The organism is Gluconacetobacter johannae, from assembly GCF_014174305.1.
Lineage (GTDB): Bacteria > Pseudomonadota > Alphaproteobacteria > Acetobacterales > Acetobacteraceae > Gluconacetobacter > Gluconacetobacter johannae.
Genome location: NZ_JABEQH010000008.1, coordinates 113838 through 168775 on the forward strand (window position 1 = coordinate 113838; position 54938 = coordinate 168775).

Annotated in this window: 60 protein-coding genes and 1 tRNA gene (2 of these 61 cut by a window edge); 22 read left to right on the forward strand and 39 right to left on the reverse strand. The window is 67.4% G+C overall.

Going from position 1 to position 54938, the window contains the following annotated elements:
- Window positions 1-884: the 5' portion of a TolC family outer membrane protein gene (locus tag HLH21_RS07450; protein WP_182942874.1), read on the reverse strand. It extends 550 nt beyond the left edge of the window; only the first 884 of its 1434 coding nucleotides appear in the window; the start codon lies at window positions 882-884; its stop codon lies off the left edge, out of view.
- Between the two features lie 111 nt (window positions 885-995).
- Window positions 996-1676, reverse strand: a complete 681-nt coding sequence (locus HLH21_RS07455; RefSeq protein ID WP_182942876.1) for a protein-L-isoaspartate O-methyltransferase family protein — start codon at window positions 1674-1676, stop codon at window positions 996-998.
- Between the two features lie 177 nt (window positions 1677-1853).
- Between HLH21_RS07455 and HLH21_RS07460 the strand changes: the two genes are divergently transcribed.
- Window positions 1854-1927, forward strand: a tRNA-Cys gene (locus tag HLH21_RS07460).
- A gap of 115 nt (window positions 1928-2042) precedes the next feature.
- Here HLH21_RS07460 and glk read toward each other — a convergent pair.
- From glk to nrdR, 5 genes are all read right to left on the reverse strand, one after another.
- Window positions 2043-3011, reverse strand: a complete 969-nt coding sequence (gene glk, locus HLH21_RS07465; protein WP_182942878.1) for a glucokinase — start codon at window positions 3009-3011, stop codon at window positions 2043-2045.
- 151 nt (window positions 3012-3162) lie between these two features.
- Complete coding sequence (locus tag HLH21_RS07470; RefSeq protein WP_182942879.1) at window positions 3163-3978, reverse strand: SDR family NAD(P)-dependent oxidoreductase; 816 nt, start codon at window positions 3976-3978, stop codon at window positions 3163-3165.
- Between the two features lie 67 nt (window positions 3979-4045).
- Window positions 4046-5026 carry a thiamine-phosphate kinase gene (gene thiL / locus HLH21_RS07475; RefSeq protein WP_182942881.1) on the reverse strand — a complete coding sequence of 327 codons (981 nt, stop codon included), beginning with the start codon at window positions 5024-5026 and terminating at the stop codon, window positions 4046-4048.
- 16 nt (window positions 5027-5042) lie between these two features.
- Window positions 5043-5567 (reverse strand): transcription antitermination factor NusB, encoded by a 525-nt coding sequence (nusB, locus tag HLH21_RS07480; protein ID WP_182942883.1) that lies wholly within the window; start codon window positions 5565-5567, stop codon window positions 5043-5045.
- Between the two features lie 41 nt (window positions 5568-5608).
- Complete coding sequence (gene nrdR, locus HLH21_RS07485) at window positions 5609-6148, reverse strand: transcriptional regulator NrdR (RefSeq protein WP_182942885.1); 540 nt, start codon at window positions 6146-6148, stop codon at window positions 5609-5611.
- A 161-nt stretch (window positions 6149-6309) separates the two neighbouring features.
- Between nrdR and HLH21_RS07490 the strand changes: the two genes are divergently transcribed.
- Window positions 6310-6855, forward strand: a complete 546-nt coding sequence (locus HLH21_RS07490) for a copper chaperone PCu(A)C (protein ID WP_182942887.1) — start codon at window positions 6310-6312, stop codon at window positions 6853-6855.
- An 18-nt stretch (window positions 6856-6873) separates the two neighbouring features.
- Here HLH21_RS07490 and recQ read toward each other — a convergent pair whose 3' ends face one another.
- The 8 genes from recQ to HLH21_RS07530 form a co-directional block, all read right to left on the reverse strand.
- Entirely contained in the window at window positions 6874-8712 is a 1839-nt protein-coding gene (gene recQ / locus HLH21_RS07495; RefSeq protein WP_182942889.1) for a DNA helicase RecQ, read from the reverse strand.
- A gap of 42 nt (window positions 8713-8754) precedes the next feature.
- A complete protein-coding gene (locus tag HLH21_RS07500; RefSeq protein WP_182942891.1) occupies window positions 8755-9129 on the reverse strand; it encodes an OmpA family protein in 375 nt (124 codons plus the stop codon).
- A 159-nt stretch (window positions 9130-9288) separates the two neighbouring features.
- A complete protein-coding gene (cydC, locus tag HLH21_RS07505; RefSeq protein WP_182942893.1) occupies window positions 9289-10956 on the reverse strand; it encodes a thiol reductant ABC exporter subunit CydC in 1668 nt (555 codons plus the stop codon).
- A complete protein-coding gene (gene cydD, locus HLH21_RS07510) occupies window positions 10946-12682 on the reverse strand; it encodes a thiol reductant ABC exporter subunit CydD (RefSeq protein WP_182942895.1) in 1737 nt (578 codons plus the stop codon). Before cydD ends, cydC begins: the two co-directional genes overlap by 11 nt.
- 88 nt (window positions 12683-12770) lie before the next feature.
- Window positions 12771-14591, reverse strand: coding sequence for a sensor histidine kinase (locus HLH21_RS07515; protein ID WP_182942897.1), 1821 nt, complete (start codon window positions 14589-14591; stop codon window positions 12771-12773).
- Window positions 14592-14777 (reverse strand): hypothetical protein, encoded by a 186-nt coding sequence (locus HLH21_RS07520; protein WP_182942899.1) that lies wholly within the window; start codon window positions 14775-14777, stop codon window positions 14592-14594.
- A 165-nt stretch (window positions 14778-14942) separates the two neighbouring features.
- Window positions 14943-15527, reverse strand: a complete 585-nt coding sequence (locus HLH21_RS07525) for a sigma-70 family RNA polymerase sigma factor (protein ID WP_182942901.1) — start codon at window positions 15525-15527, stop codon at window positions 14943-14945.
- A gap of 90 nt (window positions 15528-15617) precedes the next feature.
- On the reverse strand, window positions 15618-16106 hold the full coding sequence (locus tag HLH21_RS07530; RefSeq protein ID WP_182942903.1) for a sigma-70 family RNA polymerase sigma factor: 489 nt from the start codon (window positions 16104-16106) through the stop codon (window positions 15618-15620).
- A 144-nt stretch (window positions 16107-16250) separates the two neighbouring features.
- Here HLH21_RS07530 and HLH21_RS07535 point away from each other — a divergent pair, with 144 nt between their 5' ends.
- From HLH21_RS07535 to HLH21_RS07545, 3 genes are all read left to right on the forward strand, one after another.
- On the forward strand, window positions 16251-17000 hold the full coding sequence (locus tag HLH21_RS07535) for a response regulator (protein WP_182942905.1): 750 nt from the start codon (window positions 16251-16253) through the stop codon (window positions 16998-17000).
- Window positions 17001-17088: 88 nt separating this feature from the next.
- Window positions 17089-18891: an ABC-F family ATP-binding cassette domain-containing protein gene (locus tag HLH21_RS07540; protein ID WP_182942907.1), complete on the forward strand. Its 1803-nt coding sequence runs from the start codon at window positions 17089-17091 to the stop codon at window positions 18889-18891.
- 52 nt (window positions 18892-18943) lie between these two features.
- A complete protein-coding gene (locus tag HLH21_RS07545; protein ID WP_182942909.1) occupies window positions 18944-19291 on the forward strand; it encodes a 4a-hydroxytetrahydrobiopterin dehydratase in 348 nt (115 codons plus the stop codon).
- 101 nt (window positions 19292-19392) lie between these two features.
- Here the strand turns inward: HLH21_RS07545 and HLH21_RS07550 are convergent, their stop codons facing one another.
- Window positions 19393-20427, reverse strand: a complete 1035-nt coding sequence (locus HLH21_RS07550) for a Gfo/Idh/MocA family protein (RefSeq protein WP_246379375.1) — start codon at window positions 20425-20427, stop codon at window positions 19393-19395.
- A 186-nt stretch (window positions 20428-20613) separates the two neighbouring features.
- On the opposite strand from HLH21_RS07550, the gene HLH21_RS07555 reads away from it, so the two are divergent.
- From HLH21_RS07555 to secF, 3 genes are all read left to right on the forward strand, one after another.
- The gene (locus HLH21_RS07555; protein WP_182942911.1) at window positions 20614-21771 is read left to right on the forward strand and encodes a PA0069 family radical SAM protein; all 1158 of its coding nucleotides are present in this window, start codon (window positions 20614-20616) and stop codon (window positions 21769-21771) included.
- A gap of 213 nt (window positions 21772-21984) precedes the next feature.
- Window positions 21985-23541: a protein translocase subunit SecD gene (gene secD, locus HLH21_RS07560; RefSeq protein WP_182942913.1), complete on the forward strand. Its 1557-nt coding sequence runs from the start codon at window positions 21985-21987 to the stop codon at window positions 23539-23541.
- Between the two features lie 11 nt (window positions 23542-23552).
- Window positions 23553-24497 carry a protein translocase subunit SecF gene (gene secF / locus HLH21_RS07565; protein ID WP_182942915.1) on the forward strand — a complete coding sequence of 315 codons (945 nt, stop codon included), beginning with the start codon at window positions 23553-23555 and terminating at the stop codon, window positions 24495-24497.
- Here the strand turns inward: secF and HLH21_RS07570 are convergent.
- Both HLH21_RS07570 and mscL read right to left on the reverse strand, forming a co-directional pair.
- Window positions 24427-24885, reverse strand: a complete 459-nt coding sequence (locus HLH21_RS07570) for a hypothetical protein (protein ID WP_182942916.1) — start codon at window positions 24883-24885, stop codon at window positions 24427-24429. The genes secF and HLH21_RS07570 overlap by 71 nt on opposite strands.
- A 90-nt stretch (window positions 24886-24975) precedes the next feature.
- Window positions 24976-25449 (reverse strand): large conductance mechanosensitive channel protein MscL, encoded by a 474-nt coding sequence (gene mscL / locus HLH21_RS07575; protein WP_182942918.1) that lies wholly within the window; start codon window positions 25447-25449, stop codon window positions 24976-24978.
- Between the two features lie 219 nt (window positions 25450-25668).
- Here mscL and rpmE point away from each other — a divergent pair, with 219 nt between their 5' ends.
- From rpmE to HLH21_RS07590, 3 genes are all read left to right on the forward strand, one after another.
- Window positions 25669-25899: a 50S ribosomal protein L31 gene (gene rpmE, locus HLH21_RS07580; protein WP_182942920.1), complete on the forward strand. Its 231-nt coding sequence runs from the start codon at window positions 25669-25671 to the stop codon at window positions 25897-25899.
- Window positions 25900-26101: 202 nt separating this feature from the next.
- Window positions 26102-26623 carry an Hsp20 family protein gene (locus HLH21_RS07585; RefSeq protein ID WP_182942922.1) on the forward strand — a complete coding sequence of 174 codons (522 nt, stop codon included), beginning with the start codon at window positions 26102-26104 and terminating at the stop codon, window positions 26621-26623.
- A gap of 236 nt (window positions 26624-26859) precedes the next feature.
- Window positions 26860-27438, forward strand: coding sequence for a DUF1013 domain-containing protein (locus HLH21_RS07590; protein WP_182942924.1), 579 nt, complete (start codon window positions 26860-26862; stop codon window positions 27436-27438).
- Between the two features lie 52 nt (window positions 27439-27490).
- On the opposite strand, the gene HLH21_RS07595 is transcribed toward HLH21_RS07590, so the two are convergent.
- The gene (locus tag HLH21_RS07595) at window positions 27491-27661 is read right to left on the reverse strand and encodes a YdcH family protein (RefSeq protein ID WP_182942926.1); all 171 of its coding nucleotides are present in this window, start codon (window positions 27659-27661) and stop codon (window positions 27491-27493) included.
- Between the two features lie 161 nt (window positions 27662-27822).
- Here HLH21_RS07595 and HLH21_RS07600 point away from each other — a divergent pair, with 161 nt between their 5' ends.
- From HLH21_RS07600 to HLH21_RS07620, 5 genes are read left to right on the forward strand one after another with little or no spacing between them, the layout of a single operon-like run.
- Complete coding sequence (locus HLH21_RS07600) at window positions 27823-28023, forward strand: YdcH family protein (protein WP_182942928.1); 201 nt, start codon at window positions 27823-27825, stop codon at window positions 28021-28023.
- Window positions 28024-28054: 31 nt separating this feature from the next.
- A complete protein-coding gene (gene purE / locus HLH21_RS07605) occupies window positions 28055-28591 on the forward strand; it encodes a 5-(carboxyamino)imidazole ribonucleotide mutase (protein WP_373319582.1) in 537 nt (178 codons plus the stop codon).
- Window positions 28588-29733, forward strand: a complete 1146-nt coding sequence (locus tag HLH21_RS07610; RefSeq protein WP_182942929.1) for a 5-(carboxyamino)imidazole ribonucleotide synthase — start codon at window positions 28588-28590, stop codon at window positions 29731-29733. Before purE ends, HLH21_RS07610 begins: the two co-directional genes overlap by 4 nt.
- A gap of 50 nt (window positions 29734-29783) precedes the next feature.
- On the forward strand, window positions 29784-30641 hold the full coding sequence (purU, locus tag HLH21_RS07615) for a formyltetrahydrofolate deformylase (protein ID WP_246379392.1): 858 nt from the start codon (window positions 29784-29786) through the stop codon (window positions 30639-30641).
- Window positions 30642-30687: 46 nt separating this feature from the next.
- The gene (locus HLH21_RS07620; RefSeq protein ID WP_182942933.1) at window positions 30688-31578 is read left to right on the forward strand and encodes a glycosyltransferase; all 891 of its coding nucleotides are present in this window, start codon (window positions 30688-30690) and stop codon (window positions 31576-31578) included.
- Window positions 31579-31600: 22 nt separating this feature from the next.
- Here the strand turns inward: HLH21_RS07620 and HLH21_RS07625 are convergent, their stop codons facing one another.
- Together HLH21_RS07625 and HLH21_RS07630 are read right to left on the reverse strand one after the other, a co-directional pair.
- Window positions 31601-33697 (reverse strand): putative bifunctional diguanylate cyclase/phosphodiesterase, encoded by a 2097-nt coding sequence (locus HLH21_RS07625; RefSeq protein WP_246379378.1) that lies wholly within the window; start codon window positions 33695-33697, stop codon window positions 31601-31603.
- Window positions 33698-33931: 234 nt separating this feature from the next.
- Complete coding sequence (locus tag HLH21_RS07630) at window positions 33932-34879, reverse strand: helix-turn-helix domain-containing protein (RefSeq protein WP_246379381.1); 948 nt, start codon at window positions 34877-34879, stop codon at window positions 33932-33934.
- A 216-nt stretch (window positions 34880-35095) separates the two neighbouring features.
- Between HLH21_RS07630 and HLH21_RS07635 the strand changes: the two genes are divergently transcribed.
- From HLH21_RS07635 to HLH21_RS07650, 4 genes are all read left to right on the forward strand, one after another.
- A complete protein-coding gene (locus HLH21_RS07635; RefSeq protein WP_182942937.1) occupies window positions 35096-36061 on the forward strand; it encodes a thiamine pyrophosphate-dependent dehydrogenase E1 component subunit alpha in 966 nt (321 codons plus the stop codon).
- Window positions 36062-36095: 34 nt separating this feature from the next.
- Window positions 36096-37124 (forward strand): alpha-ketoacid dehydrogenase subunit beta, encoded by a 1029-nt coding sequence (locus HLH21_RS07640; RefSeq protein ID WP_182942939.1) that lies wholly within the window; start codon window positions 36096-36098, stop codon window positions 37122-37124.
- A gap of 3 nt (window positions 37125-37127) precedes the next feature.
- On the forward strand, window positions 37128-38249 hold the full coding sequence (locus HLH21_RS07645; RefSeq protein ID WP_182942941.1) for an acetoin dehydrogenase dihydrolipoyllysine-residue acetyltransferase subunit: 1122 nt from the start codon (window positions 37128-37130) through the stop codon (window positions 38247-38249).
- A 130-nt stretch (window positions 38250-38379) separates the two neighbouring features.
- A complete protein-coding gene (locus HLH21_RS07650; protein WP_182942943.1) occupies window positions 38380-39162 on the forward strand; it encodes a VOC family protein in 783 nt (260 codons plus the stop codon).
- A 12-nt stretch (window positions 39163-39174) separates the two neighbouring features.
- On the opposite strand, the gene HLH21_RS07655 is transcribed toward HLH21_RS07650, so the two are convergent.
- From HLH21_RS07655 to HLH21_RS07735, 17 genes are all read right to left on the reverse strand, one after another.
- Window positions 39175-39489, reverse strand: coding sequence for a hypothetical protein (locus HLH21_RS07655; protein WP_182942945.1), 315 nt, complete (start codon window positions 39487-39489; stop codon window positions 39175-39177).
- Window positions 39490-39499: 10 nt separating this feature from the next.
- A complete protein-coding gene (locus HLH21_RS07660) occupies window positions 39500-40639 on the reverse strand; it encodes a hypothetical protein (protein ID WP_182942947.1) in 1140 nt (379 codons plus the stop codon).
- Window positions 40636-41049: a TadE/TadG family type IV pilus assembly protein gene (locus HLH21_RS07665; RefSeq protein WP_182942950.1), complete on the reverse strand. Its 414-nt coding sequence runs from the start codon at window positions 41047-41049 to the stop codon at window positions 40636-40638. Before HLH21_RS07665 ends, HLH21_RS07660 begins: the two co-directional genes overlap by 4 nt.
- The gene (locus HLH21_RS07670) at window positions 41046-41540 is read right to left on the reverse strand and encodes a TadE/TadG family type IV pilus assembly protein (RefSeq protein ID WP_182942952.1); all 495 of its coding nucleotides are present in this window, start codon (window positions 41538-41540) and stop codon (window positions 41046-41048) included. Before HLH21_RS07670 ends, HLH21_RS07665 begins: the two co-directional genes overlap by 4 nt.
- Window positions 41537-42766: a pilus assembly protein TadG-related protein gene (locus HLH21_RS07675; protein ID WP_182942954.1), complete on the reverse strand. Its 1230-nt coding sequence runs from the start codon at window positions 42764-42766 to the stop codon at window positions 41537-41539. The genes HLH21_RS07670 and HLH21_RS07675 overlap by 4 nt, the downstream gene beginning before the upstream one ends.
- Window positions 42767-42771: 5 nt before the next feature.
- A complete protein-coding gene (locus tag HLH21_RS07680) occupies window positions 42772-43521 on the reverse strand; it encodes a tetratricopeptide repeat protein (protein WP_182942956.1) in 750 nt (249 codons plus the stop codon).
- A gap of 39 nt (window positions 43522-43560) precedes the next feature.
- Window positions 43561-44508 carry a type II secretion system F family protein gene (locus HLH21_RS07685; RefSeq protein WP_182942957.1) on the reverse strand — a complete coding sequence of 316 codons (948 nt, stop codon included), beginning with the start codon at window positions 44506-44508 and terminating at the stop codon, window positions 43561-43563.
- Window positions 44505-45473: a type II secretion system F family protein gene (locus HLH21_RS07690; RefSeq protein WP_182942959.1), complete on the reverse strand. Its 969-nt coding sequence runs from the start codon at window positions 45471-45473 to the stop codon at window positions 44505-44507. The genes HLH21_RS07685 and HLH21_RS07690 overlap by 4 nt, the downstream gene beginning before the upstream one ends.
- Before the next feature lie 52 nt (window positions 45474-45525).
- On the reverse strand, window positions 45526-46956 hold the full coding sequence (locus HLH21_RS07695; protein WP_182942962.1) for a CpaF family protein: 1431 nt from the start codon (window positions 46954-46956) through the stop codon (window positions 45526-45528).
- Complete coding sequence (locus tag HLH21_RS07700; protein ID WP_182942964.1) at window positions 46953-48137, reverse strand: AAA family ATPase; 1185 nt, start codon at window positions 48135-48137, stop codon at window positions 46953-46955. Before HLH21_RS07700 ends, HLH21_RS07695 begins: the two co-directional genes overlap by 4 nt.
- A 48-nt stretch (window positions 48138-48185) precedes the next feature.
- On the reverse strand, window positions 48186-48485 hold the full coding sequence (locus tag HLH21_RS07705) for a hypothetical protein (RefSeq protein ID WP_182942966.1): 300 nt from the start codon (window positions 48483-48485) through the stop codon (window positions 48186-48188).
- Window positions 48486-48517: 32 nt separating this feature from the next.
- Window positions 48518-49912 (reverse strand): type II and III secretion system protein family protein, encoded by a 1395-nt coding sequence (locus HLH21_RS07710; RefSeq protein ID WP_182942968.1) that lies wholly within the window; start codon window positions 49910-49912, stop codon window positions 48518-48520.
- A complete protein-coding gene (cpaB, locus tag HLH21_RS07715; protein ID WP_182942970.1) occupies window positions 49912-50736 on the reverse strand; it encodes a Flp pilus assembly protein CpaB in 825 nt (274 codons plus the stop codon). Before cpaB ends, HLH21_RS07710 begins: the two co-directional genes overlap by 1 nt.
- A gap of 11 nt (window positions 50737-50747) precedes the next feature.
- The gene (locus tag HLH21_RS07720) at window positions 50748-51257 is read right to left on the reverse strand and encodes an A24 family peptidase (RefSeq protein WP_182942972.1); all 510 of its coding nucleotides are present in this window, start codon (window positions 51255-51257) and stop codon (window positions 50748-50750) included.
- A gap of 38 nt (window positions 51258-51295) precedes the next feature.
- Entirely contained in the window at window positions 51296-51472 is a 177-nt protein-coding gene (locus tag HLH21_RS07725; protein WP_246379384.1) for a Flp family type IVb pilin, read from the reverse strand.
- 90 nt (window positions 51473-51562) lie between these two features.
- Window positions 51563-51742 (reverse strand): Flp family type IVb pilin, encoded by a 180-nt coding sequence (locus HLH21_RS07730; RefSeq protein WP_182942976.1) that lies wholly within the window; start codon window positions 51740-51742, stop codon window positions 51563-51565.
- A gap of 107 nt (window positions 51743-51849) precedes the next feature.
- Window positions 51850-51987, reverse strand: coding sequence for a hypothetical protein (locus HLH21_RS07735; RefSeq protein WP_182942978.1), 138 nt, complete (start codon window positions 51985-51987; stop codon window positions 51850-51852).
- A 54-nt stretch (window positions 51988-52041) separates the two neighbouring features.
- On the opposite strand from HLH21_RS07735, the gene HLH21_RS07740 reads away from it, so the two are divergent.
- Together HLH21_RS07740 and HLH21_RS07745 are read left to right on the forward strand one after the other, a co-directional pair.
- A complete protein-coding gene (locus HLH21_RS07740; protein ID WP_182942980.1) occupies window positions 52042-53274 on the forward strand; it encodes a glycosyltransferase family 87 protein in 1233 nt (410 codons plus the stop codon).
- Between the two features lie 107 nt (window positions 53275-53381).
- Window positions 53382-54392, forward strand: a complete 1011-nt coding sequence (locus HLH21_RS07745) for an NAD(P)-dependent oxidoreductase (RefSeq protein ID WP_246379386.1) — start codon at window positions 53382-53384, stop codon at window positions 54390-54392.
- 22 nt (window positions 54393-54414) lie between these two features.
- Here HLH21_RS07745 and HLH21_RS07750 read toward each other — a convergent pair whose 3' ends face one another.
- On the reverse strand, window positions 54415-54938 hold the end of the coding sequence (locus HLH21_RS07750; RefSeq protein WP_182942982.1) for a DUF4422 domain-containing protein. 1339 nt of this gene lie beyond the right edge of the window; the window shows 524 of its 1863 coding nt (coding positions 1340-1863); its start codon lies off the right edge, out of view; it ends in the stop codon at window positions 54415-54417.

Sequence of the window (54938 nt, forward strand, 5' to 3'; positions counted from 1 at the left end):
TCGGCCGTCACCTGCGGCAGGATGGCGGCCAGGGCGACGGACACCGCATCCTTCTGCGAGGCCTCGGTAAACAGGGCATTGACCACGTTGGGGTTGTTCTGGACCGCCTGGGCAATCGCCTCGTTCTGCGATTTCACCGGCAGGACCAGGGGTTGCGGCGGCACCAGGTTGGGCGGTGGCGCCATGCCCACCACCTGCATGTAGGTCGCCTGCGCGGTCTGCAACGTGCCCTCGGCTTCCTGCCGGGCGGCGCGGGCGCTGGCCAGCGCGGCCTCGGCCTGGGCCACGTCGGTGCGCGTGATCTCGCCGACGCGAAAGCGCTCGCTGGTGGCGCGAAGCTGTGCCTGAAGCACCTTCTCGTTGTTGATGTTCAGTTGCAGAAGCTGTTCGTCCTCGATCACGCCGACATAGGCGTCGACCACGTCGGTGAAGACCTGCTGCTCGGTCGCGATCAGGTTCGCCCGCTCGGCCATCACCTGATTGACCGCCTTGTGGGTGCTGGCCGTGGTGCGGCCGCCCGAATAGAGCGGCTGGGAAATCGTGACCCCGCCCGTGTAGCCGGGCACGTCGAACCGGCGATCGTATCCGGCATAGCCCTGCTGCCGCGCCACCGAATTCGTGCCGCTGAAATAGGTCAGGTTCATGTTGCCGGTGACGGTCGGCCGCCAGCCGGCCAGCGCGCTCGGCACCTGCTCGTCAGTCGCGCGCAGCGTCGCGCGTTCCCGCTGCAAGGTCGGGTTGGTCAGGTAGGCGGCGGCCAGCGCTTCCTGCAACGTATGGGGCACGAAGGTCGGCGACCCGCTGCCGTCATAGCGCTGGGCCAGGGCCGTGCCGCCGCACAGCAGGGCGGCCAGTCCGGCCCCGATCCCGCAGGTTCGCTTCATCCGTCCCCTCCCCGTGTCCCGCTCGCCATCACCCATCACGCTACCCAAGGTTGTAGACGACATTCGATACCCGGGGAAAGGATCTGCATGACCGTCGCGCGCTGCGGCCGATCAGAAGGCGAAGACGGGGGCCGGCACCAGTTCCGGCAGCAACGGCAGTGCGACGTCGAAGACCGGACGGATGCCCACGCCCTGCGCCGTGCGTTCGGCGACGCTGGCCGAGGCGACGCCGCCCTCGGGCCAGACCACGCAGACGATGCGGCCCTTGTCCGCCAGTTGCGCCGGCAGGGCCTGGGGGATGGCGCGCACCGCGCCGTCGATCACGATCAGGTCGAACGGCGCGCCGGCCGCATCGCCCGACGCCAGGTCGCCGTCGCGCCAGACCACCTGCGGCGCCTCGGTGGCGCAGAAGGCCTTGCCGATGGTGCTGAGGGCCGAATCCGATTCGAGGGCCACCACATGAAGGCCGAGCCGCGCCAGCAGGGCCGGCACGTACCCCGTCCCCGCCCCGACGACCAGCGCGCGCTGGCCCGGTTGCGGGGCCGCGATCTGCACCATCCGGCCGACGATCCGCGGTTCCGTCAGGACGCGCCCGCCCCCGATCTCCAGGCTCTGGTCGGCATAGGCGAAGGGACGCAGCGGGGCCGGCAGGCAGCGTTCGCGCGGCAGGTCGCGCATGGCCGAGATGATCCGGGGATCGTTGATCTGGACCGGGCGGATCTGGGCATCCACCATCCTCTGCCGCGCGGCGTCGTAATCGAGGGCGAATTCTTCAAGCGCGGACTGGTTCATGACACTCCCTTCACTGCTGTCCCGACGGCGCCGGCATGCGCGCGCGACGTCCCTGGCCGAAGGTTCCCCGGCGCAGACAGTTTTATGGCCGCGCGACCCGTCTGCCTAGCAGGCCGTACGCACACAACGGCTTGACCGCGCGGGAGAGAGAGTGGATATAGCCAACGCACCCGGTCAGGTCCGGTGGCAGAATGGTGATGCAGCGGACTGCAAATCCGCGAATGTGGGTTCGATTCCCGCCCGGACCTCCAAGCGATCTTCCCAGATCATCGCATAGGGTGACGAAAGCCCGGTCTTCCGGGCTTTTCCCACATTTTTTACCCCCCGGCTGGCCGCGCGCCCTTTCATGGGGGCACGCGGCGCGCGTCAGGCGAAGCGCTCGGCGAATGCTGCCGCCGCCCCGAACAATCCGGGCTGCGGATGGGTGATGAGTTTCACCGGCATGTCCGCCATCATCGATTCGAAACGTCCCTTGGCCACGAATCGCTCGGCGAATCCGGAATTGGGCAGATGATCCGCCAGCCGCAGGCCCAGCCCGCCGGCGATGACGACGCTGTTGCCGCCCTGGGCCAGGGCCAAATCGCCCGCGACGGCCCCCAGGGCCAGGCAGAATCGTTCCAGCGCCGCGGACGCCATGTGGTCGCGGCCGTCCAGCGCGCGGGTCCACAATTCCTTGTCGTCGCGCGTGTGCACCGACTGGTCCTCGATCTCGGCAATCGCCTCATACAGATTGACCAGCCCCGGTCCGGACACGATGCGTTCGGCGGACACCCGGCGATAGCGCCGCCGCAGGCGCTGCAGGATCTGGTCCTCCACCTGGTCGAGGGGCGAGAGATCGACATGCCCGCCCTCGGTCTCGCACACCAGATAGCGCCCGTCCCGCCGCACGACATAGGCCGAGCCAAGGCCCGTGCCCGGCCCCACGATCGTGGTCACGCCCGATTCGGGCAACGGGCGATCGGGGCCGCAGAGATGACGCAGGTGCGATGCATCCACCTGGGCCACGGCATGGCCGACCGCGCCGAAATCGTTGACCAGCACATGCTCGTCCACGCCCAGCTTCGCGCCCAGTTGCGCGGGCTGGATGATCCACGGATTGTTGGTCATCTTCAGGATGTCACCCTGCACCGGGCAGGCGACGGCGATTCCTGCCGCGCGCGGCAGGCTCTGGCCGATCTGGCGGGCGAAGGCCTCCCAGGCCAGTTGCAGGCTGGCGTGCTCGGCACATCTCAGGGTCGTGGCCTCGCCCAGGCTGACCACGCGCCCGCAATCCACCGTGGCGATGGCGAAGCGCGCGTGGGTCCCGCCGATATCGACCGCTACGATCTCTTTCATGTCTTCAACAGGCTCCGTGGCATCGTTCTATCGGACGCGCGGCCCTTCGCCGCTGCCGCCCGGTGCACATTATTGTTATTCGTCTCGTGTCCGATTCCCGCCCCGCGCCGTCAAGTCCGGAATCGCATCAGCCGGGCGGAATGCGTGGGCGTCAGGATGCCGGGCGCGGCGCCTGATCGGCCTTCAGCCGTCGCAAAATACCGTCGCGGATCGGGCGCGGCATGACGATATCGAGAAAACGCAGCACCGAAAACAGGCGCGGAAAGACCAGATGGGCCCGGTTTTCCTCGATCGCGCGCGCGATCAGCCGGGCCGACGCCGGCGCGGTCTGCAGGAAGGGCTTGGCGCTGCTGACCCGGCGGCTCATGGGCGTATCGACAAAGCCCGGCGACACCAGCGTCACCCCGACCCCGTACTCCGACAGACCGTTCCGCAGGGCCTCGGCAAAGCGCATCAGCCCGGCCTTGGACCCCGAATAGGCCGGGGCGAACGGCAGGGCATGAAACGCGGCGACCGAGCCCAGCATCGCGATATGCCCCACCCCGCGCGCAACCATGCGCTCGGCCCCCGCCGTGGCCAGGGCCGAGGGCGTCGCGTAATTGACCAGGCCGAGTTCCAGCACGGTCTCGGCGTCCTCGGTCCGCGCCGCGTTCTGGCGCATGTCCCCCAGCCCGGCCGCCAGGACCAGCAGATCGACCGGATGACGGTCGTCGTCGGCCCTGAAGGCCGCGATCGCCCCCCCGCCATCGCGCAGGTCCAGCACCCGCGTCCGCACGCCTGCGCCAAGGGCGCGGCAGTCGCGGGCGACCTGCTCCAGACGGTGGGCGTCCCGACCCCACAGGACCAGCATCCGGCCCGACCGCGCGTAGAAGCGGGCCAGTTCGGCGCCGATCCCGCTGGACGCCCCGGTGACAAGCACCGTCGTGGGATCGAATCGTGTTTCGCCGTTCCGGCGCGCTCTGGCCATCGGGACCCTTTCTCTCGATGCTTCCCGTTACGTCAGGATGTCGGCTTTTTCGGGGCATGGAAGGCCATCAGAAATGGCTCCATCCGGCCCGGTCCAGGACCAGCGGCCGGCCCGACGCGTCATGGACCGCGACACCCTGCGTGCCGGCCTCGAACCGCCCGATCCGGGTGACCGCAACACCGCGCGCTGCTGCGGCGCGCAGCAGCGCGGCCTCGTGCGACGGGGGCACCGCCAGCAGCAATTCATAATCGTCGCCGCCCCCCAGGCAGACCGGCAGCCACGCCGCCCCGGCGTGGCGGGCCGCAGGGGACAGCGGCACCAGCGATGCGTCGATCCGCGCCCCGACCCCGCTTTCCCGCGCCAGATGGCCCAGATCCTGCACCAGCCCGTCGGAGATATCCATGGCCGCCGAGGCGATGCCGCCCAGCCCAAGGCCCATCCGGGGTTCGGGCAGGCGATAGCGGCGGGCCAGCACGCCCGCCGGATCGTCCAGTTCGCCCCGCAGCGCCCGCAGCCCCAGCGCCCCGTCGCCGATGGTGCCGGTCACCCAGACCCCATCGCCGTCGCGCGCGCCGTTGCGCCGCAACGCACGGCCCCGCGCCACATGGCCCAGGATGGTCAGGGACAGGACCAGCGGCCCGGACGTGCCGGTCGTATCCCCGCCCAGCAGGGTCACGCCGTAGCGGGCCTGGTCGTCATGCAGGCCGGCGGCGAAGCCTGCGAACCAGTCATCGTCCCGTCCGGGCGGCCGCGAGACCGACAGCAGATAGCCCAGCGGGGTCGCATCCATCGCCGCGAGGTCGGACAGGTTGCAGCGCAGCAGCTTGCGCCCCACCGTATCCGCCGGATCGTCCGGCAGGAAATGGACCCCTTCCACCATGGTGTCGACGGCGACCACCAGATCCCGCCCGGCCGGCGGCCGCACAAGCGCCGCGTCATCGGCAAGGCCCAGCGCGCCTTCGCCGGCCAGCGCCTGGAAATGCCGCCGGATGAACCCGAATTCGGGTGGCAGCCGGGCGTCCGGGGGCCCGGCAGGGTCGGAAGGCATCGGCCGCCTCCCTGGATCAGGCCTCGTCGGCCTCGGGGACCGGCGCGGCCGGCGCCTCGCGCAGGCGGCGGGCCATGGCGTCCAGCACGCCATTGACCATCTTCGGCTCGTCGCCCGAGAAGAACCCGTGCGCGATGTCGAGATATTCGTTGAGGACCACCCGCGTCGGCACGCCCTCGACCGCCGCCAGTTCCGCGCCCGCGGCGCGCAGCAGGGCACGCAGCACCGGGTCCAGCCGCGCGACCGGCCATGTGGGCGGCAGCAGATCGACAATCAGGGCATCGACCTGTTCCCGCCGCGCCACCGCCGCGCGGGTGACCTGCTCGAACAACTGCACGTCGGCCTCGGGCACCTGCCCGTCCTCATATTCCCCCGTACCGGACGCGGCGCTCAGGCGATGCCGCACGAACTGCGCGATCACGGTCTCGGGGGTGTCGCCCCCCTGTTCGATCTGGAACAGCGCCTGCACGACCGCGACGCGCGATGCGGTGCGGGACCGGGGCTTCTGCCGGGTCGTGTCTTCGTCCTGTGCGCCGTTCATACGCGTGTCTCCTGCATGCCGCGATTCCGCCAATGGCGGCTTCATCGCCTCTTTACGTCGCCAGGTCCATAGGCGCCGGCCACAGCGGGGCGGAGGTCCGTGTCGCCGGCGGCCGGGCCGCCCTGGGCCATGGTGCCGGGAATCGACTCCAGAATGGCAGCGAAATCCTTGGTTTCACGAAAATCCCAATGCACGCTGGCAAAGCGGATATAGGCCACCACATCGACCTCGCGCAGCGTGTCCATGACCAGCTTGCCGATATCGCGGGAGGGAATGTCGGTCTCGCCCGAGGCCTCCAACTGGCGGACCAGCCCGTTGACGATCCGTTCGATCCGCTCGTCGTCCACCGGGCGCTTACGCAGCGCCACGCGGACGGACCGTGCCAGCTTGTCACGCTCGAACGGCACGCGGCGACCATCGACCTTCACGACGAACAGGTCGCGAAGCTGCACCCGCTCGATCGTCGTGAAACGCTGGCTGCACGACGCGCAGATCCGCCGCCTGCGAATGGCGGCGCCGTCCTCATGCGGGCGGCTGTCCTTGACCTGGGTATCCTCGTGTCCACAAAAAGGGCATCGCATGCGTGCGGCAATCCTGACCGGCGTTCGTCCTGCCCCGAGATGCGCATGAAATCGGCCGGACGCAAGCCCGGCCCCGCGATGCGCCAGAGCGAACCACATGTTTTGCCCGGCGGCGGCTTGCTGATACCCTGGGCGAAAACAGACCGGCAAGGAGACCCATCATGACGCGATACAGCCGGTTTCCCCGACTGTTCGGCAAGGTGCCCGTCCTGGTACCCGTCCTGGTCCTGCCCTTGACCCTGCTGGCCGGACCGTGCGCGATCCCGCCCGCCCGGGCGGCCGATGCATCGACGTCGCTTCCCGGACAGGCCAATGCCGCCGGGGACATCGAGATCCGCGATGCATGGATACAGATCATCCGTCCCGAACGACAGATCGCCGGCGGCTATTTCACGATCGAGAACCGGGGCGTCGACGTCCATCTGCTGACCGGCGTGACCGCCACCGCCTGCCGGGACCTGTTCGCCCATCATACCGAACAGGAAAGCACCAGCGAAACCGCCACGCTGTTCACCCACATGGCCCTGCCCGCGCAGACCACGCTGGTGTTTCCGCCGGGCGGGTATCATCTGGTCTGCCGGGGCTATGACGCAACGGTCCAGCCGGGGCGGAGCATCCCGGTGGTCTTTCACTTCCTGGGAGGCACGACCCGGACCGTCGCCTTTGACGTCCGCCCCGCGCAGGACACCGCCGACACCGCCCCCTGAGCGCGCGCCGGGCGGGCTCTATCCGCCCGCGCCGGCCAGCACCTGCAGGACTGCGGCGCCGTAGCGGTCCAGCTTCGACGCGCCGACCCCCTTGATTCGCCCCAGCGCGTCCAGCGTCGCCGGACGTTCCATTGCGATGTCATGCAGCACGATGTCGTGGAAGATCACATAAGGCGGGATTTCCTGTTCCCGCGCCTCGCCCAGACGCCAGGCGCGCAGGGCGGCGAACGGGCCCTCGGCCTCGGGCGGCAGCGACACGGCCACCCGCGTCCCGCTGGGCGCTCGGGCGGTGCGCCCCCTTCCGGCCTTCAGCTCGTCGGTTGCGTCCTCGCGCAGCATCAGCTTCTGCTCGCCGCGCAGGATGGGGCGCGCGACCTCCTGATTCAGGGCCAGCGCATTGTAATCGCCGGTGACGCGGATGGCGCCCCGGGCGATCAACTGCCGGATCACCCCGCGCCAGAACAGTTCGGGCCGGTCCTTGCCGACGCCGAAGACGCCCAGCCGGTCATGGCCGTGGCGGGTGGCCATCTCGCTGTCCTTGCCGCGCAGGACCGAGGCGACATGCACCGCCCCGAATTTCTGGCCGATCCGATAGATCGCGGACAGGACCTTCTGGGCCTCGACCGTACCGTCGAACGAGGCGACGGGGTTGCGGCAATTGTCGCAATGCCCGCATGGCCCGGCCAGCGTCTCGCCGAAACAGGACAGCAGCGCCTGGGTGCGGCAGCCGGTCGTTTCGGTCAGCGTAACCATGGCCTCCAGCCGCGCGCTCATGATCCGCTGCTGGGCCTCGGGCGCGCTGGATTGTTCCAGCCAGTGCCGCGCGCGCGCGATATCGTCGCCGCCATACAGCAGCACGGTCTCGGACTTCTCGCCATCACGGCCGGCGCGGCCGATCTGCTGATAATAGCCTTCGGGCGAGGACGGCATGTCCAGATGCACGACCGCACGCACGTCCGGCCGATCGATCCCCATGCCGAAGGCGATGGTCGCCACGATCACCACCGGCTCGCCGGAGCGGAACCGGGCCAGCGCCGCGCGTTTCTCGATCGGCGGCAGGCCCGCATGGAACGGCAGGGCCGGCCAGTCACGTTCACGCAGCGCGCGGGCGACGCGCTCGGTCTTGTTGCGGCTGCCGCAATAGACGATCGCGGCCTCGCCCGGATGCCGCCCCAGCACATCCAGCAACTGCCGCGTTTCCGACGTCTTGGGCCGGACGGCGATATCCAGGTTGGGGCGATGGAAGCTGGCGCGCAGGACGGTCGCGTCCGGCATGGCCAGGGCGTCCAGGATATCCGCCTGGGTCCGGGGGTCGGCCGTCGCCGTCAGGGCGATGCGCGGCACGCCGGGGAAATGCTCCGGCAGGCTGGCCAGGGCACGATATTCCGGACGGAATTCGTGCCCCCAGGCGGAAATGCAATGGGCCTCGTCGATCGCGATGACCGACAGCGGCAGCCGGGACAGGCGGTCGAGCATGCCGGGCGACAACAGGCGCTCGGGCGAGACGTAGAGCACGTCCAGTCGCCCGGCCATCAGGTCGGACCGCACCCGGGCGGCATCCTCCGGCTCCAGTTCCGAATGCAGGGCGCCGGCATTGACGCCGACCTGGCGCAGCGCCGCCACCTGGTCGTCCATCAGCGCGATCAGCGGCGACACCACCAGCCCGGTTCCGGGACGGCTGAGCGCCGGAACCTGATAGCAGATGCTCTTGCCCCCGCCGGTGGGCATCAGCACCAGGCAGTCGCGCCCGGCCATGACTTCGCCCACCGCCTGTTCCTGCAATCCGCGAAAATCGGGAAAGCCGAAAACGCGGGACAGGACAGCCCGTGGGGACGTGTCGAGACCGTTATCCGTCATGATGGAGGCCGCTGCCATGGCCGGAAATCGCCCGCCCGCCGCTCAGCCCGCGGTGATCTCGATTTCGACCCGGCGAGAGCCGACGGCGCCATCCTCGTTCGAGGGCGCGCGCGGCTTCTGGCGGATACGGCCGCCGGCAACCCCGTCCGCCGCCAACTGGGCCGACACACGCTTGGCCCGGTCGATCGCCAGCAGCGCATCGGCGGACAGGTCGCCATGGGCGGCGGCGTAGCCTTCGACGTTGATGACCGAATTCGGATAGTGCGCCGCCTGCTCGGCCGCATGGGCCACGACCAGCCGCGCGGGGTCGTCAAGCGCCGTCGAATCCCGGGTGAAGAAGACGATATATTTCCGGGACGGCCCGGTCGCGCAGCCTGCCAGCAGACAAAGACCCAGGACCAGTGACAGGCGACGCATCGGCAGACCCCTTTTTACATTCGGCTGATGGATGAATCGGCCGCCGATACCGCGGATATGCCGGCGACTTGAGTATTCAGCAACAAGGTTGATATCGCCTTGGTGCCTGCTGGTCCGCCCCCCGTCAACCTTTGACCGCCCGTCCGCCGGGCGACGCGCCTATGCCGCGACGGCGTTCGCCCGCCCGTCCGACAGGCGCCAGATCCGGTCCAGTCTTTCCACCCCGACCAGCCGATGCGCGATCAGGATGACCGTGCGGCCCGTGGTGACGGTGTTGAGCGTCAGCAGGAAGTCCCGCTCGGTCTCGGCGTCGAGTCCCGTCGCCGGCTCGTCCAGGATCAGGATCGGCGCATCCGACAGCAGCGTCCGGGCCAGGGCGATCCGTCGGCCCTGCCCGCCGGAAACCGTGGCGCCCCCTTCCCCCAGCCAGCTGTCCAGCCCGTCGGGCATGGAGCGGACCAGGTCGCCGATCTGCGCGCGATCCAGCGCCGTCCACAGCTCGGCCTCGGTCGCGTCGGGCCGGCCCAGCAGCAGATTGGCGCGAATCGTGTCGGCAAACAGATGCGTCGCCTGCGACAGCCAGGCCACGCGGCAGCGCACCGACCCGCTGTCGAGATCCGCCAGATCCTGTCCGCCCAGCGTGATCCTGCCCGAAGTCGGCGCCGCGACCTTCAGCAGCAGCGCGGCCAGCGTCGATTTCCCGATTCCCGACGGCCCCAGCACTGCCACGCGCGATCCGGCCGGAATATCGAGGGTCAGCCCGTCGAACACCGGCGCACGGTCGGCGCGCCAGCGGAACCCGACCTGCTCGAAGCGCAGATGGGTGTCGGCCGGCGCCGGCCGCGTGCCCACCGGCGCCGCCGGCCCGTCCTGCCCGCCGACCGAGATGACGCGGGCCGCCGCCCGGCTGACGCCCCCGGCCAGGGCGCCGGCCCGCGTCAGCCCGCCGATGCCCTCGAACCCGGCCACGACCAGGAACAGCAGGCCGACGGCCCGCACCGCCGGGATCGGCCCGAACCCCACGCCCAGCGCCGCCGCCAGCACCGCCAGCACCGCCGCCTGCCCGCACAGGTAGGACGCCCCGCCCACCACCGCCAGCAGGCGCGCCTGCCGCGCCTGGGCATCGAACAGGCTGGCATCGCGTTCGCGGACATGGGACAGGATCCGCCCCTCGGCCCCGAAGGCGCGGATTTCGCGCAGGCCGCTGACCAGATCCAGCACCCCGATCCGCAGCGCGGCCAGGCGGTGCGTCAGCGCCCCCGCCTGCCGACGGCCCAGCAGGGCCGCGCCCAGCGGCAGGACGAACGCGCCCGTCACGAACAATCCCCCCACGACCACCGCCAGCACGGGATCGACAGGCAGCACGGCCAGGACCAGGAACGGCAGGATCAGGCACGCCCCGGCCAGGGGCACCAGAATCCGCAGATACAGCGCGTCCAGCGCCTCGACATCCGACACCAGGCGCGACAGCAGGTCGCCGGCGCGGCGAAACCCCAGCCCGGCCGCCGCCCCGCCCGCCAGATGACGGAAAAACCACACCCGCACATCCGCCAGGGCGCGGAACATCGCGTCGTGCGTCACCAGGCGTTCGACATAGCGCAGGACCACGCGCCCGATGCCCGACACCCGCAGCAGCAGCACGCCGACGACAAGCGCGCCGGACGCCGTGCCGGCCAGGCGCATGCCCGCGCCCCGCATCAGCACCAGCCCTGCCAGCACGGCCAGCAGCGACAACACCCCGCCCACGATCAGCAGGGGCGCACGCGCCCGCCACAGGGACAGGATCCGCAGGACGGGGGCCAGCCCGCCTTCGGCTTTATCCGACATGTTCGTGCTCCCCAAGCGCGGGTGCTGGATGGCGAAGGCCGAGATCGAGGCGCTGACCCGTAAATTCATGCACCGATGCCGAATGGCTGGCCAGGATCACCGTCCGCCCCCGCGCCAGCCCGCGCAGGCTGGCGAGGATATCGGCCTCGGTCGCGGGATCGAGATGCGCCGTCGGCTCGTCCAGCAGCAGCAGCGGCGCGTTCTTCAGATAGGCCCGCGCGATGGCGACCCGCTGCGCCTGCCCGCCCGAGAGGCCGAATCCGCCCTCGCCGATCCGCGTCTCCAGCCCCTCGGGCAGGCCCGCGAGGAATGTATCGACTGCCGCGGCCCGCAGGGCATCCTCCACCTCCTCGGCGCTGGCGTCCGGCCGGGCGAACAGGATATTCTCGCGCAACGTACCGGCGAACAGCACCGGCTTCTGCCCGATCCACGAGACCAGCCCCGACAGGGTGGACGGCGCCAGCGCCGCAAGGTCCGCCCCCCCGATGGTGACGCGCCCCCCGCCGGGCATGACAAAGCCCAGCAGCATTTCGATGATCGTCGATTTCCCCGATCCCGAAGGGCCGACCAGGATCAGGGTCTGGCCCGCCGGCACGGCGAAGCTGAGATCATCCAGAACCGCCCCCCGCGCCGCATCCCAGGCGAAAGTGACATGCTCGAAGGCGACGGACACGCCGTGGGCGCCGGCCTGCACCGTCGCACCGCCCGCCGCCCGCACGTCGCCGTCGGGCAGGACCGCCATCGCCGATGCGGCCCCTGCCGCATGCGCCCGATCCTGATAGGCCAGGGCAAGCCCGCGAAGGGGCACGAAGAATTCCGGCACCAGCAGCAGGACGAACAGCCCGCGCATCGTCGCGTCCGCAATCACGGCGGGGGGCATGTCGCCGTGATGCAGTCCCAGCACCACCCCGCCATTACGCAGGGCGATCAGCACCAGGGCCATGACCATCGCGCAGTCGATGGACGCCGACGACAGGAACGCAACCCGCAGGATCTTCATCGTGCGGCGGCGCAGTTCGTCGGCGGCATCGGCCAGGCGATGGGCCTCGTCCTCGGTCCGGCCGGCCAGGACGATGGTGGCAATGCCGCGCACCCGGTCCAGAAACCGGGCCTGCAGTCGCGTCATCGCCAGGAACTGGTTGCGTGAGGCGACGGCCGCGCCGATGCCGAACAGCGCCTGGCCGACCGGAACCGCCAGCCCGCAGGCCGCCATGATCGCGGCCGACCCCGGCTGGACGAAGGCGGCCAGCACGGCGATCAGCCCCGGCGCCGCGATCCAGAGCATCGACGCCGGAATCCAGCGCGCGAAAAACCCGTCCAGCGCCTCGACCCGGTCGACCGCCAGCGCGGTCAGTTCCGCGCTGTGCTGCCGGCGCAGCAGGGCCGGGCCGCCACGCAGGATGGCCGACAGCACGCCGTCGCGCAGCCGCAGCCGGGCCGCCCGGCCGGCCCGCGCCGCCGCAATGTCGCCCAGCATCAGGCACAGCCCGCGCGCCAGGGCCAGCACCGCCAGGGTGGCCAGCAATCCGGTCGCCCCAGCCCCCCCCGGGCCGGGACCGGCCCGCCCGACCAGAACGCGGGCCAGGATCGCCGCCACGCACCAGGCCTGCCCCACCGCGACCAGGCTCGACAGCATGCCCAGGCCCACGATCGGCATCGCCTGCCGACGACCAAGACGCGACTGTGCCCGCGCCCAGGCCTTCATCACTGTTTTGTCACCGCTCATGTCCGCGTTCTATAATGGATGCGTCAGGCAAGGGACACCCGTTCCCGCCAGAATGCCCATCCCCGCCGGCAATCCCTGCCATGCATGCTCATGCGGTCTCGCCGCCCTCGTGGGGATCGTCGCGCGTCTGCAAAGGGAAGACCAGTTCGAAACGGGTCCCTCCATCCTCGACGATCTCCAGCGTCCCGCCCAACTGGCGCGCGAATCCCCGGATCAGTTGCAGGCCGATGCCGGTGCGGTCTTCCGCATCGCGCCGGCGCCCCGCCGCCAGGCCGATCCCGTCATCGGCAATCCACAGCCGCGCCATGCGCCCATCCTCATGGACCAGACCCACCGAGATCGTGCCGTGGCGTCCATCGGGGAAGGCGTACTTGATGGCGTTGCTGACGACCTCGGTCAGGATCAGGGCCAGGGGCACGGCCTGGTCGGGCACCATCTCCAGCCGTTCGACATTGATCGCCAGCGCGATCCGGGCGCCGGGCCCCTCGCCCACCGCCTGGAAGATCTGGCCGCACAGCTCGCCCACGAAAGGCTCCATGTTCAGGCTGAACAGTTCGCCATCGGCGTAGAGATAGCGATGCAGGGTCGCCAGCGCCCGCACCCTGTCCCGGGCCTGGGTAAATTCCTCGCGTGCTTCGGGCTGGCGGATGCGGTTGGCCTGAAGGTTCAACAGCGAGGCAACGATCTGCAGGTTGTTCTTCACCCTGTGATGCATTTCCTTCATCAGCAGTTCCTGGCGCACCGAGGCACGGGCCAGTCGCTGCTCGTGCCGCGCCAGGGTCCGCGTGGCCGTGGTGAAGGCATTGGCCAGCCGCCGGATCTCGGCCGGCATCGCCCAGTTGGAGTGCGCGTCGAATCCCCCCCCGCCGGTCTGCCACAGGGCGACCGACGTCGTCAGTCGCCGCAGCGGGGCGATGAGCAGGATGTTCGCGCTCTTGACCACGCCGATCAGTCCGCAACCCAGCAGCGAGACGATCACGAACAGCCAGATGATGAACATGACCAGCGCATGGGTTTCCGCGACGTTGCGGCGGGTCATGGTCAGGGCGCCGACGCCCCCTTCGACCGGGCCGTAGGCGAAGGAGGCGTCGCCCACGGTCAGCGTCGCGTGGGCGGTGCTGTCCGGCGGCAGGGTGCGTATCCATTGCAGGATCCGCGGCGGCGGCACGCGCATGCCCCAGCAATCCTCGCAGAGCGGGGCGACATTGTGGTTATGGCCGACGATCCAGGCGTCGATCGCCCCGTCTTTCTGCATGAAATCCAGGCGTGGATCGCCGATCTGCAGATGATGGCGGCTCCAGACCAGGGGCATGATCGCCGTCAGGACGCCCTGCCGCACCGCATTGCCGCCCGTATCGGCGATCGTCGTCTGGATCGAGATCCGGACATAGGACCGGCCGTCCTGATCCTGGCCCGACAGGTCGAACGGTTCGACACGCACATCGCCGCTGAAGCGGGGCAGGCCTTCGGCCGGCACATTGCCGCCCGATGACAGCGGGCGGCCGTTGTCAACCGCGATCACGACGTTGCCGCGGTCGTCCAGCAGCGCCAGCTGCCGATAGAAATGCCCGGTCAATGACTGCGCCAGCTGCAAGGTCCGGCCGATGGCCTCCTCATCCAGCGACATCAGATTGATCGCATTCAGCAGCGCGCTGAGATGCTCGACGTCATGCCGGATTTCCAGGTCGATGCGGCCGACGGCCATGTCGGCGCGGAAAGCCGGCGCCGCAAGCGTATGACGATAGCTGTACCAGGCCTGCAACCCGCCGATCATCGCCATCGGCCCGGCCGACAGCAGGATGATGACAATCATGCGGGTACTGACCGTATCGAACATGCGCCAGATACGCATGGCGTAAAAGGCCGCGCGCAACGCGCGACGGCGCTCGTGCCCTGTTTGACGGTCCATTTATTCCCTGATCTTGCGGTCGTCCTCGATCAGGCGCAAAAGCTCCTCTGGAACCGGCTCGCGCGCCACTTCATCGAAAAGCTGATGCAGCCCTCGCTTGAGCCACAACTCGAACGGGTCATCTTGTCGTTTTTTTTTATTGTTTTTCGACAGCCTTGAGGAACGAGAATCCTTAGGCGGCGTCATCGTTGATCCCTGAGGTCCACTACTATCCTGCCAAAACTCCCGGACCTGAGCTCCGGTTGCATCGCGTTAAGATAGTGATCGTAATTCCCTCCCGCGGACCCGTCCAGACGACGCCTCCAATTATCTTAACGATATGTAAATAAATATTCGGCCGGGCTGACGCGATCACAGAGGTCGCGGTTCGGCCATCCCCTGACCGGCGGCGATGCCGCGTTCGGCCAGAATGCCCTTCACGCGGGCGACGCGGGCCTGCAGGGCGGCGCTGGCATGGCTGTCGCCGGTCATCCAGGCTTCCAGCTGACGACGCGCGCGGAATACCCGGCTTTTGGCCGTTCCGACCGCGCAGCCCGTCGCCTCGGCCAGCGCTTCATAGCTCATGCCGTGGATGACGACCATAATCAGGGCCTCGCGCTGATCCTCGGGCAGACGGTCCAGCGCCTCGGCAAGGTCCTTGAGCGCCAGCCGATCCTCGTGCGAGGCCGCTGTCGCCAGCGCCGCCGCCGGCACGTCCTCGATATCCGTCGTCTCCCGCCGCTTGCGAAGGTCGGAAATGAAACGGTTCCGCAGGATGCGATGCATCCAGGCCGAAAAATTTGTGCCGGGGATAAAACTCTCCTGGGCGGCCAGTGCGTTGCACACGGCATCCTGCACCAGATCCTCGGCCATCGTCCGATTGCGCGTCAGCGCCAGCGCCTGAACCCGCAGGCGCGGAAGGATGGTCACAACCTGGTCATGGAAGTTGCTTGTCATGGTTTTCGTTTCCCTCATCACACCCAACCAATGAATGGTGGAATGACAGGGTTGCGTAGTTCACATAACGAGCGCGTGAGGTGGCGCCGGTCACCGCCCGTCGGTCGGCGCGTCGCCTCGTGCATGGGCGACCAGCTCGGCCAGGCGCGCGCGCGCGCGCGACACCCGCGCCTTCATCGTGCCTACCGGCACGCCGCAGATCACGGCCGCTTCCTCGTGCGTCATCTCCTGCGCGCCGACCAGGATCAGGGCTTCGCGCAGCAGCGGGGACAGAAGCCAGAACACACTTTCGAGATCGCGCACGTCATCGCCCGAACTGGCGGGCCGGCTTTCGATCTGGCTGTGCGATTGCGCGGCGTAATCGGTCATGATTTCGTGTTCGCGCTTCCGCCGCCGCTTCTGCTCGAAGAAAATATTGCGTTCGATGGCGAACAGCCACGCTTTCAGGTTCGTGTCGGCCTGGAACTGGTCCAGCGCACCCAGCGCCCGCATGATGGTATCCTGCACCAGATCGTCGGATGACGAGGCGTCACGGGTCAGAAAACGGGCGAAACCCCGCAGATCCGGCAAAAGAGACATGATCTCGTGCCGAAGTTGCGATACCGTCAGGGGCTTTGCGGAACCGATGGGAGACGTCAGCTTGTATCCCCTCCACCCTTGCGGACAGTTCCAACACTGTCATGATCCGGACCGTAACATATTCTTCTGGGAGATGAACGCCCGATGCCTCTCTCGCGGCGGCAGGATCTGATCCGTGCCCTTCCCTACGCCAGACGGTATGCGCGCGCCCTGACCGGCAGCCAATCCCGTGGCGACCTGCTGGTCGCCGAAAGTCTTCGTGAACTGGCGGTGGTGGACACCGGGACCCTGCCACCCCGACTGAGCCTGTACCGATGGATTTCGCGCCATTTCGACTCCATCGCCACGACGGCCGAGATGGCCGGCCAGCGCGAAGGCATGGGCGCCACCGAACGCAAATTGCTGCTGCTGACGTCGCTGGAGGAAGTGCCGGTCGCCGACGCGGCCCGGGCCCTCGATATCGACCTGCGGCAGGCCACCGATATCCTGTCCCGGGCCCATGCCGGTCTACGCACGGTGGCCGAGACCAACATCCTGATTATCGAGGACGAACCGATCATCGCCATGGATATCGAGGATCTGGTCCGCCGTTGCGGCCATCAGGTCGCCGGTGTCGCGGCGACCGAGGCCGATGCCGTGGCCCTGGCCACCCGGACCCGCCCGGGACTGATCCTGGCCGACATCAATCTGGGCGCCGGCGGCGACGGCATGCGGGCGGTGGCCAGCATCCTGCGTCACCACGACACACCCGTCATCTTCGTCACCGCCTACCCCGAACGGCTGCTGACCGGCGAGACGGTCGAACCCGCCTTCGTCATCACGAAACCGTTCGAGCCCATGACCCTGGCCATCGCGACCTATCAGGCGGTCACCGGCGGCCCCCGGATCGAATAGCCGATCGAAGGGCCGGTCGGGCCGCCCGTTTCCCCGGCGCGACGGATCTTCCTTGCGCTGGGCCTGCGGCTGGGCGAGAAACCGGACCATGTCGCCTCCTCTTCTTCTGCTTCAGGACATCACGCTGACGCTGGGCGGTTCGCCCCTGCTGGACGGCGCCGGATTCGGCGTCTCGGCCGGCGAACGACTCTGCCTGGTCGGCCGCAACGGCAGCGGCAAATCGACGCTGCTGCGGATCGCGGCGGGGGAGCTGCTGCCCGACGACGGAACCCGCTTCCTGCAACCCGGGACATCGGTGCGCTACCTGCCGCAGGAACCCGACCTGTCGGGCTTCGCGACCACGCTGGACTATGTCCGCGCGGGCATGGGGCCGGGCGACCCGGAACATCGCGCCGCCCTGCTGCTGGGCGAACTGGGCATGACCGGTGCCGAGGACCCCGCCACCCTGTCGGGCGGCGAAGCCCGGCGCTGTGCGCTGGCGCGGGCCCTGGCGCCGGAACCCGACCTGCTGCTGCTGGACGAGCCGACCAACCACCTGGACATGCCCACCATCGAATGGCTGGAGCGCGAGCTGCTGTCGCTGTCCTCGGCGATGGTCATCATCAGCCATGACCGCCGCCTGCTGGAAACGCTGTCACGGGCCGTCGTCTGGCTGGATCGCGGCGTCACCCGCCGGCTGGACCAGGGCTTCGCCCGCTTCGAGGCCTGGCGCGAGGAGGTTCTGGAGCAGGAGGTCCGCGACGCCCACAAGCTGGATCGCCAGATCGCGCGCGAGGAAGACTGGATGCGCTATGGCGTGACCGCCCGGCGCAAGCGCAACGTGCGCCGCGTGGGCGAGCTCGCCGCCATGCGCCAGGCCCGGCGCGAGGCCGTACGCACCCCCACCGGCCTGAAGATCGAAGCCAGCGAGGGCGACCTGTCCGGCAAGCTGGTGGCGGTCGCCGAGCAGGCCAGCAAGGCCTACGGCGCGCATGTCGTCGTCGACCGGCTGGACCTGCGCGTGCTGCGCGGCGACCGCCTGGGCATCGTCGGCGCCAACGGCGCGGGCAAGAGCACCCTGCTGCGGCTGCTGACCGGCCAGGACCGCCCGGATTCCGGCGACATCCGCATCGGCAGCGCCCTGTCCACCGTCACGCTGGACCAGCAGCGCCGCGCGCTGGACCCCTCCCGCACCCTGGCCGACACCCTGACCGGCGGCGGGGGCGACATGGTGCTGGTCGGCGGCGAGAAGCGCCACGTCATCGGCTACATGAAGGATTTCCTGTTCCGCCCGGAACAGGCGCGCACCCCCGTCGGCGTCCTGTCGGGCGGCGAGCGCGGACGGCTGATGCTGGCCTGCGCGATGGCCCGCCCGTCCAACCTGCTGGTCCTGGACGAACCGACGAACGATCTGGACCTTGAAACGCTGGACCTGTTGCAGGAGATGCTGGACGCCTATTCCGGCACCGTCCTGCTGGTCAGCCACGACCGTGACTTCCTGGACCGGGTCGCAACCTCGGTGCTGACGGCCGAAGGCGGCGGGCGATGGGTTGAATATGCGGGCGGGTATAGCGACATGCTGGCCCAGCGCGGCGACGCCCCGGCCGGCCGGGCGCGGCGCGCCGGCACGGATGCCCCGGCCGCGCAGAAACGGCCGGAGAAAGGCCCGGCACGGAAGCTGTCCTACAAGGACCGGCACGCGCTGGATCGCCTTCCCGGCGAAATCGCGGCGCTGGAGACGGAAATCGGCCGCCTGCGCGCGATCCTGTCGGATGGCGGTCTCTATGCCCGCGATCCGGCGGCCTTCACGGCGGCGACCGGGAAGCTGGAACGTGCCGAGGCCGAACTGACGGCCGCCGAGGAACGGTGGCTGGAACTGGAAATGCTGCGCGAGACGCTGGAAGCCCCCTAGCCGAAGCCGGGGCCAGGGGGCGCGGCGGAAAAGGGGAAAAGGGGAAAAGACGATGCCGCACTGCCCTACCTCCGACCTGGCGCGGGAAGTGATCGGCCCGTGCCCGCGCAAGACCCCGGCCCTGGGCCGGGCCGAAGCCGAAAGCCTGCTGCCCCAGGCGCCCAACTGGACGCTGTCGCCCGACGGCGCCACGCTGCTGCGCGATTTCGTGCTGCCCGATTTCGCCTCGGCCTATGCGCTGGTCGAGCGCATCGCAGCCCTGGCCGAGGCCGCCGATCACCACCCCGACATCTCGTTCGGCTGGGGCTATGTCCGCCTCGCGCTGCAAACCCATGCCATCGGCGGGCTGCACCGCAACGATTTCATCATGGCGGCGCGGATCGAGACATTACCCCACTAAGGGATCGTTATTTTTGGGCTTCGCCCAAACCCACCAGGGCCTGAGGCCCTGGCCCCCGATTCATTTGAAATGACTGGTCTCCAAAGGTCTCACGGCACGGCTCAGGGCCGGTGAACCAGGCCCGACTGTTCCATCCGCGCGCGGGCGGCCGCGATGCCGCCCGTGACCGCCAGCGCCGCCGCCAGCGCGCGGCGGCCGGCCTGGGCGTCGACCAGCACCGGCGCGCCGTCCAGGCAGGCGGCGGCGAAGGCCTCGTGCTCGGCCATCAGGGTGTCGTGGTCGCTCCAGGTCACGGCCTCGCGCCGGAACCCGCCGGTGCCGGGCAACGGCAGGCCCGTGTCGCGGCCGATCATGGTCAGTTCGCGTTTGACGAAATCGGCGGACAGGTAGCCCTCCTCGGAAAACAGCCGCATCCGGCGCTCGGTCTTCAACGAGATCCGGCTGGCGGTGATGGTGGCGACACAGCCGTTGGCGAAGCGGACACGGGCGTTGGCGATGTCCTCATGCTGCGAACTGACGGCGGCGCCCAGCGCATCGACATCCTCGATCTCGCTATCGACGATCGCCAGCACCAGGTCCAGATCGTGGATCATCAGGTCCAGGATGACCGACACGTCGGTGCCCCGCGCCTTGAACGGCGCGATGCGCGTGGCCTCGATATAAAGCGGCCGGCTGATCCGCTCGGTAATCGCGCGATGCTCGGCTGAATAGCGCAACAGGTGCCCCACCTGCAGCACCAGCCCGGTTTCCACCGCCAGCGCCGCCAGACGATCGGCCTGCGCCAGGGTCGAGGCGATGGGCTTTTCCACCAGCACATGGCGGCCGGCCAGCAGGGCGCGTTCGGCCAAGGCGAAATGATGTTCCGCCGGGGCCGCCACCACCACGGCGTCGCAGCGCGCCAGCAGGTCGTCCAGCCCCAGCGCCGGCGCACCGCCGGCCTCGGCCCCGACGACCGCCGCCCGCTCGTGGTCCGGGTCATGGATGCCGACCAGGGTTTCGCGCCGCGATCCGGCGATTTTCAGCGCGTGAAACCGACCGAAATGACCGGCGCCAATCACGCCGACGCGCAAGCGGCGCCCCTCATCCGGCCCCGTCGCCGGCCCTCGTCCTGTTCCGCCACCGAAAAGCCCTGCCATCGCCCTCTCTCCGCGTTCGCGATGACGCAGGGTTAGAGCACCCGCGACGGAACGACCAGAGGCCCCGCCGGAGACGAAACGCGACCGGACCACGGCCCGCAAATTTGTTCCTATTTTGTTCTTGTTTTTCCGGCCCTGTTCTGGGACCATCCCGCCGATTGTCCCCTTTCCAGCGCGGACCACAGCATGACAGACCAGCCCCCCATCCGGATCGGCCGGGGACAGCCCACGCGCCTCGCGTCCCGAACCCTGCGCGACGGATCGACGACGGTGGCCGGCATCGTGCATGGGCGGGGGGCGACGATCTCGCCGCCCGACCGCCATGCCGCTCATGCACCGTCGCCCTTCGACGACGGGTGGGGCACGCTGGGGCAGGCCCCGGCGGAGACGCGCACCGAACTGGCGTTCGAGGCCGCGCGGACCATCATCACACGCAACACCAGCCCCGATGTCGGGTTCGACCGCTCGATCAACGCCTATCGGGGGTGCGAGCACGGGTGCATCTATTGCTACGCCCGGCCCACCCATGCGTGGATCGGCCTGTCGCCCGGCCTGGATTTCGAGACCCGCCTGACCTGCAAGCCCGATGCGGCGAAGCTGCTGGAACAGGAATTGCGGCGTCCGTCCTATCAGCCGCGCCCCATCGCGCTGGGGACCAATACCGACCCGTACCAGCCGGTCGAACGGACACAGGGCCTGACGCGCGCGATCCTGGATGTGCTGGAGCGGTTTTCCCACCCGGTGACCATCGTCACCAAATCGGCCGGGGTGCTGCGCGACCTGGATATCCTGATCGCCCTCGCCGCCCGCAACCTGGTGCGCGTCAGCCTGTCGGTCACGACGCTGGACCCCGAACTGGCGCGCCGGATGGAACCGCGCGCAGCCACGCCCGCCCGCAGGCTGGAGGCCATCCGGGCCCTGTCGGCGGCGGGCGTGCCCACGACCGTCATGGCCGCCCCGATGATCCCGGCGCTGAACGACAGCGAGATGGAGGCCATCCTGGCCGCCTCGGCCGAGGCCGGGGCACGCGGCGCGGCCTATGTGCTGCTGCGCCTGCCGCAGGAGGTCGCGCCCCTGTTCGAGGACTGGATCGCCCGGCATTATCCCGACCGGGCGGCGCGGGTGCTGGCCCGCATCCGCGAGACACGGAACGGCGCGCTGAACGATTCGACCTTCGGGCGGCGCTATCGCGGCCAGGGCGTTTATGCCGACCTGCTGCGCCAGCGGTTCGCCCTCGCCTGCCGAAGGCTGGGGCTGAACCAGGGGCGCGACCTCCCGCTCGACTGCACACGGTTCGCGCCGCCGCCCCTGCCCCGCCAGGACCGGCAGTTGACCCTGTTCTGATCCGCCCGTCGCACCATCCGGATCGGCCAGAACATCCGGAACGGGGACGAAATGGGTGGATTCGGCGCAAGGGCGGTTCCGGGCGGTTGCATCCTGCGCCATGGCCCGGCATGTTCCCGCCGTCATTGTGGCATGCCTGGGGCACGCCCGATGGCGACGTACGCACAACAGGGAGCCGGCTCGGGCCGGGCGTGAGGAGCACCCCCTTCTGTCATGATGTACTACAGCCGGCTCAAGATGGCCTCGGTCGTCGCCGTATGCCTTCTGGGAGTGGTGCTCTGCCTTCCCAACGCCCTGCGCCAGCCCTCGGCCGCGCTGCCATGGCGGCAGATCCATCTGGGTCTGGACCTGCGGGGCGGGTCCTACCTGCTGATGCAGGTGGATATGCCCAGCATCACCTCCGACCGTCTCCAGACCCTGGCGGACGGAACCCGCCAGGCCCTGCTGGGCGCCGGGCTGGGCTATCGGAACATCGCGACCGATGCGCCGGCGGGTACGGTGACCTTCACCCCCCGCGACCCGTCCGAGACCGATGCCGACCTGAAGGCCCTGCGCGCCATGCCCACGACGGTGCCGGGCGAATTCTCGGTCGACCGGCGTCAGGATGGCAGCATCGCCATCACCCTGTCTCCGACCGCCATGCGTGAACGCGCGCGTGAAGCCGTCACCCAGTCGATCGAGATCGTACGCCGCCGCATCGACGCCACCGGCGCGGTGGACCCCGAGATCACCCGCCAGGGCGACGACCGCATCGTGGTCGAACTGCCGGGCATCAGCGATCCGGAGCACGTGAAGCGGCTGCTGGGCACCACGGCGAAGATGACCTTCCACATGGTGCAGGACAACGCCCTGGGCACCGTCGCCGGTCCCGGCGTCACGCTGTTGCCGATGCTCAACGCGCCGGACCAGAAACTGCCCATCCTGGATCATGTCGAGGTCGACGGGTCGGACCTGACCAATGCCGGGGCCGCCATCGACCAGCAGACCGGCGAATGGGCCGTCAATTTCAGCTTCGATTCCGTGGGCGCGCGCGCCTTCGCCGCGACGACGCGGGCGAATATCGGCCACCGCTTCGCCATCGTGCTGGACAACAAGGTCGTCCAGGCCCCCGTCATCCGCGGCGCCATCACCGGCGGCAACGGTCAGATCGTCGGCGGCTTCGACGCGCAGTCGGCGACCGATCTTGCGCTGCTGCTGCGGGCCGGTGCCCTGCCCGCCCCGCTCTCGGTGATCGAACAGCGTTCGATCGGCCCGTCGCTGGGCGCTGATTCCATCCGCGCCGGGGCCCTGAGCCTGGGCGCCGGCTTCGTGCTGGTGATCGCCTTCATGGGCCTGTTCTATGGCCGGTTCGGCTGGTACGCGAATGTCGCCCTGCTGGCGAACCTCGTCCTGATGGCGGCCCTGCTGTCGCTGTTCCAGGCCACGCTGACCCTGCCGGGCATGGCGGGCATGCTGCTGACCCTGGGCATGGCGGTCGATGCGAACATCCTTATTAACGAACGCATCCGCGAGGAAGTCGGCCGGGGTCGCACCGCGCTGGCGGCGATGCAGGCCGGGTTCGAACGCGCCACCTCGACCATCGTCGACAGCAACGCCACCGCGCTGCTGGCCCATGTCATGCTGTTCGTCTTCGGCACCGGCCCGGTACGCGGCTTCGCCCTGACGATCACGATCGGCATCGTGACGACGCTGTTCACCACCCTGCTGCTGTCGCGGATGCTGATGGTGCGCTGGTACGCCCGCACCCGTCCCACTGTCCTGCCGGTCTGAGGCGCCCCGTCATGTTCGAACGTCCCCTTCTGCGCTTCGTGCCGCACGGCACCCGGATCAACTTCATGCGCGGCCGCTTCCTCGGCCTCGTCACCTCGGCGGTGCTGTCGGTCGCATCGCTGGTCCTGTTCTTCCATCCCGGCCTGACGCTGGGGCTGGATTTCCGCGGCGGAATCGTCGTCGAGGCCCGCACCCAGGGGCCGGCCGACTTCGCCAAAATCCGCGCGGCCCTGGCCACCCAGCATGTCGAGGCCGCCGGGCTGCAATCGTTCGGCGCCCCGGACGATGTGCTGATCCGCATGGACACCCCCCCTGCCAACGCCCCGGACCGCGAGGCCCGGACCCAGGCCATGGTCGATTCGGTGCGCCATGCCATCGCCACCCTGCCCGGCGCGCAGGTCCTGCGCGCGGATGCGGTGGGCGCCTCGGTCTCGGCCGAACTGTTCCGCAACGGGATGCTGGCGCTGGGCATCAGCCTGCTGATGATCCTGGGCTATATCTGGTTCCGCTTCGAATGGGAGTTCGCGGTCAGCGCCGTCGTCACGCTGGTGCTGGACCTGACCAAGACGATCGGCTTCCTGGTGCTGACGCATTTCGAATTCGACCTGGTGATGGTCGCGGCGATCCTGACGATCCTGGGCTATTCCACCAACGACAAGGTGGTGGTGTACGACCGGGTGCGGGAAAACCTGCGGAAGTACCGTACCATGCCCCTGGCCGAGCTGATCGACCTGTCGATCAACGAGACCCTGAGCCGTACGCTCGGCACCTCGTCCACCGTCTTCCTCGCCGCCCTGCCTCTGGCGCTGTTCGGGGGGGCCAGCCTGTCGGGTTTCGCATGGGTGATGCTGTTCGGGATCGTGGTCGGGACATCGTCCTCGATCTTTATCGCGGCGCCGCTGCTGCTGCTTCTGGGGGAACGGCGGCTGCGGCGCGACGCGCGTCCAGCGCGCTGACATCCCCGGGCGGCAGGCAGGGGACGTTCGTCCCGCCATCCGCCTGGCCGACACAGGCCAGCATCGTCTCGATGGCCAGCCGCGCCCGGCGCTGGCCGTCCGCCGTGGGATGCAGCACGTTCTGCGCCGTGGCGTACCGGGCGTGGAGCGTGCTGGTCAGCATGTCCCGCGCCTGGTCGCGCAGGATGTGCCCCGACGACAGGCGGCCGCCGACCATGCCCTCGGCGATGAAATAGGTGTCGACGGTCAGATACGCCTGCGCCGCCGGCGACAGACGCGTCATCGTCGATGGCGACGACTGGCATCCCCCCAGCAGAAGACCGCCGGCAAGGGCCAGCAAGGCGATCGGTCCCGGTCGCAAAGCCGCATCGGGGTGCACGGGAAACATCCTCATCGTTCCATGACTGTAGCATGCCGGGCCACGCCCGGCGCAACCGCCGTCACGCGGCTGCGCCTCACGCGCCCCGGCGGGGCGGGGTCAGGCGGTCGGGGCCGGGCGATCCTTGGCGGCCAGGATATCGCGGATATCCTGCAGCAGGACCTCGCTACGCGGCGGCGGGGGCGGCGCGGCCGGTGCGGCCTCGGGCTTCACCGTCAGCTTGTTGACCAGCTTCACGACCCAGAAGATGACGAAGCCGATGATGACGAACTGGATCACCGCATTCAGGAACAGCCCCACATTGATCGTCACCGCCCCGGCCTTCTGCGCGTCGGCCAGCGTCGGCAGATGAGGCCCCTTGAGGGTGATGAAGAAATTGGTGAAGTCGATGCCGCCGATCAGCAGACCGAGCAGCGGGGTGAAGACGTCCTTGACCAGGCTGTTCACGATGCCGGTGAAGGCGGCGCCGATGATGACGCCGACGGCCAGATCGACGACGTTCCCGCGCATGAGGAACGTGCGAAATTCGGAAACCCAACCCGGGGCATGGATGGACGAGGGCTTGAGCGTCATGGTTTCTCCTTTTCCTTCACCTTACAATCGGTTGATAGCAACCCCGGTTCATCGGCAGGAACAGGAAAACACCACCGCAGGTGGCAATAGGGCGGATTTCATGCCGCCGCACCCCCGATGCGGGGCCGAGATAGACGTTGATCCCGCGACGACCGTCGTCTATACGCCCACGCAAACGCCCCCGGTCGGCATCGGCGGGCCCAGCACGAAGGTTTTACGATGAAATCCGGCATCCATCCCGCCTACCACGAAATCAACGTCATCATGACGGACGGCACCGAATACAAGACGCGGTCCTGCTACGGCCAGCCGGGCGCCACCCTGCGCCTGGACATCGACCCGAAGTCGCATCCGGCGTGGACCGGCGTGCAGCGCATGCTCGACACCGGGGGCCAGGTCGCGAAGTTCAACAAGAAGTTCGGTGGCCTGGGACGCCGCGCCAAGGCGTAAGCCACGGCCGGCGGCATCGCCGCTGCCGCCACGATCGCAGGATCATGGATCTCGGAAACCCCGCCCCTTGAAAGAGGGTGCGGGGTTTCTCACGTAAGGACTACCGGAGCGCCAGTCGGGTTCCGGACACACACGCAAGGCCCGCTCGCCGAGGGGTCACGTGACAGACCTTGCTACAGACCTTGCTGATGAGGAGGTTGACATGACTTACGATTTCGCGCCGCTGTTCCGCACGGCCATCGGTTTCGACCGGCTTGCGCGCCTGGTCGACAATGCGGCCCAGACCGCATCGGGCCCGTCCTATCCGCCCTATAATATCGAACGGCTGGGGGATGACAGCTACCTCCTGACCATGGCGGTCGCCGGCTTCGGTTCCGACGATATCGAGCTGACGGTACAGGACAATACGCTGATCGTCGCCGGACGGGTCGGCCATATCCCGCCCGCGGGCGAGATCCTGCATCGGGGCATCGCCACCCGCGCGTTCGAACGCCGCTTCGTGCTGGCCGACCATATTCTGGTCGAAGGCGCAGACCTGACGAACGGATTGCTGAAGATTACGGTCAAGCGCTTCATCCCCGAGGCCATGAAGCCCCGGCGGATTGCCGTCACGTCCGGCGCCCCGCTTCCGGCCCCGGCCGATGCGGCGCAGGTCGCGGCCCCGGTCGGGCCGGCGGCGAACGATGGCGCCGGCGTTGCCGGCCAGACCGAACACGCCGCCTGACGCCGGCGGGCCGCGTCGTCCCCGATCGCGGCAAAAGGGCCGGCCAGATTGGCCGGCCCTTTTTTGTTTCCCGCCCCCAGGCGCAATCACGCCCTTGACCACCGCCCCCACCCGGCCCCATATCCTTCGACACGTCATCGCGCGCCAGCAGGCACGCAGGACGGCCCGGCCAACGGGGCGTCTACTGGGAAGGTGCCTGCGCGGGCGCCACCCATACGCAGTAGGACTCCGTTGCCATGAACGCACTGCCCCTGATGCCGAAGGCCACCGCCGTGTGGCTGATCGAAAAGACCGCGCTGACCTTCACCCAGATCGCCGAATTCTGCGGCATGCATCCGCTGGAGGTCCAGGCCATCGCCGATGGCGAGGTCGCGCAGGGCATCGTCGGGTACGACCCGGTCGCCAACCACCAGGTCCGCCAGGAAGACATCACCCGCTGCGAGGCGAATCCCGACCTGCGACTGAAGATCCTGACGACGTCGAACCCGATCCAGCGCCGGTCCAAGGGTGCGCGCTATACGCCGGTGGCCAAGCGCAACGACCGTCCGGACGCCATCGCCTTCATCCTGCGTAATTTCCCGCAATTATCGGAACAGCAGGTCGTCAAGCTGCTGGGCACCACCAAGGACACCATCGCCAAGGTGCGCGACCGCCAGCATTGGAACAGCGCGAACATCAAGCCGCGCGATCCCGTCATCCTGGGCCTGTGCAGCCAGACCGACCTGAACGCCATGGTCCAGGCCGCCAACGAACGCCTGACCCGCGAAGGCCAGGCCGTCCCCGCCCCGATCCAGATCGACGAGGACGTGGCCTGATCCGCCCCCGGCTGGTCGGGGGCGCATGCCCCAAACCGGCCGGCCCGCCGCGTCAGCCGGTATGCGACAGGCGTTCGATTTCTTCCTTGATCCGCAGTTTTTCGATCTTGAGGCGCCGCAGCGTGCCAATGTCAGGCATGGGCCGCCGGTCCTCATCGAAAATCCTGTCGTCGAGGCGGGCGTGACGCAGTCTGAGACTGTGAATCCGGGCTTCGTAGGACATGGGACCTCCAGAAGGTCTGCGTTTCGACCCAATCAGCCTATGTCAGGGCCGCGCCGTCCGAGCATGCTAAATTTGCAGGACTCCGCACATGGGTCATGCATCTCGCCATCCGGGCAGGAATGGATAGAATAGACCCGTGACCACATGATAGACGGGGCCATATGCTGACAGACCGGGATACCCTGCTTCGGAAGCTGCACGAACTCCGCAGCGAACACCGCGACCTCGACACTGTCATCAGCCGGCTGGCGTCGCATCCGCTGGATCAGCTCCAGATCCAGCGCCTGAAGAAGCGCAAACTGCTCCTGAAGGACGAGATCGCATGGCTGGAAAGCCGCCTGATCCCCGACAGCATCGCCTGATGTCCGCCATTCCCATCGAAAGCCTTCCCGCGTGAGCGATACGCCCCCCCTTCCCGAGATCGAGGCCCCCCTTCCCGTCGCCACCGACGCCATACGGGTCGGCATCATCATGGGCAGCCAGTCCGACTGGGACACCATGCGCCATGCCGTCGCCGTGCTGGACGCCCTGGCCATCGCGCACGAGGTGCGGATCGTCTCGGCCCACCGCACGCCCGACCGCCTGGCCGACTATGCCCGCACCGCTGCCGGGCGGGGCCTGTCGGTCATCATCGCCGGGGCCGGCGGGGCGGCCCATCTGCCCGGCATGTGCGCCGCCTGGACCATCCTGCCCGTGCTGGGGGTGCCCGTGGAATCCCATGCGCTGAAGGGCATGGACAGCCTTCTGTCCATCGTGCAGATGCCCGGCGGGGTGCCGGTGGGCACGCTTGCGATCGGCCGCGCGGGCGCGACCAACGCGGCCCTTCTGGCGGCGTCCATCCTCGCACTCGGCGATCTCGACCTGTCGGCGCGGCTGGAGACATGGCGCGCGATGCAGACGGCCGCCGTCGCGGATGTCCCCGCCCGATGACCGCGCCCGTCCCGTCCGCCCTGCCCCCCAATTCCGTCCTGGGCATCGTCGGCGGCGGACAGCTTGGCCGGATGTCGGCCATGGCCGCCGCCCGCCTGGGCTTCCGCGCCCATATCCTGACCAACGAGCCCGACGGCCCGGCGGCGCAGGTCGCCCACGGCATCACCCTCGGCGCCTATGACGACCCCGACGCGCTGCGCCGCTTCGCCAGTGCGGTCGATGTCGTGACGTTCGAGTTCGAGAATGTCAGCGCGGACGGGCTGGAACTTCTGTCGGGGCTACGCACCGTCCGCCCGTCGGGCCGCATCCTGCGCGTCAGCCAGGATCGCCTCGCCGAAAAGCGGTTCCTGGACGACGCGGGCGTGCCGGTCGCGCCCTGGCATGCCGTCGAGAGCCGGCAGGACCTGGACGACGCCGCCCAGGCCCTGGGGCTGCCGTTCATCCTGAAGACGACCCGCCTGGGCTATGACGGCAAGGGCCAGCGGCGGGTCCACACGGCCGGGGACCTGGCGGGCGCCTTCGACGCGCTGGCTCCCCATCCCCTGGTCGCCGAAAAGATGATCGACTTCGCCTGCGAGGTCAGCGTCATGGTCGCGCGCGGCATCGACGGCACGACGGTGACCTTCGACGTGACGGAAAACCGCCACCGCAACGGCATTCTCGACCTCAGCCTGGCCCCCGCCCGCATTCCGCCGGACGTGGCGGCGCAGGCGCGTGACGTCGCGGTGCGCGTGGCCATGGCGCTGGATCTGGTCGGCCTGCTGGGGGTGGAAATGTTCATCGACCGGGACGGCGGCATCCTGGTCAACGAAATCGCGCCCCGGCCGCACAATTCCGGCCACTGGACGATGGATGCCTGCCCGGTGGACCAGTTCGCCATGCATGTCCGCGCCATCACCGGCCTGCCCCTGCCGCCGGCGATCCGCCATTCCGATGCGGTGATGAAGAATCTGGTCGGGCCGGACGACATGGCGCAATGGCCATCGATCGTGGCGACGCCCGGACTGCTGCCGCATCATTACGGCAAGGCGGAAGCCCGGCCGGGCCGCAAGATGGGGCATGTCAACGTCCTGTTCCCCCACGGCGGGCTGCCGGGCGAATTCGGGGTGGAGGCGGCGCTGGGCCCGCTGGCGCGCCAATGACCGAGACCGTCCTGGTTCCCCGTTCCGCCCCCATCGCAGCGAGCGACAGCATGATGTCCTGCACCGTGACGCTGAGTTGCCCGAACCGTCCCGGTATCGTCGCCGCCATCTGCCAGAATTTGTTCGAACTCGGGGCCAACATCACCGAGGCGCAGCAGTTCGACGATACCGAAAGCCGCCATTTCTTCATGCGCGTGGTGTTCGACATCCTGCCCGGCGGCGCGGACCTGGCCCGGCTGCGGCATGATTTCGCGATCCTGGCCGAACGTTTCGGGATGGACTGGACGCTGAAGGACAACCGGACGCAGACGAAGGTGCTGCTGATGGTGTCGAAATTCGACCATTGCCTGGTGGACCTGCTGTACCGGTGGCGGATCGGGGAACTGGCGATCGAACCGGTGGGCATTATCGCGAACCACCCGCGCGAGGTTTACGCCGGCCTCGATTTCGGCGCGATCCCGTTCCACTACCTGCCGGTGACGGCGGCGACGAAGACGGCGCAGGAAGCCGAGATCCTGCGGCTGGTGGACGCGACCGGGGCCGACCTGGTGGTGCTGGCCCGCTATATGCAGATCCTGTCGAACGCATTGTCGTCCAGCCTCTCCGGCCGCTGCATCAACATCCACCATTCCTTCCTGCCGGGGTTCAAGGGCGCGCGTCCCTATCACCAGGCCTTCGCTCGCGGCGTGAAGCTGATCGGCGCCACCGCCCATTACGTGACCAGCGACCTCGACGAAGGCCCGATCATCGAACAGGACGTCGAGCGGATTTCCCACGCCGACAGCCCCGACGACCTGATCCGCAAGGGGCGCGACATCGAACGTCGCGTGCTGGCCCGCGCCGTCCGATACCATGTCGAGCAGCGCGCCATCATGAACGGAAACAAGACCATCGTGTTCAGCCCGTGACGGAACGGAAATCGACAAGACCACCCCCGGGCACCCCATGACATCCATGGCGATCGCCGCCCTGATCGTGACCTGCAATCGGCTGGACAAGCTGAAGGCCTGCTGGGCCGCCTCGGCGCGGGTGGGGTTCAAGCGCATCGTCATCGTCGACAATGCCTCGGACGATGGAACGGCGGCGTGGCTGGCGACGCTGGACGATCCCCGGCTACAGATCCTGACCCTGCCCGCCAATATCGGTGGCGCGGGCGGCTTCCGGCAGGGCGCGCACCATCTTGCCGCACAGCGCGACATCGACTGGGTCGTCTTCCATGACGACGACGCCGCGCCGCCCATCGACCTGATCGAGCGCTTCGCCGCCATCCAGGCCGCCCCCTGGCAGGCCTACTGCTGCAAGGTGGTCGACGCGCGCGGCGTCCCGTGCCGGATGAACCTGCCCTACGTCACATTGCCGCAAAGCACGCTGGGCGACATCCTGGCCCCGTTCGTCGGCCGGCTTCCCCGTCTGGACCCGTCGCGCGCCGCGACGGTCGGCAGTTTCTCGTTCGTGGGACTGATCCTGGACCACGACGTCCTGCGCCGGACCCACGACGCCATCGACGACAGCCTGTTCCTGTATTTCGACGATCTGTATTACGCCTACGACCTGACGCGGCAGGGCATCCGCATCCGCTATTCGCCCGAAATCGTCTTCACGCACGACGTTCCGGCGACGCCGGGGGCCATGCCGCCATGGAAGATCTATTATCTGGTCCGCAACCTGATCCTGTCGCGCAGGCGGTTCCGCGCGGCGCCGCCCTACTCGGTTCCGTCGATCCTGCTGCGGATCGCGCGCTACGCCTTGGCCGCCATCCGGCAGCCCGCGCGCAGGGCCGCCCTGCACTATCTGTATCGCGGCGTCCGGGACGGCGTGCAGGGCCGCACGGGCAGACGTCACTAAAAGCGAGGCGTCCTGCGACCTTTCAGGACTGCTTCAGCAGGGCGTGGACCATGTCCACCGGACCGGGGCGCGCCAGGAAGAAACCCTGGACCTCGACGCACCCGACCTCCCTGAGCCAGCACAGTTGTTCGGCGGTCTCGACCCCTTCGGCGGTCGTGGGAATATCCATGCTGCGCGCCAGCCCCGCGATCGCCTGGATGATGCCGCGCGCCCTCTTCGTCGACAGATCGCTGATGAAACTGCGATCTATCTTGATCTTCTGGAAATTGAACGACCCCAGATAACCCAGCGAGGAATAGCCCACCCCGAAATCATCGAGCACGACGCTGCAGCCCATGGCGCTGAGCGCCGCCAGTATCTTCTTGTTGGCCGAATCGTTGTTCATGAGAACGTTTTCGGTGATCTCGATTTCCAGGCGCTGCGCCGGCAGGCCGGTCTCGGCCAGGATGGAGGCGATGCGAAGGGCGAGCTTGGGATCGCGGAACTGGACCGGCGACACATTGACCGCGAGGTTCATATACGGCGGCCAGGCCGCCGCCTCGCGGCAGGCCGCCCGCAGCACCCATTCCCCCAGTTCATGGATGGCGCCGCATTCCTCCGCGAGCCCTATGAATTCGTCGGGCGCGACGAGCCCCCGCTGGGGATGACGCCACCGGACCAGGGCCTCGCATCCGCAAATCGCATTGTCCGCCGCCCTGTACATGGGCTGGAAATGCAGCAGGAGTCCCCCCGTCGCGATCGCATCGCGCAATTCCCGCTCTTTCCTCACGCGGCCCTGAAGCTCGTCATAGAGTTCGGGGGTGAACGCCTGGAATCTGTTGCGCCCGCGATTTTTCGCGCGATAGAGCGCCATGTCGGCATATTGCAACAGGGTGTCGGCCCTGGCGGCATCGACGGGGAAGCGTGCCGAACCGACACAGGCGCCGATGACCACATGCTGCCCGTCGATGACATAGGGCTGGCTGAGCGCTTCGACGATGCCGTTCGCGCGTCGGGCCAACTCGTCCGGAGCCGCAGCCGAGGGCCAGATGATGGCGAACTCGTCCCCCCCAAGGCGCGCGACCAGTTCGCCGTCGCGGCTGACACCGCGCAGCCGCTGGGCCACCAGCCGCAGCAGGTGGTCCCCCATCGCGTGGCCGTAGACGTCGTTGACCGCCTTGAAATAATCCAGATCAATGCTCAGCAGGGTCCCGCTGCCGCCGGGCGCGCACATTCTGGCCAGGACGAGCCCGAACAGCGAGCGATTGGCCAGCCCCGTCAGGGCGTCGCAATGCGCCATCCGCTCGATGCGCGCCTGCGCCTGCCGGTAGCCGGTCACGTCTTCGATCACGCAAAGAGACCAGCGCGCGGCCCCGGTCTCGTCGGCAATCCCGGTCTGCCGCGTTACGCAATGGCGCTCGTTTCCGTCCTTGTCGCGTATGGTCTGCTCGTTCTCCCGTCCCGAATCGTGCACGCCATCGCCACGCACCAGGCGCGCCATCCCGTCCTCGGCGGGAAAGATCTCGTCCACCTCCTTGCCCAGCATGTCGGCGCGCGCCAGGCCAAGAATTTTTTCCGCGGCACGGTTGACCAGCGCCAGTTGCCGGTCCTGCGCCGACATGACGATCACGGCCGAGGGGATATTCTCGACAACCGTGTCGATGAACAATTTGTCCCGCGAAATCCTGTCGTTGGCGACCTGGAGCTGCTCCGTCACCTGGCGCAGCGTGTCTGCACTGTCCTGGGCGAGCGCATGTGCCGCACGGACCAGGTCGAGGATCGAGCCGACCCCGCTATATGTCCCGTTTTCGGTGACGATGAAGCCGTTCTGGACCTCCGAGGGGCGGACCGAGAGCGTATCCGACATAAAATCGGCAAGGGCGACCGAGGCTTCCACAACCATCGGCCTGGCGTCCATGAGCAACGAGACCGGCCGGCCGGCGAACAGCGCGTGGCCGAATTTTCCGGCGATACGCACGAAGAACATTTCCCGTTCGATCAGCCCTACGGCGCCACCGGCATCATCGACGACGGGAACCAGAGTGAGGTCCGGCGCGTTCTGGAACAGTTCCAGAATAACCTCGCCGCGCGTGTCGGGCGCGCAGGCGGGAACATAAGTGGCCAGGCTTCTCATCAGCATTGGAGGCTGGCGCTCCATAAAGAGACCGCTCCAGAACTGGACTTGGCCGGGCGAATAACCCGGCACGCGCGCGACTCAAGCATCGCCCCTCCTTACAGGACCTGACTTCATCCCATAAGCAAGAATTAAGCAAGAATAGCGCCACGGCAAATAATTAATTTACCATGAAAACAAGTGCCGCGCGGCATGCAGATGTAACCCGGCGAACCTCACGCTATCGGCGCCGATTCGCCCTCACGAGTCCGCATCCGCCAGCGCCAGGGCACGGATCTTGCGGTGCAGGGTCGAACGGCTGATCCCCAGGCCGTGCGCCGCTGCCGTGACATTGCCGCGTGCGGTCGCCAGCGCCGCCTGGATGACCGCTTTCTCGGCGTTCCGGAATCCCGGCGTCCCGGCGGATTGCGCGCTATCCGTCAGGCAGAGGCTCAACGCATCCCCCGGCTGCAGCCCCAGGCGCAGTCGCGCCGCATGCGTCGCCCCGACCACCCGCCGGTCGTCGTCCAGCGCCAGCATCGGGGCCGAACTGCCCTCGCCCTCACCCATCGTGACGATGGTATGCCCCCGGTACAGATCCATGAAACACCGGGATTCGATCCGCCGGGCGGCGTCGGTGATGGCCATCCGGATCAGCGCGGACTCCCGCCCCTCGGAATCGGGGCGGATGCAACTGGCGTCCAGCGCGCCGGCCAGGCGTCCCAGCGCGTCATGGACCGGCACGGCGGTGCAAGCCAGGTAGCGCAGGCCCACGCGCCAGTGCTGGTTCATATGCACCGTCACCGCCCGCCCTTCGGCCAGGCAGGTGCCGATGCCGTTGGTGCCTTCGTTCTGCTCGCTCCAGATCGCGCCGGGCCATAGATGCCAGCGCCGGCATCCCCGTTCGGTCGCCATGGCGGTCCGGCGCGTCAGGACCACCCCGTTCGGGTCGGCCAGCAGCACCGCGTACTCCAGCCCGCCGACAATCCCGTGCAGCCGGTCCAGTTCGGGGTCGGCAAAGCGCAGCAGCGGTCCGGCCTCCTCGCACGAGCGGCGCAGTTCCACGCCCGTCAGCAGGTCCGTCAGGCCCGGGCGCGACGGGTCGAGCGCGTAATCGCCGCACCGCCGCCATGAGGCGTCAAGGATGGCGCCGGCGCCTTCGCCGATAACCGGAGCCGGTCCGGCAAACGTGCTGTGGAAATGTGTCATCCGCTTCGTCCAGACGGTCATGCCGACAGGCGCCAGCCTAGCCGGATCAGCCTGTCGCAGTCCCGCGACACTTCCTGCCACCGGCGTCACATATGCGTGAAATGAATAACAGACATTCTTTCCATGTCCCCCTATCGGGCGTTTCCTTCGACCCACGGGAGACGCGACGGCGGGGCCGGACCGAATTCCCCACAATAAGAACAAGGAAGATTTCCAATGCAGATCGCAAGGGAAACGCTGCTCCGTTCGTACCGCGCCATGCGGACGATCCGCGATTTCGAGGAACGGTTGCATGTCGAATTCGCCACGGGCGAGATCCCGGGCTTCGTCCATCTTTATTGCGGCGAGGAAGCCTCGGGCGTCGGGGTCTGCGCCAATCTGACCGACCAGGACACCATCGCCAGCACCCACCGCGGACATGGCCACTGCATCGCCAAGGGGGTCGAGGTCGCCGGCATGATGGCCGAGATCTACGGCCGCCGCACGGGCGTCTGCCAGGGCAAGGGCGGGTCGATGCACATCGCCGACCTGTCGCGGGGCATGCTGGGCGCCAACGGCATCGTCGGCGGGGGGCCACCGCTGATCTGCGGGGCCGCACTGTCGCACAAGACGCTGAAGGATGGCGCGGTCGCCGTCGCGTTCTACGGCGACGGCGCGTCGAACGAGGGCACCACGCTGGAAAGCCTCAACCTCGCCTCCGTCTGGCGCCTTCCGGCGGTCTTCGTGCTGGAAGACAACGGATATGGCGAGGCCACCGGCGCATCCTACGCCTGTGCGGGGTCGCAGAAGGCCCGCGCCGGGGGGTTCGGCATGCCGTACCTGGAATGCGACGGCACGGATTTCTTCGCCGTCCACCAGGCGGCGGGCGAAGCCATCGCCCATGCCCGCGCGGGGAACGGACCGGTGATGCTGCATGTCCATCTGGCGCGCTGGTATGGACATTTCGAGGGCGACGCCATGACCTATCGCGCGGCCGGCGAGGTCGCCGCGGCCCGCGCGGACCACGACTGCCTGACGATCTTCCGCACGCGCGTCACCCAGGCCGGGCTGCTGGACGGCACGGAACTGGACGATATCGACAGCGCCGTCCGCGACGAGATCGAAAGTGCCGTGATCGCCGCCAAGCAGGCCCCCCTGCCCGAAGCCGCCGATCTGCTGGCCGACGTCTATGTCCGGTACTGATCGCGCCTGACCCCGAACGCAGGAATCAAGAAAAATGAGCAAGAAAAGCTTCCGGCAGGCCATCAACGAGGCCCTGCGGCAGGAAATGCGCCGCGACCCGCGCGTGATCGTGATGGGCGAGGACGTGGCGGGCGGACATGGCGGCACCTCCGGCACCGTCGATGCCTGGGGCGGCGTCCTGGGCGTCACCAAGGGGCTGCTGACCGAATTCGGCGAGGACCGGGTCCTGGACACCCCGATCACCGAGGCATCCTACATCGGCGCGGCGGCGGGCGCGGCCGCGACCGGCCTGCGCCCGGTCGCCGAACTGATGTTCGTCGATTTCGTCGGCTGCTGCCTGGACCAGATCATGAACCAGGCGGCGAAGTTCCGCTACATGTTCGGCGGCAAGGCCCGCACCCCCCTGGTGATCCGGGCGATGTTCGGCGCGGGCTTCAACGCCGCCGCCCAGCACAGCCAGGCGCTCTATCCCCTGTTCACCCATATCCCCGGGCTGAAGGTCGTGGTGCCTTCCTCCCCCTACGAGGCCAAGGGCCTGCTGATCGAGGCGATCCGCGACGACGACCCGGTCATCTTCCTGGAACACAAGGTCATGTATGACGACGAGGAGGAAGTCCCCGACGAGGCCTATACCATCCCGTTCGGCGAGGCCAACCTGACCCGCGAGGGCGATGACCTGACGATCGTCGCCTTCGGCCGGATGGTGAAACTGGCGAACGAGGCCGCCGACCGCCTGGAGCGGCAGGGCATCAGCTGCACCGTCATCGACCCGCGCACGACATCGCCGCTGGACACCGACACGATCCTCGATTGCGTCGCCGATACCGGACGGCTGGTGATCGTCGATGAATCCAGCCCGCGCTGCAACATGGCGGCCGATATCTCCGCCCTGGTGGCGGAATACGCCTTCGACGCCCTGAAGGGGCCGATCCGCCGCGTCATGCCGCCGCACACCCCGGTGCCGTTCGCCTCGGTCCTGGAAAACCTGTACCTGCCCAGCGTCGAAAAGATCGAGGCGGCCGTGAAGGCCGCCATGGGTCATCGCGTGCCGGAGATCGCCTGAGCCATGAACGCATCCATAACCCCCATCACCATGCCCAAGTTCGGGCTGGCCATGACCGAGGGCAAGCTGGCCGGGTGGATGGTCCGCCCCGGCAGCCGGGTCAAGGCCGGCGACGACCTGGCCGACATCGAAACCAGCAAGATCACCAACGCCTATGAAAGTCCGGCGGCGGGCATCCTGCGCCAGGTGGCGTCGGACGGCGAAACCCTGCCGGTGGGCGCCCTGATCGGCGTTCTGGCCGAGGACGACGTGTCCGACGCCGACATCGACGCCTTCATCGCCCGCTTCGCCGCCGAATTCGCAACCGATGAGGCGGACGGGCAGGAGGCCGCCCCCGCCGAACCCACGGTGATCGACGTGAAGGGGCGCGCCCTGCGCGTCCTCGACCTCGGGCATGGGGACGCCCCGCCGATCCTGCTGATCCACGGCTTTGGCGGCGACCTGACGAACTGGATGTTCAACCATGCGGCCCTGGCGGACGGACGCCGGGTCGTCGCCTTCGACCTGCCCGGACATGGCGGGTCGGCCAAGGATGTCGGCGACGGCAGCCCCGCCTTCTTCGCTGGCGTCGCCATCGACCTGCTCGACCATCTGGGGATCGGCAAGGCCCATCTGGTGGCCCACTCGCTGGGTGGCGCGGTTGCGCTGGCGCTGGCCTGGCAGGCGCCGGACAGGGTCGCCTCGCTGGCGCTGATCGCACCGGCCGGCCTGGGGCCGGAGATCAACATGGATTTCATCAACGGGTTCATCACCGCCGATCGCCAGAAGACGATCCAGCCGGTGCTGGGCTACCTGGTCCATGACAAATCGCTGATCGGACGCAAGATGGCCGACGACATCCTGCGCTACAAGCGCCTCGACGGGGCGGTTTCCGCCCTGATGCAGATCGCCGCCACCTGCTTCCCCGACGGACGGCAGGCCGACGACCTGCGCCCGGTCCTGGAACGCGGGGGCATCAGGGCGCTGATCCTGTGGGGCGAGGACGACGAGATCCTGCCCGTGCGGCAATCCGGCGGCCTGCCGCCTGCCGTGACCATCGACATCCTGCCCGGCGTCGGACACATGCCGCAGATGGAACGGGCGGCCGATATCAACCGGACGATCGGCACGTTCGTCGCGCAGTAGAGAGGCCGGGGGCCGGATCGTTCCCCGGCCCCCGCCCTTGCGGCGCCCCACTTGATCCCCGGCCCGTCGGCCCACATGTCCGTCGAGGCCTGCCGCCGGCACGCTCGCCCGCGGCACGGGGAGCCATCGCATGTCCGCGTCGCCTTTTCCCGAAACACCGTGGTCCCGGTCGCAAGGAACCTTCGTCTGGTACGAACTGACGACGACGGATGCCCATGCGGCCACCCGGTTCTATGAAGCCGTGCTCGGCTGGGGGACGCGGGATGCCGGCCTGCCCGACATGCGCTACGTGCTGCTGACCGCCGGGGACACGATGGTCGGCGGCCTGATGGAGTTGCCGCAGGGACGCGATTGCGACATCGCGACCGAACCGGGATGGATCGGCTATATCGCCGTCGACGATATCGACATGATGATCGCACGGGTCGACGGCGGCGGCGGAACGGTCCATCGCCCGGTCATCGACATTCCCGATATCGGCCGTTTCGCGATTGTCGGCGACCCCCAGGGGGCGGTGTTCGCGCTGTTGCAGGGCCCGTCCCCGCCCCTTCCGGGCCAGGCGGGATGGCATGAATTGCACGCCCTCGACCCGGAAGGGGTGTTCCCGTTCTATGCCGGCCTGTTCGGCTGGACCAGGAGCGATACCCCGGTCGGGGGGCTGCCTGGGGCCGGCCAGTTCTTCACGATGGGCGGCATCGCGGCGGGCAGCATCGTGCGCCGGGCCGATCCGTCGGTTCCGCCCTTCTGGCTGCATCATTTCAACGTCCGCGATATTGATGTCGCGGTCGAGACCGTCCGGAACACGGGCGGCCGGGTCCTGCATGGCCCCCGGCAGGTCCCGGACGGCCGCTGGATCGTCCAGGGTCGGGACCCTCAGGACGTCCCGTTCGCGGTGGTGGGGCGTCGGGGATAATCGACCGGGCGATCAGAACGCATCCGCGCCGTTCTCCACATCCAATGTCGTGCCGGTGTCGGGCTTTCTCGCCTTGCGGGCGGCGACCGTTTCGAACGGACAGGGCGGCGGCAGCATGCCGCTCGGATCCATCAGCCAGGACGGCGCGCTCGGGCTCGACACCGACCGGTATCCGGACAACTCCAGGTAACGGCGGCAACTTATCCGATGCTCGATCAGGAACAGACGATAGGTCTCATCGACATGCGGCCGGAAGGCGGTCCAGACCGCCCATGCATCGACCCCTCCCGTGCACAGACAGGCCGCGACAAGTATGAAAGCGCGCACGCCGGCCCGATCATGTGAGAAGATCATAACCGTAAAACCAGTTTCTCAGCAGAATATAGTCGGCCCACACACCAAGTATCAGAACGGTATATCTGATGATTGGCGACGATCTGTCGATGACAGTCAAAATCAGCATAAGGCAGAACGGATTGGCAAAAATAAAACGATGGACCGAAAAGAGGCCCACGCTTGTCGCAAGCCCGAAAGTCAGAAGCAGAATCGTGCTTTCAAGATACCATCCGACATAAAATCCATATGGAATGACCGAAAATGCCAGCAAGTCCAGAACGGTAGCGACCCGGAGGCCTTTATGGGTCAGGCCGAACCAAAGCCACGTCGTCGGCAGGTGCGCGGTGTGTCGCCAGGCATATTGAATATGCGAGAACGCCAGCCCGTCCCCCGTCAGGCGATCAAGATAAAGAATGAAGGCCGCCAGCCCCGTCGCCCCGACCGCAATGATGGCCGCGCCTTCCACAACCCGCACCCCCACCTGGCGTGCCGATCCCGCCATGCCCGGCCCCCACGCACAGAGCATGCGGAACAGGCCGATCGCCACGACGCAGACCAGGCCTGTGGGCCGGGTGGCGCACAGACCCGCCGCCAGCGTGCAGGCCAGGCCGATGTACCCCGCACGCGTGGCATAGGCGCATCCAACCAGCAGAACGCCATAGAGCGTTTCGGTATAAGGAAAACGGTACCAGATCGCCGTCGGAAAGACCATGAACAGGATGGTCCAGTACACGGTGTGGTCCGCGACATATCCCTTTCGACGGACATAGCAGAGACTGAGCAATGCCAGGACCGGTAACAGCACGATGCTGATGAGCATGCCCGATGCATGGCCCGTCATGCCGGTCATGTCCGATACCAGGCGCAGCAAGAGCGGATACACCGGAAAAAACGCCCAGTCGGCAAACCCCGCCTGGGGCCCGTCCAGGATGGGGTGAAGATCGTAGCCGTGCGCGGCAATCCGTTCGTACCAGAAACAATCCCAGCGGCACAGGGCGCGCGGCGCACCGCCGAAAGGCCGGGCGATTATGCACAGCCCGGCAATACTCAGCGCATATGCGCCAAGAATCGAAAACATGGGAAAACGGCGCAGCACGGGCACGACAGCCGTCATGCGGCGGATCTCCAGGAATCTGGTCATGAAACGACCGGATAGCACGCCGAGACCTGCAGCGTCATACCGGAAAGCGGGGGCGGAAGACCGGCCCAATATCCCGATTCGATCTGGACCATGACGAACTTGCCCGATGTCGTCGTGATCCCGTGACATTGGCCGGGGGTCGTGACCGAGATGTGCGACACCGCCCCGGACAACCCCCATTGGCCGGCCTGCGCCGTCGCGAAGCCCGAAGGATCGGCGCAGGATCCCAGCGCCGCGCACCGCGCCGTCAGGTCCGCCGTCAGTTGCAGGGCATTGCGCGTCCACCACAGCAGCCCCAACTCGACCATCCCCAGCAGCATGGCGATGAACACCGACGCGACAATGGCGAATTCCAGCGCCGCGGCCCCCCTTCCGCCACGACCGCACCGGCGGTGGCCGCGCATGCTCATTGCAGCCGGACCGTCACGGTGTCGCCCAGCGTCGTCTGCGCCAGCAGACCGTAAACCGGCAGAAGCGGCGCATACTGGTAGGTGGCGGAAATCGTCATATAAAGGCCCGGCTTTTGCCCGTCCGCACAGGTGCTTCCCGACGGTCCCGACGTCAGGACCGTCGCATGCGACGCCTGCCCCGTTCCGGACGATACACAATATGTCGCGGGCGGCGAAACCGTAACGGTCAGGTTCGTCAGGCTGCTGGCGGCGCGCACCGCATTCCCGACATCCACCACGGACACCGAGGCATTGTTGCCCGTCTCATTCTGTTCGACGGCAAAGGCATAATTGGCGCCGCTTTCGACCGCCGACGCAATGACGATCCGGTCCCATAACGCAAAAGGGAAATCGCTCAATCCCGCCGTTATCAGCAGCAACATAGGCGCCATCAGGGCAAATTCGACGGCGGCCACGCCATCCCGCCCCCTGTCGCGGACCCGATGCCTCATTGCACCAGCCGCGCGACGCCGGGCAGGTCGTAGATCGGCTGCATTCCCGTCGCCTGGCAATTGGTGTCGTAAAAACTGCCTCCACCGTTGAACGTCACGTTGCCCGCCACGATCAGCAGGCATGTCCCGATCGCGGAGTTACCTCCATTAACAATCAGGTTTGCGTTCGGCATGTAGATCGCGCCCGTCAGATGGACCGATGATCCGCCATTCAACTGGTATGCCGACGATTTCGCGCCGAACAGCAATCCCGCCGTCGGGCCGGATGCCGGTGCGCTCAGGCTGACGTCCGCCGATCCATTGATATTTATATTGCCGCTGGTAATGAAAGTAACACCGGTCCCGGATGCCGACACATTGCCATTTACGTTCAAATCCCCACTGATGTAATACACCCCCGGATTGAAAACATAGGGTCCGCCACTGAGGGAAAAGGACGAGTACGCCTTGCCGGCCGGGGGCGGATTCAACGTCGTCTGTCCGTTTGCAACCGAGACCGTCTGGCTGGGAACCGTCAATTGACCGCCATACAGGCCGGCGTAGGGATCGGGCATCTGTGCCGTGCCCTGTATGCAGGTTACCGACCCACACGTACCGTTGCCGTTCTGGGTGATGGTCGCGCTCGCCACGATATTCGCGACGTTAATGTCCGGTTGACCGTTGATGAGGAGCGAGCCATTCGTGCGTATGTCGCAGCCCGGCATCTGGATCGAGGCGCTGCCGTTGACGATCGTGGTGTATCCGTTGCTGTTCAGCGCCAATACACAGGCCTGCCCCCCATTCGTACGCTGCACCAGCGTGGCGACCGCCGTGGCCGAGACGGGCTGGGTCGCCGTCGGCAGGAAGAACCCCGTGAACAGGCGCGGCACCGCCTGCGTCACCGACACCGTGACGGTGGACGGCGCGGCGAACGTCACCGTCGCCGTATACGGCCCGTAATCGTCGGTCAGGGTCGTCGTTCCATTCCCGCCCCGCGTGCCGGCGGGCAGGCCGTTCAGTTCGGCCACGGTCGCCGCGACGCTCAGGGCGTCGGACGCGGCGCTGGTGGCGCCATAGCGGACCACGCCGGCCTGGGCCGCGACATCGGCCATTCGCTGCAACGTAGTGCGCGTCATCGCCCAGTAGCTGACGTCGATCCCCAGCCCCAGGATGCCGATCAGCACCGGGAACGCCAGCGCGGCCAGCAGCATCACCGCGCCGCGTCGCGTGTCGGGCGATGCCCTCACGAGGGCTACGGGCCGGTTACGGGGGGCGTGTCCACAGCCCCCGTGTCCCGCGCGGCCATATAGGCCGCCAGGGCCTGCGAGACCTGATGGGGGGTGAGGTCCGCCGACAGGATCCGCGCGGCCTCGGCCCGGTCTCCCCCCATAGCCAGCACCGCCGCCAGATCGTGGCGCAGCTTGCTCGATGCATTGTTGTCACTGCCATAGGGCCGCATCAGGTGCTCGGCCTCCGCCATGCGTCCGCTCATGGCCAGCGACAGCGCCAGATTGACCTGGGCTCCGGTCATTTCCGGATCCGCGGCAAGGGCGCGGCGATAGGCCGATTGCGCCTCGGCATGCCGCCGCAGCAGGTCGCGCGCCACCCCCAGGTCGTTCAGGGCCGCGGCATTGCGCGGCTCCCGCCTGACGGCCTCCAGAAACTGGATTTCGGCATCCGCCGGATTGCTGGCCAGCAGGCAGCGGCCCAGGCCGATCCATGCACCCACCGGTCGCTGGGTGCGGCTCAGCACCGCGCGATAGCTCCATTCGGCCTGGCCCAGGCGCCCCAGCGCGGTCAGCGCGTCGCCCTGCACCAGAAGGGCCTGCGCGTTGTTGGGGTCGTCGGCCAGCAGGCTGGCCGCCGCCCGCAGGGCGATCTGCGGCGCACCGCCCCGCAGGGCGGCCTGGGCGACCTCGACGCTCCCGCCCGCCTCACCCCCCTTTCCGGCGGCGCAGGCGGACAGAAGCAGGCCCAGGATCAGCAGGATTGTTGGTTTCATGAATTTCCCGATTCTGTCGTCGGCCGCTTCAACCGGCGATCAGTGATGATGTACGAAGGCATGCATGACCTGGATCGCCGCCGGACCACCGGCGATCAGGAACACGCATGGCATGATGAACAGAAGGGTCGGCAGCGTCAGCAGCACGCCCAGCCGCGCCGCCCCGGCTTCGTATCGCGTCAGCATCTCGTGCCGCAGTTCCACCGACAGTCCACGCAGCGCATCGGTGATCGGCGTGCCATATTGCTGCGTCTGCAGCAGCGTGGCCGCCAGGCGCTTGAAACCCTCCAGGCCCGAACGGGACCCCAGGTTTCCCAGCACGACGCGGGTGTCGGAAATGATGCCCAACTCATTGGCCGTGCGCGTGAACTCGCCGGCGACGGCAGGATTGGCATGTTCCAGTTCCACGCCCACCTGCACGATGGCGGGGCCCAGCCCGACCCCGGCCTGCGTGCAGATCACCATCACATCCAGCGCGTCCGGCAGCCCGGCCTCGAGCTGCTTGAGGTAGGCGTTGCGCCGTGCCCGCAGCACGTAATCGGGCAACAGCAGTCCGACAATGGCGACGCCGGCCGGCAGGACACGCAGGACAAGCGGAGATATGGATGAAAACACCCGCGGCAGCAGCACGATCGCCAGTATGGGCGATATCGTCGCCAGCAGGATCTTGGCGCCGATGAACAGGCTGACGGCGTTCGTTCCCTGCACGCCGGTCGAGGCGAGGGATTCCCGAAGCTCCTCCATCGTTCCCGTCGACAGCAGACCCCGCTTGACGATCCACTGCCCAATCCCCGCCACGACGCGGATGGACGTGGCCTGGAACTCCTTTATCCCCGCCGTCGGCGCGACCCTGCCGTCGGGGTCGTGCAGCAGGCGCACCCTCTCCTGGAAGCGCCGCCGCCGTTCCAGCGCGAGCAGCCCAGCCATCGCCGTCGCCATGACCAGGATCAGCGACACGAACCCGCCGGCAAGAAGCACCCGGTTCATGACAGCGTCCTGCGGATGATGGTCCGCATCGCCAGGACCCCGCAGCACAGCGACGCGCAGGCCCCGCCCAGGATGGCGTGACCCATGGGATCGACGAACAGCAGGTCGATATAGGTGGGGTTCATGAGCCAGAGCAGCAGGCCCAGCGCCACCGGCAGCCCGCCCAGGACCGTGGCGCTGGCCCTTGCCTCGGACGACAGGGCATGTCCCCGGGCCTTCAGCGCCAGGCGCTTGCGAATGACGTCCGCCAGCCCGATCAACGTCCCGCTGAGCGAACCGCCGGTCTGTGCCTGCAACGCCAGGGCGGTGGCGAAAAAACGATATTCCGCAAGGTTCGATCGGCTCGCCATCTCGCGCAGGCTGTCTTCCATCGGCACGCCGATCGACACCTGTTCGATCATGCGCGCGAATTCGGGCCCGGTCGGGTCCGACGCCTCGCGCGCCACGGATCGCATCGCCTCCATGACGGGAATGCCGACCCCGACCGACCGGACGATCATCGCCAGCGCATCGGGAAACTGCTGCAACTGGTTGTCCCGGCGCTTTTCCAGCATCCAGCCGAAAACCGCCCGGCATGCCATGATCCAGCCCCCGATGAGGGCAGGAAAGGTCAGGACCCCCAGGAGGCCCGAGACCAGGGTGCCCAGAAACCCGACCACGACGAACGTGCACGCAACGATCATCCACCACGGCGCCGGATACTGATCGGTCCGCACGACGTCGATGCCGAACACGTCGGCCAGCGTCGCCATCAGGGGGCGTCGCGCGCGCGTCATCGGCTTGAAGGCCGAAAGTTCCACCTGCACGACCGGACGGAACGGCGCCGAAACCGCCTTCAGGCGCGCGTCACGGCGTCGCCGCTGGTCCTGCATGCGTGACACCAGCACGCCGCTGACCACCATGCCGGCAAGGGACAGGCACGACAGGGCCAGAAGCACCAGCAACATGGGCGTGCCCACCGTCATGACCCCGTCCTCATGGTCCCACCTTCATGGCCCAACCTTCATGGCCCCATCCTCATGGCATCGTCGCCTGCTCAAGCGCCGCGTGCCAGTCGCGCTCCAATCCGAAATAGGACAGTCGCGACTGGCTGGCCGGGGGCACCCGGGTCACCTTGTACCGCCCGACCAGGCGTCCATCCGGCCCGTCGCCCTGGATTTCGAAGCGGAAGATATCATTCAGGGTGATGACCTCCCCTTCCATGCCGCAGACCTCGGTCACCTGGGTGATCCGCCGCCCGCCGTCGCGCTGCCGCTCCACCTGGATAATCAGGTCTATCGCACCGACGATCTGGGTCCGGATGGCGCGTGACGGCAGGCCCATGTTTCCCATCTGGACCATGTTCTCGATACGCGTCAGGGCGTCGCGCGTCGTGTTGGCATGGACGGTCGACATGCTGCCGTCATGGCCCGTGTTCATGGCCTGAAGCATGTCGAAGGCCTCGCCGCCACGACATTCGCCGATGATGATCCTGTCGGGACGCATACGCAGCGCGTTACGCATCAGGTCGCGCTGGGCGATTTCGCCCCGCCCTTCCAGATTGGCGGGGCGCGTTTCCAGCCGCACGACATGCGGTTGCTGCAGTTGGAGTTCGGCCGCGTCCTCGACCGTTATCACGCGCTCGCCCGCATCGATCAGGCGCGACAGGGCGTTCAGCAAGGTCGTCTTGCCCGACCCGGTGCCGCCGGAAATGATGATGTTCAGGCGGGCCTTCGCCGCGATTTCCAGCAGGCGGGCGACAGGCGGCGTCAAGGCGCCGAATTCGATCAGCCTGGCGAAATCTATGGCTTTCTTGCCAAATTTCCGAATCGACAGGTACGGTCCATCCAGCGCCAGCGGCGGGAAGACGATATTGACGCGCGATCCGTCCTTCAGTCGCGCATCGGCCATGGGGCTGGATTCATCGATGCGGCGGCCCACCGCCGAGGCGATTCTCTGGCAGACCCCGGCCAGGTGGGACACGTCCCGAAACCGGACCCCGGACAGCACCAGCCTGCCGCCCTTCTCGACGAACACCTTGTCGGGACCGTTCACCATGATTTCGCTGATGGACTCGTTTTCCAGCAGAGGCTCCAGCGGCCCGAGCCCCAGCATGTCGAAGACCAGTTCCTCGGCCAGGGCCCGTTGCTCACGACTGTTGAGCTGGATTCGCCGTTCGGTGGCGATCTCCGAAATCAGGCGTTCCATGTCGGCACGCAGCCGATCGGCCGACATCACGGCCACCGCCGCCGGGTCCAGCCGGTCCAGACAGGTCGAACGCAATTCCGCGATCGTGGACGAAGGCACGCTGGGTGCGCCGGTCCCCTCCACGATGGTGGCCGCGGGCGGTGCCGCCGGTATCGACGGCGCGGGCATCGGCATCGCCGCCGGGATCACCTCGTCCTGGACGACGTCGGGGATGTCGATATCCCCTGTCCGGCGTCCGAAGATCCGCCCACGGACCGTCATGACTGCCGCCCGAAGGAAAACCATTTCGGTTTCGTGGCGCCGGCCGCCACCGTCGTGTCGGTCGAGGCGACATCCAGCAACCCGACGGCATCGACCTGGCGCGCCAGGTCCATCATCGCATTGCGAAACGCACCGCGCGCCGCCGCGGCCGGTTCGCCCAGCGTGGCGGCGTTGCCCACCTGACGCGGCAGATCCGGGATCACCATGTCCACATGCGTTTTCAGCGCATCCTCCACCTGATGACGGGTCAGGGCGCCGGGTCGCCCAAGCCGGTTCAGGACCAGAACCGGCCGCTGCTTCTGCGCGGGGCCGACCGGAAGGTCCAGAAGACGCAGCGCCTCGCGGACCGAGGCCAGGGTCGGTTCCAGCACGAACACCCGCTGATGCACCTGCATCAGCAGGTCCCGGTTGAAGGCATTCGACACGAACGGCACGTCCGCGACGATGAAATTGTACCGGTTCCGCAACACCCGCAGCAAGGCATCCACCGCCCCTGGGGCATAGGCGAGTTCGGTCATGAAATCGATCTGGTCCGACAGGACATGCAACCGGTCCGCAGCCGGGCTCGCCGCCCGTTCGGCCAGCAGCACATCGATCCGGTCGGGCGATTCCAGCGCCTGCCGCAGCCCGGACCCGACCCGCGCGTCCAGCAGGAAGGCCGCCAGTCCGCGATGCAGGTCGGGGTCCAGCAGGACGGTATGCCGATGCATGACCACCCCGAACAGCCACGCCAGATTCACCGCCACCGTCGTGGCGCCGACACCGCCCCGGACCCCGGTCACCGTCACGCAACGGCCGCCCATGTCCGCCTCGGGGGCCTGGCCCAGGATCAGCGGCCCGAATTGCCGCGCCAGCTTTTCACGGGTCAGGGGCCGGGGCAGATATTCCGCCACCCCCAGGCCCCGCGTCACCTCCCGATAGAAATCCGCACTGTCCAGGGCCCCGATCAGCAGGACCGAAACATCCGGCTCCACCACGCGGGCCAGGTCCCGCAGGGCGCTGATCGGATGATCCTCGCCCGCGATATCCACCAGCAGGACCCGCGGCGTGCTCTGCTTCTGCAATGCCGTCGTCGCGGTCCGCACATTGCCGCGCCGGAGGTCGAAATCGGGTCCGGCGAACTCCGTCAGCCCCTCGCGGACCAGCGCCTCGGTCGCGGCATCGGCGACGAAGCCGAGCATATGCGCCCTGTCATGACGTGCGCTCCCTCCTCCATCACCCGCCATCGTTCAGTACCCCGTCCCGCCCGAGCCGCCCGATCCCCCCGAACCGCTGACGCCCGAGGCAATGCCGCTGGTGGACGGCATGGCCTTGGGCCGGTCCGCCCGCAGGCGTTCCACGGCCAGGACCGGCGCCTGGGCATCGGCCATTTCGCTGTCATGCCCGCGCTCCAGATCATGCGGATCGGCCACCATCGCCGCGAGATTGGCGGCGTTCGCTCCGGTCGGATGCCAGGCATAGGGCTTGTGATACGGATCCATCTCGGTACAGCCCGCCAGGGCCAGAAGGCACAGCAGGGAACGGGGCACGGAGCGGCGGACATATCGTTCCATCAGGCGCCTCACTGGACATAGAAACCGGCATCGCCGGGAATATGCATGGGCTGCGCCAGTTGCCGGGGGCGCACCTGGCGCATCAGCAGCAGGCGCTCGATCTCGCTGGGCACGCCCGAACTGTCGGTCGGCAGGGTCATGTCGGCCTTCTGCGCGACCGGCCGCACCAGATACGGCGTGACCAGAATGACCAGTTCCGTTTCCTGGCGATTGAAGGAAGTGTTCCGGAACAACGATCCCAGGATCGGAATATCCACCGCTTCGGGAATGCCCTTGGTCGTGTCGGTCAGGGAATCTTCCAGCAGGCCGGCGATCGCGAAGGTCTCGCCGCTTCCCAGTTCCACCGTGGTTTCCGCCCGCCGCACCGTCAGCGCCGGAATGACCGAGGTCGAGCCCGACGTCGTCACCGATACGCTGTTCTGGTTGCTGAGCTGACTGACTTCGGGTGCGACATGCAGGTTGATGCGGCCGTTGCTGTAGACGGTCGGCAGGAATGTCAGGCTGACACCGTAGCTCTTGAAGGCCACCGAGATCGCCCCCGCCTGTTGCGCCATCGGAATCGGATACTGGCCGCCGACCTGGAAGCTGGCGCTCTGCCCGCTCATGACGGTCAGGTTGGGCTCGGCCAGCAGGCGCACCAGATTGTCCTGCGCCATCGCGTCGATCACGCCGTTGACGTTGCTGCCCAGGCAGAACGGATTGCGGGTCGCGACGCAGGTCGCCGTGCTGGCATTCACGTTCAGCGTCAGGGCCGGAAAACTGCCGAACTTGCCCATGTTGCCGACCGCCTGCCAGTCAACCCCCAACTGGCGCACCACGTTGCGGTCCATTTCCGCGATGCGGACGCTCAACGTCACCTGGGTGGCGGACCGGATGGCGATGCGATTGTTGAGGCCCTGGTTGTCGGCCAGGTATCCCCGCGCGATTTCCTCGGCCTTCGCCGCCACCTCGGGCGAGTCCACGACGCCGGTCAGGATCAGACTATGCTGGTCCGCCTGCACCTTGACCTGACTGTCGGGAAACTGACGCGCGATATGCGCTTCGGCCTGCGCGGCCCCGTAGCTCGACGGCGCGACGTCGACGATAAACTGGGCGACGGTCCGGCCTTCGGCGTCGGTTGCCAGGATCGACGTCCGGCCCGACGCCATGCCGTAGACGAACATGCTGGTGGCGCTGGCCGGCCGGACCTGGGCCACCTTGGGGTCGACCACGAATATCTTGGTCGCCGGGCGCGGCAGGCTTTCCATATGGCCGCCCCCGACCTCCAGACCGACGTGATAGGACGTCACCGCCCGTCGCCCGGCCGCGTGAGCCGGCGAAGCCGGGGCGACAGCCAGCGGAGCGTACAATGCCGGAAGGAACAGGGCCAGGCGCAGCACGGCCGGACGGGAAAAACCAGGCATCAGAAATGAAACTCCTTCCCGTCCGTGCTACCCTGGTAAATGACCACGGATCCGGGCGCGCCCGGCGCATCGCCGGCACGCAGTGTCGCCGACACATCGCCCGCCCAGGCAGCCTGCGGCACGGCTTCGGGCAAGGTGGCAGGCTGCGCCGCGCGCACCGCAAGCGACAGGCGCCCCAGATGCGTCGCGACCGAAACATGTTCCGCCTGCATCGGCGAGACCTCCAGCGTCACGGTCCGGGCCTGCTGCTGCTCTTTCTCGGATGTCGCCCCCTGTACCAGCCGCTGGTCGATGGCGATGACGCGGACGTTGGACAATACCGTTTCCGCTGCGATACGGCGGTCCGGCGGCAATGCGCCGCTCGCAAAGGTCTGGGTCAGGATCAGGTCGACATGATCGCCGGGCCAGATCAGGCCGGCCGTCCCGGTAATGGCGTCGACCCCGACGGTCACCGCCCGCATTCCCGGCTTCAGCGCCGCAGCCAGAAAGCCGCGATCCCCGGAATGCAGCAGGTCCGACGCACGAAGAACCGCGCCGCCCCCCAGGCTATGCAGCAGCATTGCGCCCACCAGGGCCTGCCGTTCCTCGGCGGTATCGGGCGCCGTCCCTTCGCCTTCCTTCCCGCGGGGCACGCGAAGGGAGGTGATGTCTTCGGGTTTCAGCAGGCTTCCCCCGTCCAGAGGACGCGCGCTGGCCAGCACCTGTACCGTCGCCGGCACGCCTTGGGCCGGAGTCGGCGGCGGACGGGTGGCGATCCATGCCACCACGCCGAAGCCCCCCAGGCCGACTGCCATGAGAACGAAGAAGACAAGCCTAAAAATCATGACACCACGCCCTACAGGAGAACGAACAGGCTCCCCGCCGTAATGGCGCAGACATAGGGCAACGGACATCCTCGATGCAGACGCCAGCGTTCAATTCGCCGCACCCGCCCGACCAGACCGCATGGACGCACCGATGGAACACGGTCCGCCACACAGGCACGCGCCACAAGGTAGATGCAGGCCAGGACACCCCCCGCCAACGCCACGCCTGTCAGCAGCGGCAGAATCTGTCCCGGCCGCAGGGCGAGACCAACGGCGCCCAGCAACTTGACATCCCCGCCCCCCATCCAGCCGCACCGCCAGCACAGGGTCGCAAGACCGAAAATCGTCAGGCCGGACAGCAGTCCCGCAAGGATATGACCGCTCGCGACCGAAATCGCGCCGCTGAGGATCGCCAGCGCCAGGACCAGCCGATTTGAAACGGTCCGGGTCGCGACGTCATGCACCGAGGCGACAATCAGGACGCCGGCGACACCGATCACGCAAGATGAAACAACCGATGCCGCCGACAGGAACAACACTCAACGTTCCATCATGCCATGCATGAACACCCGCGCCGCTAGGATCCGGACGCAGAGGCCGGTATGTCGTCACCAACCGTGACAAACGCGGAACTCAACTGCCCACCCATCGTCCGCACCGCCGCAACGGCAACCACCGCCACAAGGGCCGCGATCAGTCCGTACTCCAGCATCGTCACGCCACGCCGATCGCGCTTCAGATCAGTCAGATTCATCAGATGCTGAAACATCCTCATGATTCCCTGTTCCAATCGACCAGCGCGCAGAGCGAAGCACGATGTAACGAGACGCCTTACCGGCAGCCCTCAGACATCGCTCCCAACCGAGGTGAAGATGCCGCTCAGCCCGGTGCCAAGCGTGCTGATCGCACCAATCACGACGACCGCAACAAGGGCCGCAATCAGCCCGTACTCCAGCATCGTCACGCCGCGCCGGTCGGACTTCAGGGCAAGAGCTGCAGATATATACTGTATCATTATCGCCATTCCCTCTCCCGATTAATCACGCATATGGACACTGTACTGCCCATTGAAAATGGTAGATTTACCAGGAGATGATAATTAAGTGATCGTTAACCATATAGCTGGAAGCCTTATTCCTGTCCATATGGACGTTTCAAAAAAGTTCCCTCCCGCAATTTTCTTTTTGCTTGCATGGCCGTGACAAGCAGGGGACAAGGCGCTTCCGCCTTGGCATCGCCATCATCCGCGAGCGTGATGATTTCATCCATCCGGATTGCATGCCGGTTCGGACCATAATGAATTCAGGGCGATAGACCACTTCCATGGATTCCGGAAAATATACGGCAGGCTCCGTCATTTACGCCCTACGTCACGGCACATGGCTGCACCGCGAACGGGTGGTCGGATACGCAACGACCTTCCTGCTGGTGGAACTGCTTTTTGTGGCGCTCCTCATCCTCGGCACCCACGGCATGATCGGGTCGGTCGAACACCCGACAAGCACGGATTATGTCAGTTTCTACGCGGCGGGACAGCAGGCGAATGCCGGCGCATCGGCGCAGGTGTATGATCCGGCCGCACACCATGCCGCCGAGCAACTCGCCAGGAAAAGCGGAATTCCCTACGTTCATTTCTTTTATCCGCCGGTCTTTCTCCTGATCTGCGCCCCATTCGCCCGACTGCCCTATCTGGCCTCGTTCCTCGCCTTCCAGGCCCTTTCCCTGATCGCCGCGCTGATGGTCCTGCGTAGGGTCCTGGGCGCGCCGACATGGACGACGGTCGTCGTCGGCGTCGCATTCCCTGCCACGCTGTGGAATATCGGGGTCGGACAGAACGCCCTCCTGACCGTGACGCTGTTCGGCACGGCGACCCTCCTGCTCGACAAACGCCCCATCCTGGGCGGCCTGATCGTCGGCATGCTCTGCTACAAGCCGCAACTCGGATTGTTCTTTCCCGTCGCCCTTCTCGCGCAGGGCAACTGGCGTGCGATCCTTTCGGCGATCGGCGCCTCGGCCACCCTCGTTCTGGTCTCGCTCGCGATCTTCGGGCGGGACACATGGACCGCCTTTTTCAATATCGCACGGCAGGCTCACGGCACATACGAAACGGGCGCCGTGCATGTCCCGTCCCTGACGTCGCCGTTCGGGGTGTTGCTCACGTTCCACGCCCCCCTCTGGCTGGCCTATGGGGTCCAGGCCATGACCACCCTTCTTCTTGCCTGCGCCGTCTATCGCGCCTGGTCCCGCCCCTGCCGATTGCCCATCCGGGCCGCGCTGATCGCGGCGGCCACGCCGGTGGCCACCCCGATGACCATGTTCTATGACCTGACCCTGTCCGGCCTGGCCATCGCCTGGCTGGTACGCGACGGATGCGAGCGAAGCTTCCTGCCCTGGCGGAAATTCGCCCTGTTCTGTGCCTTTCCCCTGCCGCTGCTCTCGGGAAATCTCGGCATTTCCCACAGTGTCATGGCGGCGCTCGCCAGCCTTGCGGTCCTTGCGCTGACACTTGCCGAGACCGAAAGGACCGACCGCCCCCTTCCGGCGGCGGGGCCTTGATGTCGATCAAGGATCACATCGCGCCTATGCTGTTAGGCAGCAGTGTACGGCATTCCGGTCGGACGGTTGCAACCGACGGACGTTCAACGCCAGGAATAAGCGGGGCCATGATGAAGATTTCGTTTTTCGCGGCGAACGAGGCCGAGGTCGTCGCCGCGGCGGCGGCCCTCGGTCCGGGCTTCACGGTCGGCTCTACCGCATTGCCGCTGGATGCACATATCGCCGGCAATTACGCCGACAGCGAAATCGTCAGTACCTTTGTCGGCTGCACCCTGTCCAAGGCGGTGCTCGTCCAGTTCCCGAAGCTGCGCCTGATCGCGGTCCGCGCGACAGGGTACGACAATGTCGATCTGGACTATTGCATGGCCCATGGGATCGTGGTGTCCACCGTTCCCGCCTATGGGGACGCGACGGTCGCCGAGCATGCGTTCGCCCTGCTGCTGGCGCTCAGCCGGCATCTCGTGGCATGCGTCGAGGCGACGCGGCGCGGCGAATTCGGCTATGTGCCGGCCCGCGGTTTCGAATTGCGCGACAAGGTGCTCGGCGTCGTGGGAACCGGCCGCATCGGGCGCCGCGCGATCGAGATGGCCCATGGCTTCGGGATGAAAGTGGTCGCCTTCGACGCCTTCCCCTCCGCCGAGCTGAAGGAAACGCCCGCCTTTCGGTATGCAAGCCTGCCCGAATTGCTGTCGGCGGCCGACATCGTCACCCTGCATGTCCCCGCGACGCCCGAAACGATCGGGTTGATCGGCGATCGGGAATTCGACCAGATGAAGCCGGGGGCCATGCTGATTAATACCGCCCGCGGGCAGGTCGTCGATACGCCTGCCCTGATCCGGGCGCTCGCCAGCGGGCGACTGGGAGGGGCCGGGCTGGATGTCCTGCCCCAGGAACCCCTGCTTCGGCGGGAGGACGCCCTGTTCAAGGCCGGAACGACCGAAACGGCCAGCGTGCTGAAGGACGTCGTGGCGGACCATACCCTGACGTCCCATCCCAATGTCCTGGTTACGCCCCATAATGCCTATAATACGGTCGAGGCGTTCCAGCGCATCATGGACACCACGCTGGACAATATCCGCGCCTTCGCCGGCGGCGCGCCCGCCAACCGGGTCGCATAGAGGCCCCGCGCGTCGGGCGTTTCTATCGGGACGTGACCCTGCGATAGAGACGCCGCAGCAGCCCGCGTCTTCTGGTGCCGACCGGCGCGGTCCGGTCGGCGAATTTTTTCAGGACGATCTTGGACGACGCCCTGACCGCCCCGGCCCTCCTGCGCTGGCGATACCCCTCCATGCAGGCCAGCAGCGTGGTTTCATACCAGGGGGTCTGACGCAGGACCATCCAGAAGCATTCGGCGAAATCGGTTGAGGGCCACAGCCACGGCTTCTGCTCACCCGCGAAATGCACCACATAGGGGTCCCTGCGCGCGCTTTCATATTCCTTCCATGTCGATAGCGGAAGGTTTTTGAAGAAACTCCCGACATTCCCGTTTCCGTGGAAGACGTTCCACCGCATGTCCAGATAATGAACGTGCCCCTGGAACGCGATGTTGAGAATATCCTGATCCAGGAACCAATATGTCGGCCGGCGCTGGAATGCCGCACGGATTCGCCCCTTTATATCGACGGGCATCCGCTGCAGATCGAAGACGAGAATGCCGGCCTGGA

Excerpts from the sequence above, each read along its gene's own strand:
- HLH21_RS07455 (WP_182942876.1), bottom strand. The coding sequence starts at position 1,676 with ATGAACCAGTCCGCGCTTGAAGAATTCGCCCTCGATTACGACGCCGCG.
- glk (WP_182942878.1), bottom strand. The coding sequence starts at position 3,011 with ATGAAAGAGATCGTAGCGGTCGATATCGGCGGGACCCACGCGCGCTTC.
- HLH21_RS07470 (WP_182942879.1), bottom strand. The coding sequence starts at position 3,978 with ATGGCCAGAGCGCGCCGGAACGGCGAAACACGATTCGATCCCACGACG.
- thiL (WP_182942881.1), bottom strand. The coding sequence starts at position 5,026 with ATGCCTTCCGACCCTGCCGGGCCCCCGGACGCCCGGCTGCCACCCGAA.
- nusB (WP_182942883.1), bottom strand. The coding sequence starts at position 5,567 with ATGAACGGCGCACAGGACGAAGACACGACCCGGCAGAAGCCCCGGTCC.
- nrdR (WP_182942885.1), bottom strand. The coding sequence starts at position 6,148 with ATGCGATGCCCTTTTTGTGGACACGAGGATACCCAGGTCAAGGACAGC.
- HLH21_RS07490 (WP_182942887.1), top strand. The coding sequence starts at position 6,310 with ATGACGCGATACAGCCGGTTTCCCCGACTGTTCGGCAAGGTGCCCGTC.
- recQ (WP_182942889.1), bottom strand. The coding sequence starts at position 8,712 with ATGACGGATAACGGTCTCGACACGTCCCCACGGGCTGTCCTGTCCCGC.
- HLH21_RS07500 (WP_182942891.1), bottom strand. The coding sequence starts at position 9,129 with ATGCGTCGCCTGTCACTGGTCCTGGGTCTTTGTCTGCTGGCAGGCTGC.
- cydC (WP_182942893.1), bottom strand. The coding sequence starts at position 10,956 with ATGTCGGATAAAGCCGAAGGCGGGCTGGCCCCCGTCCTGCGGATCCTG.
- cydD (WP_182942895.1), bottom strand. The coding sequence starts at position 12,682 with ATGAGCGGTGACAAAACAGTGATGAAGGCCTGGGCGCGGGCACAGTCG.
- HLH21_RS07515 (WP_182942897.1), bottom strand. The coding sequence starts at position 14,591 with ATGGACCGTCAAACAGGGCACGAGCGCCGTCGCGCGTTGCGCGCGGCC.
- HLH21_RS07520 (WP_182942899.1), bottom strand. The coding sequence starts at position 14,777 with ATGACGCCGCCTAAGGATTCTCGTTCCTCAAGGCTGTCGAAAAACAAT.
- HLH21_RS07525 (WP_182942901.1), bottom strand. The coding sequence starts at position 15,527 with ATGACAAGCAACTTCCATGACCAGGTTGTGACCATCCTTCCGCGCCTG.
- HLH21_RS07530 (WP_182942903.1), bottom strand. The coding sequence starts at position 16,106 with ATGTCTCTTTTGCCGGATCTGCGGGGTTTCGCCCGTTTTCTGACCCGT.
- HLH21_RS07535 (WP_182942905.1), top strand. The coding sequence starts at position 16,251 with ATGCCTCTCTCGCGGCGGCAGGATCTGATCCGTGCCCTTCCCTACGCC.
- HLH21_RS07540 (WP_182942907.1), top strand. The coding sequence starts at position 17,089 with ATGTCGCCTCCTCTTCTTCTGCTTCAGGACATCACGCTGACGCTGGGC.
- HLH21_RS07545 (WP_182942909.1), top strand. The coding sequence starts at position 18,944 with ATGCCGCACTGCCCTACCTCCGACCTGGCGCGGGAAGTGATCGGCCCG.
- HLH21_RS07550 (WP_246379375.1), bottom strand. The coding sequence starts at position 20,427 with ATGGCAGGGCTTTTCGGTGGCGGAACAGGACGAGGGCCGGCGACGGGG.
- HLH21_RS07555 (WP_182942911.1), top strand. The coding sequence starts at position 20,614 with ATGACAGACCAGCCCCCCATCCGGATCGGCCGGGGACAGCCCACGCGC.
- secD (WP_182942913.1), top strand. The coding sequence starts at position 21,985 with ATGATGTACTACAGCCGGCTCAAGATGGCCTCGGTCGTCGCCGTATGC.
- secF (WP_182942915.1), top strand. The coding sequence starts at position 23,553 with ATGTTCGAACGTCCCCTTCTGCGCTTCGTGCCGCACGGCACCCGGATC.
- HLH21_RS07570 (WP_182942916.1), bottom strand. The coding sequence starts at position 24,885 with ATGTTTCCCGTGCACCCCGATGCGGCTTTGCGACCGGGACCGATCGCC.
- mscL (WP_182942918.1), bottom strand. The coding sequence starts at position 25,449 with ATGACGCTCAAGCCCTCGTCCATCCATGCCCCGGGTTGGGTTTCCGAA.
- rpmE (WP_182942920.1), top strand. The coding sequence starts at position 25,669 with ATGAAATCCGGCATCCATCCCGCCTACCACGAAATCAACGTCATCATG.
- HLH21_RS07585 (WP_182942922.1), top strand. The coding sequence starts at position 26,102 with ATGACTTACGATTTCGCGCCGCTGTTCCGCACGGCCATCGGTTTCGAC.
- HLH21_RS07590 (WP_182942924.1), top strand. The coding sequence starts at position 26,860 with ATGAACGCACTGCCCCTGATGCCGAAGGCCACCGCCGTGTGGCTGATC.
- HLH21_RS07595 (WP_182942926.1), bottom strand. The coding sequence starts at position 27,661 with ATGTCCTACGAAGCCCGGATTCACAGTCTCAGACTGCGTCACGCCCGC.
- HLH21_RS07600 (WP_182942928.1), top strand. The coding sequence starts at position 27,823 with ATGCTGACAGACCGGGATACCCTGCTTCGGAAGCTGCACGAACTCCGC.
- HLH21_RS07610 (WP_182942929.1), top strand. The coding sequence starts at position 28,588 with ATGACCGCGCCCGTCCCGTCCGCCCTGCCCCCCAATTCCGTCCTGGGC.
- purU (WP_246379392.1), top strand. The coding sequence starts at position 29,784 with ATGATGTCCTGCACCGTGACGCTGAGTTGCCCGAACCGTCCCGGTATC.
- HLH21_RS07620 (WP_182942933.1), top strand. The coding sequence starts at position 30,688 with ATGGCGATCGCCGCCCTGATCGTGACCTGCAATCGGCTGGACAAGCTG.
- HLH21_RS07625 (WP_246379378.1), bottom strand. The coding sequence starts at position 33,697 with ATGCTGATGAGAAGCCTGGCCACTTATGTTCCCGCCTGCGCGCCCGAC.
- HLH21_RS07630 (WP_246379381.1), bottom strand. The coding sequence starts at position 34,879 with ATGACACATTTCCACAGCACGTTTGCCGGACCGGCTCCGGTTATCGGC.
- HLH21_RS07635 (WP_182942937.1), top strand. The coding sequence starts at position 35,096 with ATGCAGATCGCAAGGGAAACGCTGCTCCGTTCGTACCGCGCCATGCGG.
- HLH21_RS07640 (WP_182942939.1), top strand. The coding sequence starts at position 36,096 with ATGAGCAAGAAAAGCTTCCGGCAGGCCATCAACGAGGCCCTGCGGCAG.
- HLH21_RS07645 (WP_182942941.1), top strand. The coding sequence starts at position 37,128 with ATGAACGCATCCATAACCCCCATCACCATGCCCAAGTTCGGGCTGGCC.
- HLH21_RS07650 (WP_182942943.1), top strand. The coding sequence starts at position 38,380 with ATGTCCGCGTCGCCTTTTCCCGAAACACCGTGGTCCCGGTCGCAAGGA.
- HLH21_RS07660 (WP_182942947.1), bottom strand. The coding sequence starts at position 40,639 with ATGACCAGATTCCTGGAGATCCGCCGCATGACGGCTGTCGTGCCCGTG.
- HLH21_RS07665 (WP_182942950.1), bottom strand. The coding sequence starts at position 41,049 with ATGAGCATGCGCGGCCACCGCCGGTGCGGTCGTGGCGGAAGGGGGGCC.
- HLH21_RS07670 (WP_182942952.1), bottom strand. The coding sequence starts at position 41,540 with ATGAGGCATCGGGTCCGCGACAGGGGGCGGGATGGCGTGGCCGCCGTC.
- HLH21_RS07680 (WP_182942956.1), bottom strand. The coding sequence starts at position 43,521 with ATGAAACCAACAATCCTGCTGATCCTGGGCCTGCTTCTGTCCGCCTGC.
- HLH21_RS07685 (WP_182942957.1), bottom strand. The coding sequence starts at position 44,508 with ATGAACCGGGTGCTTCTTGCCGGCGGGTTCGTGTCGCTGATCCTGGTC.
- HLH21_RS07690 (WP_182942959.1), bottom strand. The coding sequence starts at position 45,473 with ATGACGGTGGGCACGCCCATGTTGCTGGTGCTTCTGGCCCTGTCGTGC.
- HLH21_RS07695 (WP_182942962.1), bottom strand. The coding sequence starts at position 46,956 with ATGACGGTCCGTGGGCGGATCTTCGGACGCCGGACAGGGGATATCGAC.
- HLH21_RS07700 (WP_182942964.1), bottom strand. The coding sequence starts at position 48,137 with ATGCTCGGCTTCGTCGCCGATGCCGCGACCGAGGCGCTGGTCCGCGAG.
- HLH21_RS07710 (WP_182942968.1), bottom strand. The coding sequence starts at position 49,912 with ATGCCTGGTTTTTCCCGTCCGGCCGTGCTGCGCCTGGCCCTGTTCCTT.
- cpaB (WP_182942970.1), bottom strand. The coding sequence starts at position 50,736 with ATGATTTTTAGGCTTGTCTTCTTCGTTCTCATGGCAGTCGGCCTGGGG.
- HLH21_RS07725 (WP_246379384.1), bottom strand. The coding sequence starts at position 51,472 with ATGAATCTGACTGATCTGAAGCGCGATCGGCGTGGCGTGACGATGCTG.
- HLH21_RS07730 (WP_182942976.1), bottom strand. The coding sequence starts at position 51,742 with ATGGCGATAATGATACAGTATATATCTGCAGCTCTTGCCCTGAAGTCC.
- HLH21_RS07735 (WP_182942978.1), bottom strand. The coding sequence starts at position 51,987 with ATGGATGAAATCATCACGCTCGCGGATGATGGCGATGCCAAGGCGGAA.
- HLH21_RS07740 (WP_182942980.1), top strand. The coding sequence starts at position 52,042 with ATGGATTCCGGAAAATATACGGCAGGCTCCGTCATTTACGCCCTACGT.
- HLH21_RS07745 (WP_246379386.1), top strand. The coding sequence starts at position 53,382 with ATGATGAAGATTTCGTTTTTCGCGGCGAACGAGGCCGAGGTCGTCGCC.